The sequence below is a fragment of the Paenibacillus sp. KS1 genome (assembly GCF_001680695.1).
Lineage (GTDB): Bacteria > Bacillota > Bacilli > Paenibacillales > Paenibacillaceae > Paenibacillus_B > Paenibacillus_B suaedae.
This window is the reverse complement of sequence record NZ_MAIS01000006.1, coordinates 1-57,671: the sequence shown is the minus strand read 5'-3', so window position 1 is coordinate 57,671 and position 57,671 is coordinate 1. Positions and strand designations below refer to the sequence as shown.

At 46.2% G+C, this 57,671-nt stretch carries 61 protein-coding genes and 1 pseudogene (1 of these 62 running past the window's edge); 55 read left to right on the top strand and 7 right to left on the bottom strand.

The features are described from left to right. Positions 1 to 81, bottom strand: partial view of a response regulator transcription factor gene (locus BBG47_RS03690; RefSeq protein ID WP_065290566.1) — the 5' end (the start) only. 600 nt of this gene lie to the left of the window's left edge; the window shows 81 of its 681 coding nt (coding positions 1-81); its start codon is at positions 79 to 81; its stop codon lies off the left edge, out of view. 415 nt (positions 82 to 496) lie between these two features. Between BBG47_RS03690 and BBG47_RS03685 the strand changes: the two genes are divergently transcribed. The 5 genes from BBG47_RS03685 to BBG47_RS03665 all read left to right on the top strand — a co-directional run bounded on the left by BBG47_RS03685 (position 497) and on the right by BBG47_RS03665 (position 8,508). Continuing rightward, the gene (locus tag BBG47_RS03685; protein WP_254659735.1) at positions 497 to 2,833 is read left to right on the top strand and encodes an EAL domain-containing protein; all 2,337 of its coding nucleotides are present in this window, start codon (positions 497 to 499) and stop codon (positions 2,831 to 2,833) included. Positions 2,834 to 3,253: 420 nt separating this feature from the next. After that, positions 3,254 to 4,708 carry a lytic polysaccharide monooxygenase gene (locus BBG47_RS03680; protein ID WP_094183123.1) on the top strand — a complete coding sequence of 485 codons (1,455 nt, stop codon included), beginning with the start codon at positions 3,254 to 3,256 and terminating at the stop codon, positions 4,706 to 4,708. 189 nt (positions 4,709 to 4,897) lie between these two features. Beyond that, complete coding sequence (locus tag BBG47_RS03675; protein WP_065290564.1) at positions 4,898 to 6,673, top strand: ABC transporter ATP-binding protein; 1,776 nt, start codon at positions 4,898 to 4,900, stop codon at positions 6,671 to 6,673. Between the two features lie 27 nt (positions 6,674 to 6,700). Next, positions 6,701 to 7,375: a response regulator transcription factor gene (locus BBG47_RS03670; RefSeq protein ID WP_065290563.1), complete on the top strand. Its 675-nt coding sequence runs from the start codon at positions 6,701 to 6,703 to the stop codon at positions 7,373 to 7,375. Continuing rightward, positions 7,372 to 8,508 (top strand): HAMP domain-containing sensor histidine kinase, encoded by a 1,137-nt coding sequence (locus BBG47_RS03665; RefSeq protein ID WP_065290562.1) that lies wholly within the window; start codon positions 7,372 to 7,374, stop codon positions 8,506 to 8,508. The genes BBG47_RS03670 and BBG47_RS03665 overlap by 4 nt, the downstream gene beginning before the upstream one ends. A 26-nt stretch (positions 8,509 to 8,534) precedes the next feature. Here BBG47_RS03665 and BBG47_RS03660 read toward each other — a convergent pair whose 3' ends face one another. After that, positions 8,535 to 9,050, bottom strand: a complete 516-nt coding sequence (locus BBG47_RS03660) for a DUF1572 family protein (RefSeq protein ID WP_065290561.1) — start codon at positions 9,048 to 9,050, stop codon at positions 8,535 to 8,537. A gap of 272 nt (positions 9,051 to 9,322) precedes the next feature. On the opposite strand from BBG47_RS03660, the gene BBG47_RS03655 reads away from it, so the two are divergent. The 5 genes from BBG47_RS03655 to ltrA all read left to right on the top strand — a co-directional run bounded on the left by BBG47_RS03655 (position 9,323) and on the right by ltrA (position 15,120). Further along, the gene (locus tag BBG47_RS03655; protein WP_065290560.1) at positions 9,323 to 9,547 is read left to right on the top strand and encodes a hypothetical protein; all 225 of its coding nucleotides are present in this window, start codon (positions 9,323 to 9,325) and stop codon (positions 9,545 to 9,547) included. Between the two features lie 184 nt (positions 9,548 to 9,731). After that, the gene (locus BBG47_RS03650) at positions 9,732 to 10,931 is read left to right on the top strand and encodes a phosphoenolpyruvate hydrolase family protein (RefSeq protein WP_083189063.1); all 1,200 of its coding nucleotides are present in this window, start codon (positions 9,732 to 9,734) and stop codon (positions 10,929 to 10,931) included. 122 nt (positions 10,932 to 11,053) lie between these two features. After that, a complete protein-coding gene (locus BBG47_RS03645) occupies positions 11,054 to 12,298 on the top strand; it encodes a Tm-1-like ATP-binding domain-containing protein (RefSeq protein WP_065290558.1) in 1,245 nt (414 codons plus the stop codon). Continuing rightward, positions 12,295 to 13,131, top strand: coding sequence for a phosphoenolpyruvate hydrolase family protein (locus tag BBG47_RS03640; protein WP_021255131.1), 837 nt, complete (start codon positions 12,295 to 12,297; stop codon positions 13,129 to 13,131). The genes BBG47_RS03645 and BBG47_RS03640 overlap by 4 nt, the downstream gene beginning before the upstream one ends. A gap of 588 nt (positions 13,132 to 13,719) precedes the next feature. After that, entirely contained in the window at positions 13,720 to 15,120 is a 1,401-nt protein-coding gene (gene ltrA / locus BBG47_RS03635; protein WP_065290557.1) for a group II intron reverse transcriptase/maturase, read from the top strand. Between the two features lie 90 nt (positions 15,121 to 15,210). Here the strand turns inward: ltrA and BBG47_RS03630 are convergent, their stop codons facing one another. After that, entirely contained in the window at positions 15,211 to 15,894 is a 684-nt protein-coding gene (locus BBG47_RS03630) for an MIP/aquaporin family protein (protein WP_021255130.1), read from the bottom strand. A 599-nt stretch (positions 15,895 to 16,493) separates the two neighbouring features. Between BBG47_RS03630 and BBG47_RS03620 the strand changes: the two genes are divergently transcribed. The 11 genes from BBG47_RS03620 to BBG47_RS03570 all read left to right on the top strand — a co-directional run bounded on the left by BBG47_RS03620 (position 16,494) and on the right by BBG47_RS03570 (position 30,058). Continuing rightward, positions 16,494 to 18,143, top strand: coding sequence for an S-layer homology domain-containing protein (locus tag BBG47_RS03620; protein WP_065290555.1), 1,650 nt, complete (start codon positions 16,494 to 16,496; stop codon positions 18,141 to 18,143). Positions 18,144 to 18,159: 16 nt separating this feature from the next. Then, on the top strand, positions 18,160 to 19,719 hold the full coding sequence (locus BBG47_RS03615) for a dockerin type I domain-containing protein (protein ID WP_065290554.1): 1,560 nt from the start codon (positions 18,160 to 18,162) through the stop codon (positions 19,717 to 19,719). Continuing rightward, on the top strand, positions 19,701 to 22,919 hold the full coding sequence (locus BBG47_RS03610) for a cohesin domain-containing protein (protein WP_065290553.1): 3,219 nt from the start codon (positions 19,701 to 19,703) through the stop codon (positions 22,917 to 22,919). The genes BBG47_RS03615 and BBG47_RS03610 overlap by 19 nt, the downstream gene beginning before the upstream one ends. A 595-nt stretch (positions 22,920 to 23,514) precedes the next feature. Further along, the gene (locus BBG47_RS03605) at positions 23,515 to 24,039 is read left to right on the top strand and encodes a GrpB family protein (protein ID WP_065290552.1); all 525 of its coding nucleotides are present in this window, start codon (positions 23,515 to 23,517) and stop codon (positions 24,037 to 24,039) included. Positions 24,040 to 24,287: 248 nt separating this feature from the next. After that, entirely contained in the window at positions 24,288 to 24,794 is a 507-nt protein-coding gene (locus BBG47_RS03600; RefSeq protein WP_083189062.1) for a GNAT family N-acetyltransferase, read from the top strand. 41 nt (positions 24,795 to 24,835) lie between these two features. Then, positions 24,836 to 25,657 (top strand): GNAT family N-acetyltransferase, encoded by an 822-nt coding sequence (locus tag BBG47_RS03595; protein ID WP_065290551.1) that lies wholly within the window; start codon positions 24,836 to 24,838, stop codon positions 25,655 to 25,657. A gap of 45 nt (positions 25,658 to 25,702) precedes the next feature. After that, the gene (locus tag BBG47_RS03590) at positions 25,703 to 26,380 is read left to right on the top strand and encodes a carboxylesterase family protein (RefSeq protein WP_065290550.1); all 678 of its coding nucleotides are present in this window, start codon (positions 25,703 to 25,705) and stop codon (positions 26,378 to 26,380) included. Positions 26,381 to 26,476: 96 nt separating this feature from the next. After that, complete coding sequence (locus BBG47_RS03585) at positions 26,477 to 26,656, top strand: hypothetical protein (RefSeq protein ID WP_065290549.1); 180 nt, start codon at positions 26,477 to 26,479, stop codon at positions 26,654 to 26,656. 91 nt (positions 26,657 to 26,747) lie between these two features. Then, on the top strand, positions 26,748 to 28,226 hold the full coding sequence (locus BBG47_RS03580) for an amidase family protein (protein WP_065290548.1): 1,479 nt from the start codon (positions 26,748 to 26,750) through the stop codon (positions 28,224 to 28,226). Between the two features lie 177 nt (positions 28,227 to 28,403). After that, positions 28,404 to 29,225 (top strand): GNAT family N-acetyltransferase, encoded by an 822-nt coding sequence (locus tag BBG47_RS03575; RefSeq protein WP_065290547.1) that lies wholly within the window; start codon positions 28,404 to 28,406, stop codon positions 29,223 to 29,225. Positions 29,226 to 29,254: 29 nt separating this feature from the next. After that, a complete protein-coding gene (locus BBG47_RS03570) occupies positions 29,255 to 30,058 on the top strand; it encodes an AAC(3) family N-acetyltransferase (protein ID WP_065290546.1) in 804 nt (267 codons plus the stop codon). 23 nt (positions 30,059 to 30,081) lie between these two features. On the opposite strand, the gene BBG47_RS03565 is transcribed toward BBG47_RS03570, so the two are convergent. Both BBG47_RS03565 and BBG47_RS03560 read right to left on the bottom strand, forming a co-directional pair. Further along, entirely contained in the window at positions 30,082 to 30,534 is a 453-nt protein-coding gene (locus tag BBG47_RS03565; protein WP_065290545.1) for a threonine/serine exporter family protein, read from the bottom strand. Positions 30,535 to 30,562: 28 nt separating this feature from the next. After that, positions 30,563 to 31,336, bottom strand: coding sequence for a threonine/serine exporter family protein (locus BBG47_RS03560; protein ID WP_065290544.1), 774 nt, complete (start codon positions 31,334 to 31,336; stop codon positions 30,563 to 30,565). Positions 31,337 to 31,486: 150 nt separating this feature from the next. Here BBG47_RS03560 and BBG47_RS03555 point away from each other — a divergent pair, with 150 nt between their 5' ends. The 16 genes from BBG47_RS03555 (at position 31,487) to BBG47_RS03485 (ending at position 41,579) form a co-directional block, all read left to right on the top strand. After that, the gene (locus BBG47_RS03555) at positions 31,487 to 32,605 is read left to right on the top strand and encodes a M24 family metallopeptidase (protein WP_175400474.1); all 1,119 of its coding nucleotides are present in this window, start codon (positions 31,487 to 31,489) and stop codon (positions 32,603 to 32,605) included. A 161-nt stretch (positions 32,606 to 32,766) separates the two neighbouring features. Beyond that, entirely contained in the window at positions 32,767 to 33,240 is a 474-nt protein-coding gene (locus tag BBG47_RS03550) for an Rrf2 family transcriptional regulator (RefSeq protein WP_065290543.1), read from the top strand. A gap of 182 nt (positions 33,241 to 33,422) precedes the next feature. Then, positions 33,423 to 34,061 (top strand): histidine phosphatase family protein, encoded by a 639-nt coding sequence (locus tag BBG47_RS03545; protein WP_044356417.1) that lies wholly within the window; start codon positions 33,423 to 33,425, stop codon positions 34,059 to 34,061. Between the two features lie 44 nt (positions 34,062 to 34,105). After that, positions 34,106 to 34,306: a DUF6199 family natural product biosynthesis protein gene (locus tag BBG47_RS03540; RefSeq protein ID WP_065290542.1), complete on the top strand. Its 201-nt coding sequence runs from the start codon at positions 34,106 to 34,108 to the stop codon at positions 34,304 to 34,306. 41 nt (positions 34,307 to 34,347) lie between these two features. Beyond that, a complete protein-coding gene (locus BBG47_RS03535) occupies positions 34,348 to 34,611 on the top strand; it encodes a hypothetical protein (protein WP_254659734.1) in 264 nt (87 codons plus the stop codon). Positions 34,612 to 34,777: 166 nt separating this feature from the next. After that, positions 34,778 to 35,356: a GNAT family N-acetyltransferase gene (locus BBG47_RS03530; protein WP_065290540.1), complete on the top strand. Its 579-nt coding sequence runs from the start codon at positions 34,778 to 34,780 to the stop codon at positions 35,354 to 35,356. 57 nt (positions 35,357 to 35,413) lie between these two features. Further along, a complete protein-coding gene (locus tag BBG47_RS03525) occupies positions 35,414 to 35,617 on the top strand; it encodes a DUF4177 domain-containing protein (protein ID WP_028531552.1) in 204 nt (67 codons plus the stop codon). A 194-nt stretch (positions 35,618 to 35,811) separates the two neighbouring features. After that, positions 35,812 to 36,834 carry an alpha/beta fold hydrolase gene (locus BBG47_RS03520; RefSeq protein WP_065290539.1) on the top strand — a complete coding sequence of 341 codons (1,023 nt, stop codon included), beginning with the start codon at positions 35,812 to 35,814 and terminating at the stop codon, positions 36,832 to 36,834. Positions 36,835 to 36,876: 42 nt separating this feature from the next. Continuing rightward, complete coding sequence (locus BBG47_RS29800; protein ID WP_175400473.1) at positions 36,877 to 37,020, top strand: hypothetical protein; 144 nt, start codon at positions 36,877 to 36,879, stop codon at positions 37,018 to 37,020. Positions 37,021 to 37,064: 44 nt separating this feature from the next. Next, a complete protein-coding gene (locus BBG47_RS03515; protein WP_065290538.1) occupies positions 37,065 to 37,619 on the top strand; it encodes a GNAT family N-acetyltransferase in 555 nt (184 codons plus the stop codon). Between the two features lie 160 nt (positions 37,620 to 37,779). Continuing rightward, on the top strand, positions 37,780 to 38,235 hold the full coding sequence (locus BBG47_RS03510; RefSeq protein ID WP_028531548.1) for an NUDIX hydrolase: 456 nt from the start codon (positions 37,780 to 37,782) through the stop codon (positions 38,233 to 38,235). Positions 38,236 to 38,269: 34 nt separating this feature from the next. Then, the gene (locus BBG47_RS03505) at positions 38,270 to 38,809 is read left to right on the top strand and encodes a hypothetical protein (RefSeq protein ID WP_065290537.1); all 540 of its coding nucleotides are present in this window, start codon (positions 38,270 to 38,272) and stop codon (positions 38,807 to 38,809) included. A gap of 55 nt (positions 38,810 to 38,864) precedes the next feature. Next, a complete protein-coding gene (locus BBG47_RS03500) occupies positions 38,865 to 39,509 on the top strand; it encodes an HAD-IA family hydrolase (RefSeq protein ID WP_368072430.1) in 645 nt (214 codons plus the stop codon). Positions 39,510 to 39,645: 136 nt separating this feature from the next. Then, positions 39,646 to 40,164: a DUF6886 family protein gene (locus tag BBG47_RS03495; RefSeq protein ID WP_065290535.1), complete on the top strand. Its 519-nt coding sequence runs from the start codon at positions 39,646 to 39,648 to the stop codon at positions 40,162 to 40,164. Between the two features lie 202 nt (positions 40,165 to 40,366). After that, the gene (locus BBG47_RS03490) at positions 40,367 to 40,912 is read left to right on the top strand and encodes an NUDIX hydrolase (protein ID WP_065290534.1); all 546 of its coding nucleotides are present in this window, start codon (positions 40,367 to 40,369) and stop codon (positions 40,910 to 40,912) included. Positions 40,913 to 41,159: 247 nt separating this feature from the next. Then, positions 41,160 to 41,579, top strand: a complete 420-nt coding sequence (locus BBG47_RS03485) for a VOC family protein (RefSeq protein ID WP_083189060.1) — start codon at positions 41,160 to 41,162, stop codon at positions 41,577 to 41,579. Between the two features lie 100 nt (positions 41,580 to 41,679). Here BBG47_RS03485 and BBG47_RS03480 read toward each other — a convergent pair whose 3' ends face one another. After that, complete coding sequence (locus BBG47_RS03480) at positions 41,680 to 43,041, bottom strand: aminotransferase-like domain-containing protein (protein WP_065290533.1); 1,362 nt, start codon at positions 43,039 to 43,041, stop codon at positions 41,680 to 41,682. A gap of 136 nt (positions 43,042 to 43,177) precedes the next feature. Here BBG47_RS03480 and BBG47_RS03475 point away from each other — a divergent pair, with 136 nt between their 5' ends. After that, a complete protein-coding gene (locus BBG47_RS03475) occupies positions 43,178 to 44,116 on the top strand; it encodes a DMT family transporter (RefSeq protein ID WP_065290532.1) in 939 nt (312 codons plus the stop codon). A gap of 80 nt (positions 44,117 to 44,196) precedes the next feature. Here the strand turns inward: BBG47_RS03475 and aac(2')-IIb are convergent, their stop codons facing one another. Beyond that, positions 44,197 to 44,946 (bottom strand): kasugamycin N-acetyltransferase AAC(2')-IIb, encoded by a 750-nt coding sequence (aac(2')-IIb, locus tag BBG47_RS03470; protein ID WP_368072431.1) that lies wholly within the window; start codon positions 44,944 to 44,946, stop codon positions 44,197 to 44,199. Positions 44,947 to 45,246: 300 nt separating this feature from the next. Between aac(2')-IIb and BBG47_RS03465 the strand changes: the two genes are divergently transcribed. The 17 genes and pseudogenes from BBG47_RS03465 to BBG47_RS03385 form a co-directional block, all read left to right on the top strand. Beyond that, the gene (locus BBG47_RS03465; RefSeq protein WP_065290617.1) at positions 45,247 to 45,804 is read left to right on the top strand and encodes a GNAT family N-acetyltransferase; all 558 of its coding nucleotides are present in this window, start codon (positions 45,247 to 45,249) and stop codon (positions 45,802 to 45,804) included. A 26-nt stretch (positions 45,805 to 45,830) separates the two neighbouring features. Continuing rightward, positions 45,831 to 46,808, top strand: coding sequence for a GNAT family N-acetyltransferase (locus BBG47_RS03460; RefSeq protein ID WP_251484557.1), 978 nt, complete (start codon positions 45,831 to 45,833; stop codon positions 46,806 to 46,808). A 118-nt stretch (positions 46,809 to 46,926) separates the two neighbouring features. Beyond that, positions 46,927 to 47,349 carry a metallothiol transferase FosB gene (gene fosB / locus BBG47_RS03455; protein ID WP_065290531.1) on the top strand — a complete coding sequence of 141 codons (423 nt, stop codon included), beginning with the start codon at positions 46,927 to 46,929 and terminating at the stop codon, positions 47,347 to 47,349. 170 nt (positions 47,350 to 47,519) lie between these two features. Beyond that, a complete protein-coding gene (locus BBG47_RS03450; protein WP_065290530.1) occupies positions 47,520 to 47,714 on the top strand; it encodes a hypothetical protein in 195 nt (64 codons plus the stop codon). A gap of 24 nt (positions 47,715 to 47,738) precedes the next feature. Beyond that, positions 47,739 to 48,563: a nucleotidyltransferase domain-containing protein gene (locus BBG47_RS03445; RefSeq protein ID WP_065290615.1), complete on the top strand. Its 825-nt coding sequence runs from the start codon at positions 47,739 to 47,741 to the stop codon at positions 48,561 to 48,563. 164 nt (positions 48,564 to 48,727) lie between these two features. After that, positions 48,728 to 50,443: an ABC transporter ATP-binding protein gene (locus BBG47_RS03440; protein WP_065290529.1), complete on the top strand. Its 1,716-nt coding sequence runs from the start codon at positions 48,728 to 48,730 to the stop codon at positions 50,441 to 50,443. Between the two features lie 246 nt (positions 50,444 to 50,689). Then, positions 50,690 to 51,016, top strand: a complete 327-nt coding sequence (locus BBG47_RS03435) for a PadR family transcriptional regulator (protein WP_065290528.1) — start codon at positions 50,690 to 50,692, stop codon at positions 51,014 to 51,016. Between the two features lie 17 nt (positions 51,017 to 51,033). After that, on the top strand, positions 51,034 to 51,750 hold the full coding sequence (locus tag BBG47_RS03430; protein WP_021255091.1) for a pentapeptide repeat-containing protein: 717 nt from the start codon (positions 51,034 to 51,036) through the stop codon (positions 51,748 to 51,750). Positions 51,751 to 51,876: 126 nt separating this feature from the next. Continuing rightward, positions 51,877 to 52,404 (top strand): DUF4269 domain-containing protein, encoded by a 528-nt coding sequence (locus BBG47_RS03425; RefSeq protein ID WP_065290527.1) that lies wholly within the window; start codon positions 51,877 to 51,879, stop codon positions 52,402 to 52,404. 83 nt (positions 52,405 to 52,487) lie between these two features. Next, entirely contained in the window at positions 52,488 to 52,709 is a 222-nt protein-coding gene (locus BBG47_RS03420) for a hypothetical protein (protein WP_044355742.1), read from the top strand. Positions 52,710 to 52,925: 216 nt separating this feature from the next. Beyond that, positions 52,926 to 53,672: a type I methionyl aminopeptidase gene (map, locus tag BBG47_RS03415; RefSeq protein ID WP_065290526.1), complete on the top strand. Its 747-nt coding sequence runs from the start codon at positions 52,926 to 52,928 to the stop codon at positions 53,670 to 53,672. Between the two features lie 189 nt (positions 53,673 to 53,861). Further along, complete coding sequence (locus BBG47_RS03410) at positions 53,862 to 54,302, top strand: GNAT family N-acetyltransferase (protein ID WP_065290525.1); 441 nt, start codon at positions 53,862 to 53,864, stop codon at positions 54,300 to 54,302. Between the two features lie 60 nt (positions 54,303 to 54,362). Then, positions 54,363 to 55,082: an alpha/beta fold hydrolase gene (locus BBG47_RS03405; protein ID WP_065290524.1), complete on the top strand. Its 720-nt coding sequence runs from the start codon at positions 54,363 to 54,365 to the stop codon at positions 55,080 to 55,082. 252 nt (positions 55,083 to 55,334) lie between these two features. Beyond that, positions 55,335 to 55,877: a hypothetical protein gene (locus BBG47_RS03400; RefSeq protein ID WP_028531535.1), complete on the top strand. Its 543-nt coding sequence runs from the start codon at positions 55,335 to 55,337 to the stop codon at positions 55,875 to 55,877. Between the two features lie 290 nt (positions 55,878 to 56,167). Continuing rightward, a complete protein-coding gene (locus BBG47_RS03395; RefSeq protein WP_065290523.1) occupies positions 56,168 to 56,665 on the top strand; it encodes a Tim44 domain-containing protein in 498 nt (165 codons plus the stop codon). Between the two features lie 13 nt (positions 56,666 to 56,678). After that, positions 56,679 to 57,194, top strand: a complete 516-nt coding sequence (locus BBG47_RS03390) for a hypothetical protein (RefSeq protein WP_065290522.1) — start codon at positions 56,679 to 56,681, stop codon at positions 57,192 to 57,194. A gap of 114 nt (positions 57,195 to 57,308) precedes the next feature. Further along, positions 57,309 to 57,671 (top strand): annotated as a pseudogene (locus BBG47_RS03385) (M3 family oligoendopeptidase); the annotation flags it as partial.

Genomic DNA, 57,671 nt, shown 5'->3' with positions numbered 1-57,671 from the left:
TACTTGGTAACCTTCGATCTCCAAATTAAGTCGAATGAGATTCAAGATACTCTCTTCGTCATCGACAACTAGAATATTCATCGTGTTCTCCTCGTTGATTAGGAATAATAATGCTTATTTATAAAAAACAGCCTTGGAAAAGGCCACTGCAGAGATCCTGAATGAACCACACCCATAACTGTACACGATAAGCGATGCAAGCATGTGTGGTAATGTTTGCTAAATATACAAAATTAAATGGTTCATTAGCCCTATAAAAACCATCTTATCGCCTAGAAGATATTTAAAATTTGTCAGTAATATAGTATGATTGTCGCATAAATACGGTTGCTTTGAAATGATGGCAAGTGCCTATCAACAAAGGGAAAGAAGGTGTCTGAAAGTGGGGCATGTCCATCATATTCATGGGACATATGATTTGTTTCTCGTTATCGTTTCTTATTTAATTGCTGTAACTGCATCCTACTCTGCATTGGATCTTGCCGGGAGAATCAGTATGAGCAAAGGAAACAGAAGGTTAATCTGGCTAATATGCGGGGCAACATCAATGGGATTGGGCATCTGGTCCATGCATTTTGTGGGGATGTTATCCATGTCGCTGCCGGTGAAAGTTACATACGACATCGACTATGTAGTTATCTCCGTAATACTTGCGATTTTCGTCTCAAGTATCTCTCTCTTTACCGTAGCGAGGAAGAAGATCGGCATTGGCGAGCTTATCCTATCAGGCATATTGATGGCGCTTGGAATATCTGGCATGCATTATGTTGGAATGGATGCGATGATGATTGGGATTACCTATGATACAGCAATGGTGATTTTGTCGATTGCAATCGCGGTGACTGCTTCTGCGATCGCTCTGTGGCTTCTGTTCTATTTCCGCAAGGATCAAGCAGGAAGCGGAACATGGTACAAGCTGGGAAGTGCGCTGATCATGGGCGCTGGCATTGCAGGCATGCATTATACAGGTATGATTGCAGCTCATTTCTACATTGATCCGAACATATATCGGAGATCCGCCTTATTGATCGATCCGGCAGTGCTCGCTTACATTATTGCCTGTGCGACATTCTTGTTACTGGGCATGACCTTATTCGGCGTATTTATTACCAGACGTCTGTCCCAGAAAGATTCTGTGATTCAAGAACATGCTGGTTGGTATCGGACATTGTATGAGAACAATGTGGATGGAATCATATCCGTAGATACGAACGGACAAATCATTAGCATAAATCCTGCGGTCATTCGGATGATTGGCGGGCATGCGGAAGAATACATAAACCAAAATATATCCAATATTGAAGCGATCGTTGCCGATGATTTAACTGAAAGAGCACGCAAGTTGTACGATATTGCGATTGAAAACAAAACACATAGCTATGATACGGCAGTTATTGCGAAGGATGGGCGTCGGTTAGAGCTGAAGGTAATTATCGTACCGGTGGAGATCGAAGGTGAACTGGCAGGCAATCATGTTATCGCTCGGGACATAACGGAAGAGAAGAAAGCGAAGGAACAGATCCAGCATCTGGCCTATCATGATGATCTGACCGGATTGCCGAATCGTCGCATGTTCAACGAGATTCTGACACAGCTCATCAAGGATTGTGAACGGGAGGGTGGATACTTCGGCGTAATGGCACTGGATATTGACAGGTTCAAGTTAATTAATGACTCGCTTGGACATACATACGGCGATATATTCCTGAAGGCTGTAAGCGATCGAATTATCTCCAGCGTAGAAGGGTATGAAGCAACGATTTCACGGCTCGGAGGCGATGAATTCATTGTACTCTGCCGTACGAATCCGGATGGAACTGATTGTGAGAAATTGGCCACGCGCATCGTCGAGGAGATGCGGCAGCCATTCCGTCTGAAGGATAATGATTTCTACATTTCAACAAGTGTCGGCACGGCTATTTATCCGAAGGACAGCACAGATCCGGTTGAGTTGATTAAGAAGGCCGATGCAGCTATGTACGAGGTGAAGAAACACGGCAAGAACGGGCATCAATTCTACACTTCTGATCTCGATGTTGGCCTGTTAGGCAAGATCGAGCTGGAAGGCGACTTGCGCAAGGCAGTACAGAAGGGAGAGCTAGTCCTGCATTATCAGCCTCAAATCAGTACGGAAGAGAACAAAATGATCGGCGTCGAAGCGCTCGTGAGATGGAACCATCCGACGCGAGGCCTGTTAATGCCAGGGGCCTTCATTCCATTAGCCGAAGAGACAGGAATGATTAGTGAAATCGGCAATTGGGTCATTCGGGAGGCATGCCGTCAGATGAAGGAATGGCATGATGCGGGAGGTCCGCTTATTCCTGTATCTGTCAACCTGTCAACACAGCAGTTCCACCATTCGAATCTCACCGAGCAAGTGAAGCTGGTACTGCACGAAACAGGTCTGCCCTCGCAATATTTGGAACTCGAAATCACGGAGAGCATGATGATGGATGCGGGGATATCCACGACCATTCTGCATGAACTCAATAAGCTTGGCATTCGCATTAGCTTGGATGACTTCGGTACAGGATATAGTTCTCTCAGCTACTTGAAGACGTTCCCGATACATAAGCTGAAGATTGATAGATCCTTCATTACGGATATATCCAGCAGCGAGAATGATAAAGCGATCGTTGCGACCATTATTTCCATGGCGAAGCATTTGAAGCTGAATGTTATTGCAGAAGGAATTGAGACGAAGGAGCAGCTGGATATTCTGACTGAGAAGGAATGTCGTGAAATTCAAGGCTATTACTTCAGTAAGCCACTGCCTGCAGCAGATGTAGAGAGTTCCTTTTTTGTACCGCTGCGAAATGAAGATACGGTATGAAGATAAATGTAGAATAATTTTCGGTTTAATAAATGATTATGAAGACATATGAAATTGGTGTCTTCATAGTCACAATGAATTATAATGCTTTAACTTTAATAGCATTTTTTGATTATTTTTCAATGAAGAAGAATCGTGCCAAATTTCCGGTAATCTGAATAATAATATTCTGTTTTCTAATTTTGGCAATTAATGGGCTTGAATCCTGGTGACTTAAGTCACAATAATGGTTCTTTTTTCATGAATTTGTATTCCCACCCATAGTGCTGGTTCGAAAGCGTGTCTTTAGGTATGTGGAACCTTTGCAGAGCGTGAAGTTATGGGTAAGATGTGGTCGGGACAACTAATGAATGTATGCTCATATTGTCCTGTACATTTTCACCTATAAGTGACGTGATGACACGGAAGGAGACAGTACGAATGACGAAGAGAAGCGAATGGAGCACAAATGTTAAAACGCTTATCCTTTCATGCGGGATAGTTGTATTAGGTGCCGCAGCAGCAGGCGGTTATGCTGGTACAGCGTATGCACATGGTTATATGGAAGGGCCGACAAGCCGGGCGCTGCTGTGCAAGCAAGGGGAAAATAAAAACTGCGGTTCTATCCAATATGAGCCGCAGAGTGTAGAAGCAAAAGGCAATTTCCCAGTAGGCGGTCCGAAGGACGGAGAAATTACAGGCGGTGGGATCTTCCCCGAGCTGTTCGAGCAATCGGCAGATCGATGGACGAAGGTTACCCTGCATGGCGGCAAAAACACGATGTCTTGGCATCTAACTGCTCCGCACAGCACGAAGGAATGGAAATACTATATTACGAAAAAAGGCTGGAATCCAAACGAGCCGTTGAAACGCTCGGACTTGGAATTGTTCGCAACGTTCCAAGATGGCGGTAAAAAGCCACAGACCAAAGTATCTCATGAGGTAACCATTCCAACAGACCGCAGTGGTTATCATATTATATTGGGTGTCTGGGAAATTGCGGACACAGGCAATGCATTCTATCAGGTCGTGGATGTGAACTTGGTGAACAATGGCGAGGTTCAGCCTCCAACGGTTCCATCTAATCTCGAATCGAAAATCCAAACGGCTGCAAGTATTGAGCTTGGCTGGGCAGCATCAAATGCTTCAAACGGCATTAAGCAGTATGAAATTTACCGTGATGGCAAACTTGTTGGCACATCCGTGACTCCATCCTATGTAGATAAAGGGTTAACTGCTTCCACTTCGTATGAGTATACCGTAGTCGCAGTTGACGGGGCCAACAATCGCTCAGCGGCAAGCAGCCCGCTTACTGTGACAACGAAGGCGGCTGTTGTGGATACAGAAGCTCCATCCGTTCCGACGAACGTAAGAGCGCCTCATACGATGACTTCAGGTGTTCATCTCGTATGGGATGCATCCAAGGACAATGTTGGGGTGGCCCAATACGAAGTTTTCCGCAATGGTACGTTTGTCGGTACAGCAGTAGAGCCATCCTTCATGGATCAAGGGCTGAAGTCTGGCACGACGTATACTTACACTGTAGTGGCTGTAGATGAAGCGGGCAACCGATCTGCGGCGAGCAATGCGGTTCAAGTGACTACGAAGTCGGATGAGCAGACATCGACGACCTGGGACAGCACGAAAGTATATGTAAGCGGCGATCGCGTCACTTATCAAGGTCTGGATTATGAAGCAAAATGGTGGACGCAAGGCGATAAGCCAGGCTCTTCTGATGTATGGAAGCTGCTGAGCGATGTGGCACAAGAGTGGAATTCTTCAACCGCCTATGATGGACAAGCTAAGGTGACATATGAAGGCGCCACGTACCAAGCGAAGTGGTGGACAAAAGGCGAGACGCCAGGAAAAACAGATGTGTGGAAGCTTGTAAAATAAAAGCATAGTTGAATACAACCCGAAAAAGCCGTTCTCGAACGAAAGAAGCCGGAGAATTTACACTCCATCCTCTCTCGTTATGGGACGGCTTTTTGCATGGATGTCGCTTCTGTTTACATTCCGTTTAAATTCATTGATTATGATGGACTCAACTTCACAAGTGGATAATATATAAGGAGCTGGGGATCAATGGATAGAGAAATAGAAGGACCGAAAGGGTCATTCGGAAATTGGCGGCAATTTTTACGCGTCATAAATGAGACAAAGCCATCGAAATTGATGCTATTTATTGCATTGCTGATGAGTATTGGTTCAACTGCAGTCTCACTGGTAATACCGATGTTTACGAAGGGGATGGTAGACAACTTCTCCCTGTCGAAGCTGGATTCGATGCAGATTGTGGCGCTGGCCGCAGCTTTCATTATTCAGACGGTTGCTTCCGGTTTATCGATATACATGCTGAATCTTATCGGCCAACGGGTTGTTGCAGGTTTGCGGGATCGATTGTGGAGGAAGCTCCTGATATTGCCCGTATCGTATTATGATGAGAACAAGACTGGTGAGACGGTAAGTCGAATTACGAATGATACCGGGATTGTGAAAGGGTTCATTACCGAGCATTTATCAAGCTTCTTCACGGGAATCGTTTCCGTGATCGGTTCATTTATCGTATTGCTGTACTTGGACTGGCAGATGACGGTCATTATGCTGGTTGTCATTCCACTCGCAGCACTGGTTTTACTCCCGCTTGGGAAACAAATGTTCAAAATATCAAAAGGCTTGCAGGATGAGACAGCGTCCTTCACTGCTGTATTAAGCCAAGTCCTGTCCGAGATTCGTCTCGTGAAAGCATCGAATGCAGAGTCCAGAGAATATGAGAACGGACGCAAGGGCATCAATAACTTGCTTCGTTTCGGCATTAAAGAGGGTGTCGTTCAGGCGTTGATCGCTCCGATCATGTCCTTTGTATTAATGGTCTTGCTTGTTGTTATCATCGGATATGGTGGAATGCGGGTATCCTCAGGCGTGTTGTCTGCGGGTGAGTTGGTTGCCTTCATTTTGTATCTGATCCAGATCGTGATGCCGATGAGTCAGCTATCGATGTTCTTTACGCAGCTGCAGAAGGCAATTGGAGCAACGGATCATATGATCTCCATCTTCGATGCAGCAGAGGAAGATCATGTACATGGCAAGCAGGTGGAACAAGCCGATCAACCGATACAAGTGGAGAATGTCCACTTTGCTTATGCTCACGGTGAGCCTATACTAGAGGATGTAAGCTTCACGATTCCTGCTGGAAAAGTGACGGCAATCGTAGGTCCAAGCGGCGGTGGGAAGACCACACTGTTCTCGCTGTTCGAACGCTTCTATTTGCCAACCTCAGGTGCAATTAAGCTTGGAGAGGTGGATATTAACGAGTTCTCTCTCCAGTCTTGGCGGACTCAGATCGGTTATGTGTCGCAGGAAAGTCCGCTTATCGATGGAACGATTCGCGAGAACATCTGCTATGGTATGAATCGTGAAGTGACGAACGAAGAACTGGAACGTGCCGCACAAATGGCATATGCAGACGGCTTCATCCAGGAGCTTGCCGATGGGTATGAGACCCCTGTAGGTGAGGGGGGACTTAAGCTGTTTGGCGGACAGCGGCAGCGCATCGCAATTGCACGGGCACTGCTGCGCAACCCGCGTATCTTGATGCTGGATGAGGCGACATCCGCGCTGGACAGCAAATCGGAAATTGTTGTACAGAAGGCATTGAACAATCTGATGCAAGGCCGTACCACGCTCGTGATTGCACATCGATTGTCTACCGTTGTAGATGCGGATCAAATCCTGTTTGTTGAGAAGGGCCAGCTAACAGGCTGCGGCACCCATGCGACATTGTTCGAGACGCACGAAATGTACCGTGAATTCGCTGCACAGCAGCTCCGCATTCTGGATGAATCGGAGGAGGCTTGCTAGTAGGAAGAAAGGGGCGGTAATGAGTAGATGGCAACCATACTCGTCGTTGACGATGATCCACATATTCGCAAGCTAGTCACCGTATTTTTGCAGAAGGAGGGCTTCAAGACCATTGAAGCCCCTGATGGAGTTGAAGCTCTTACCCAAATGGAGAGCAATAAGGCTGACTTGGTTGTGCTCGATATTATGATGCCGAACATGGATGGGTGGGAATTGTGCCGTGAATTAAGGGCGCTGTATGATATCCCGCTCCTTATGCTAACCGCTAAGGGCGAGACATCACAGAAGGTCAAAGGGTTCAACCTTGGAACAGACGATTATCTAGTGAAGCCTTTCGATCCGATGGAGCTTGTCGTTCGCGTCAGAGCGCTGCTCAAGCGGTACCAGATCGCTACATCAAAAATCGCTCAGTTCGGACGTATCGTCATGAACCAGCATACATTCGAAGTAACCACTAGCGATGCGACGTTTTCATTGCCTTTGAAGGAATTCGAACTATTATTCAAGCTGGGCGGATATCCAGGTAAAACCTTTTCCAGGGAACAATTGATAGAGGATATATGGGGGTATGACTACGAGGGTAATGAGCGGACAGTTGACGTGCATATTAATCGCTTGCGGGAGAGGTTCCCTGAGACTGAACATGGGTTCAAGATCAAGACGATTCGCGGGCTTGGCTATAGGCTAGAGGTGCTCGAATGACGCTTCGTGAACGGTATACAGCCTTTAAGGCGACGAAGACTGGCCGAGTTGTAAAATTCATAACAGGAATCGCAACCATATTACTTATCATTCTGGCATCCTGGTCACTATCGTATTTGGTCAATCCTTATGTGATGAATTGGTTCGGATGGAACCCTGACAGTTATTGGGCTTTTCTCGTATTGTGTGTGATGGGTCTGTTGTTTTTCATCATGGTAATTGCAATCATGTTTCCATTTGTCCGCACCAAGCATATCAAGTTCTATCAAACCATTCTGGATGCGCTGAAGAAAATTTCCCAAGGAGATTTTAATATTAGTATTCCGATGAATGAGGACTTCCGAGATGAATATGGATCCCTCGTGGAGGGAATTCATCAAATGGCAGACAGCTTAGGAGAAATGGAACAGATGCGGCAGGAGTTCATATCGAATGTCTCGCACGAGATTCAGTCACCATTGACCTCGATTCGCGGATTCGCACGTGCCTTACAGAGTGAGGAACTGAGCGAAGAAGAGCGTCTAAATTATCTTCAAATCATTGAAATGGAGACGATGAGACTATCCAAGCTTAGCGAGAATTTGCTCAAATTAACGTCACTGGAATCGGAGCACCATCCGATGGAAATGAAGCGCTATCGATTGGATCAGCAGCTTCGTAATATCGCGTTGATCAGCGAACCCCAATGGCTGGAGAAGCGTATCGAATTAGATTTGAATGTAGATAAAATGGAGATTACAGCGGATGAAGAGATGCTGAGTCAAGTATGGATGAACCTTGTGCATAATGCGATTAAGTTCACGCCTGAAGGTGGGGCTATTCATATCGAGGCGCGCATGTCTAATGGAACGGTTGAAGTGTGCATTAGCGATAGTGGGATTGGGATTGATGAGGAGCATATTCCGCATTTATTTGAGCGGTTCTTCAAGGCAGATGTGTCTCGCAATCGTACCATCGCTGGTAATGGGCTGGGGCTGTCGATTGTGCAGAAGATCGTCCAGCTTCACTCCGGAGATATCCAAGTGTCAAGTAGGAAGGGAGAAGGGTCATCCTTCTGTGTGAAGCTTCCCTTAGACCCAAATGCGGCAGAATCATCTATCTTAGAAGCAGGAAGCGCCGGTTTACGCAAGTAGCGTGAGCGGCGCTTTTTTTAGTAGATTTAGTTTTTCTTTCTTGGAATGGATAAGGTGCTCCATTCCTCGGACTTCAATTGCTTGGCAGCGTACACAATTTGGCCGACATGATAGGCGTAATGAGACATCTGGCGCTCGATGGCCTCCATGACAGTGTGTGGCTGCTGTCGGATCGTCACCGTCTTGGTAAGATCGTCGACGGTTAGCGATTGAAGGGTGTCCAGAAACACCTTCCATCCCTGGTTCCACACATCAAGGAGCATCTCACGACTCGTAATGCTGTCCTCGAATTCTCCATCTCGATTGCGATCGTCCTTCTCGCCGTCTGTATTGAGGAAGTCGGTCCAGCGTGAGATCATATTGCCGCTCATATGCTTTACGATGACCGCGATGCTGTTCGAGTCCACATTGTAAGACCAGTTCCACTCTCCGTCCTCTAATTGTTCAAACGCTCGCTCACCCATCTTCTTCAATTCTACGAATCTCTTATTGACGACATGCAAATAATGCTGGGCGATCTGGCTTTCCGCTTGCAACACCATACGAATCCTCCTCCTCGAATGAACATCGTTACTATACGGCTACGGATCAACACGATATAATGAGTGGCATAGCAATTTCCTCTTGCTGGAAATGATACTTCGTATTATGCAATGAATATGAACTGTGGGCAATGGCAATGAGCAAATTTTGTATAACAGAAGAGACGAAAGCGAAGCTTATCGTACAGTTGTACGAAAATGGGAATCATTCGTGATAGTGGATCAATGAAGGGTTTGAATGAGACGAAAATGATGTGGTGGAGGATATGTAGATGGATCGACGAATAAAGCGACGCCTGTGCGCCTTATTGATTTGTTGTATCGTGTGCTGTATAGCCGGCATCGTATTTCTGATCCAATTGAAGGGGAGTAAGGACTCTAATTTCATGCCAGCGGCCATGTTCGCAGTAATGTTGTCGCTCTTTTTTGCAGTTGGTAATACGGCAGTGCTTATCGGCCTGCTTGCGCAGCGTCGAGCTATGAGGAGAATACAATAGTATGTAGGCAGCAGCTTGGAGATTTTTCACCAAGCTGCTTTTTTGCATGTTGCACGAGTTGCAGCTATTCATTTATAGACATTCGACCGGCAAATCAGAGAATGTTATGATATTCACAACACAATAGAAGCGATGCAATTACCCAGCGGCAGAAACAACGGCAGTGAAAAGAAGGTGTGTGAACGTGTACTTTGATCGAGAGACGATTTGGAATAGATTGCATGCCCAATTGAAATCAAATGGGCACATTATTGGCGTAGCAGCCGGTGCAGGGATTTCGACTAAATATGCAGTAAAGGGCGGCGCCGATTTCATTTTGGCATTGAATTCGGGGCGCTTCAGACAGATGGGCTTAAGCTCTCTAGGGGGACTGCTCCCATTTGGGAACTGCAATGAGCTCGTCATGGAATTTGGCTCGAAGGAAATTGTACCGCTCGTTAGAGAGGTACCGGTGATGTTCGGGTTATGCGCAACAGATCCGACAATTCAGTTGGAGGCGTACATTCAAGAAATTCAGAATAAAGGATTCTCGGGAATCAACAATTACCCTACCGTTGGACTGATTGGTGGACAATTCGGCGAGGCGCTAGAAGAAGCGGGTATCAGCTTCGAGTCGGAAGTGGAAGCGATCCGTATCGCAAGTGGGATGGGCATGTTCACGATTGCGTTCGTGTTCAACCGGGAACAGGCACACCTGATGGCAGCAGCCGGTGCAGATGTTATCTGTGCTCACTTAGGATTTACGAAGGGCGGCGTATTAGGTGCGGCGAAGGTGCTCTCTTTGAAGGCAGCCGCAGACTTGGCGGCGCAGATTTTCCAAGTGAGTGATAAAATCAATCCGAATGTGATCAAAATGATCTATGGCGGTCCAGTCAATACGCCGGCTGATGTGAAATATATGTATGACAATACGAGTGCAGTCGGGTATTTGGGCGGCTCATCATTTGAGCGAATTCCTTCAGAGGCGGCGATTACGAAGACTGCGATTGATTTCAAGGAAGTTGGGGTAACGGAGCAAGACAAGCTGCTTCACAAAATGCTCGAAGGGGTGACGAAGCATTACGATTATGTGCAGTTCGTGAAGGAATACGTTGAGGCGAACTACATGCATGATATTTCGTTTGCAGAGCTGGCCCAAGTTGCACATCTGTCTAGAACCCATCTGAGTTATTTATTCAAGCAAGAGGTGGGATGTACATTTCCAGAATACTTGACTAGATTCCGAATCAATAAGTCAATCGAGTTGATGAAGCAGCGTCATTTAGATTTGTCGGAGCTATCCGGCTTGGTTGGCTATAACGATTATGCGCACTTCAGCAAAATGTTCAAAAAGACAACGGGATTGTCTCCAAGAGAATATCAACGACAATACAAAAACACATGAACATCGTACAAATATACATGAATCAGAATCGGAATCGCCCTATACTTGAATTGTAAGCCGGCTTAGGTAGTTCATATAGATCAGTACTTCATATACTTCCACTTCATAAGGAGGTTGTTATATTGAAAACAGTGGCGATAGTCGGTACGTTCGATTCCAAAGGAGAAGAGTTTTTGTATGTAAAGGAAATTCTAGAAGGGCTTGGATTGAACACGCTTACGATTCATAGTGGAGTATTTGATCCGATGTTCGTTCCCGATGTATCGAACGAGGAAGTGGCTAGAGAGGTGCAGGCGGATATTTATGAAATTGCCTCCAGGAGGGATCGCGCCTTAGCAACCGAAGTGTTGGCCCAAGGAATGGAGAAGCTGATTCCAAGGTTGTATTCGGAAGGGAAGTTCGATGGCATCCTCTCCTTCGGCGGTTCCGGTGGTACTTCTATTGTAACGCCAGGAATGAGAGCGCTGCCAATTGGGGTGCCGAAGATCATGGTATCGACGGTTGCTTCTGGCAACGTAGCGCAATACGTAGGCACAAGCGATATTATGATGTATCCATCGATCGTCGATGTGTCGGGCTTGAACTCGATCTCGATACGCATCTTTACGAATGCCGCACTTGCGATTGCTGGTATGGTGAAGGAAGAAGTAGAGGTGACGGTAGAGAAGAAGCCGCTAATTGCAGCCACGATGTTCGGTGTGACAACCCCTTGCGTCAATCATGCGAGAGAGTACTTGGAGAAGCATGGATATGAGGTTGTTGTCTTCCATGCGACAGGTGCAGGTGGGAAGACGATGGAACGCTTGATTGAATCCCACTATTTCGATGGTGTTCTGGATTTGACAACAACAGAATGGTGCGACGAACTGGTCGGCGGTGTGCTGAATGCTGGGCCGCATCGGCTGGAGGCCGCAGTACGAGCTCAAGTGCCTCAGGTCGTATCGACGGGGGCGCTGGATATGGTGAACTTCGGGCCATTCGATTCCGTGCCGGAGCAGTTCCAAAATCGTAATTTCTATAAGCATAATCCGACCGTAACGCTGATGCGAACCACGGTTGAAGAGAATATAGAGCTCGGTAAGATCATTGCCGATAAGCTGAATCAAGCAACTTCACCGACAGTGCTGATGCTGCCGTTGAAGGGGGTATCCGCACTGGATGTAGAAGGACAGCCATTCTACGGGATGGAAGAGGATAAGGCTTTATTCGATACACTTCGTACGCGGATCAATAAGGAAGCTGTAGAGCTTATTGAAATGAATGCAGACATCAATGACGAACAGTTCGCAATCGCAGCAGCTCAGAAGCTCATTGAGCTGATGAAGCACAGCAGCAGCGAAACTTACATCAAGGAGGAAATACAATGAAACAATCACGCCAAGATATCATCAATAAATTGAAGCAACAAGTTGCCAATGGTGAAATGATACTCGGAGCTGGGGCAGGTACGGGGATTTCCGCTAAGAGTGGAGAAGCGGGCGGCGTTGACTTAATCATCATTTATAACTCAGGCAGATATAGAATGGCGGGACGCGGCTCACTTGCAGGACTGCTCCCTTATGGCGATGCTAACCAAATCGTAGTCGACATGGGCGCTGAGGTGCTGCCTGTCGTGAAGAATACGCCGGTACTTGCGGGTGTGTGCGGGACGGATCCGTTTCGCATCATGGAAGTGTTCCTGAAGCAATTGAAGGAACAGGGCTTCGCGGGTGTGCAGAACTTCCCGACAGTTGGACTGATTGACGGGGTATTTAGAGCGAACTTAGAGGAAACAGGCATGGGCTATGACCTAGAGGTAGATATGATTCGCCAAGCACATGAGCTCGGCATGCTGACGACGCCATACGTATTCGATGAAGAACAGGCGATTAAGATGGCGAAGGCAGGGGCTGACATTCTGGTTGCGCATATGGGCCTGACGACGAAGGGTACCATCGGAGCGAAGACAGCATTGACGCTTGATGATTGCGCGAAGAGAGTGCAGGCAATTGCCGACGCAGGTCGATCGGTTAATCCAGATATACTCGTTATCTGCCACGGAGGCCCGATCGCTGATCCGGAGGATGCGCAATATATCTTCGAACATACAACAGGCATCGATGGATTCTTCGGGGCATCGAGTATCGAGCGCTTTGCTGCAGAAGTTGGAATCAGACAGCAAGCCGAAGCATTCAAGAATGTGAAGTTGAAGCAGCAATAGAACATTAGCATAGCGGGGGAGTGAGGCTCTCACATCGTTCGTTGTGGTTTGCAGGTCTCATTTTCGCATGAAGATGTTTGAATTTGAATATACAGCACATGTGCATCATTTTGCATATGCAAAGGGGCTTGCTGCGCTTATGCGGCAAGCCCCTTCGTTATGGTGCGCCCGGCATGGGCGATAACTAGGCGGTGAAAGTCCGCTACAGGCTTGGCAGTAGGAACTGTTAGCTGAAGGCAAGGGTGTCCGTCGCGAGGCGGAATCTGAAGGAAGCCGGAGGCAAATCCTCGGTCTGACGAACAGAAATCACATATAAGGCATGATGGGACGGACGAGCTTGCCATACAAAGCAAAGTCCAATACTGCCCGAATCTCATCATGTAGATGTGGCAGATGGATGAGGGGAAAGTTATCGCTCTTACCCGGGGAGGTCTCACAGACGTGGAGTAGGAAAAAAAATCCGAAAGACGGAGTAAAGCTTGTTGTGAGAAGTCAGCAGACGCCATAGTACGCGAATCGCCACAGCGGCTAGCGGAAGGGCTGAACAATCGTAAGTCTTGAGTACATACAGGAAGGAGAACCGGTGCGTTGAAAGCAGAATACCGAAAGGGCTGCCCACAAAGGGATAGTGTGGAACACGAAGAGTATGCGGGAGCGCGGAGTGCCGGAGCTCGGGAAAGTAGAGAAAGAGACGGTGCAGACGACCTGCTTGAAAAGATACTAAGCAGAGACAACCTGAATAGAGCCTACAAGCAGGTCAAAAGCAACCACGGGGCGCCGGGAATAGACGGAATGACCGTCGAGGCGGCACTACCGTGGCTGCGAGATAACAAAGACGAACTATTGCATAGTATCCGGGAGAGTCAATACCAACCAAGCCCGGTGCGGCGCAAGGAAATCCCCAAACCGGATGGAAGCGGAGTAAGAAAGCTCGGCATACCGACAGTGGTAGATCGCGTGATCCAACAAGCCATTGCCCAGCAACTGCATCCTCTGTTTGAACCGCTGTTCTCAGACGGCAGCTATGGCTATCGCCCGAAGCGGAGTGCGCAACAAGCGATTCGGAAAGTGAAAGCCTACGCGGAGCAGGGTTACAACCATGCGGTAGAAATCGATCTCTCGAAGTACTTTGATACGTTGAACCGCGAATTGCTGATGAATCTTCTCCGCAAACAAATCCAAGACAAGCGCGTCACAGGCTTAATTAAGAAATATCTGAAAAGCGGGGTCATGGAAAATGGAGTACGACGAGAGACAGAAGAGGGGTCTCCACAAGGAGGCCCGCTATCGCCGCTATTGGCGAACATCTATCTGAACGAATTCGATCAGGAGATGAAAAGGCGAGGCGTGATCGTCATCCGTTATGCAGACGACATTGTCGTGCTGGGGAAAAGCAGGCGGGCAGCGACGAGGCTTCTGGAATCAAGCCGGAAGTACTTGGAGAATAAGTTGAGACTCAAGCTAAACACGCAGAAAAGCAAGGTAGCCAGTGCGATTGCACGGAAGCACTTCAAATTTCTTGGCTATGCGCTGGGGAAGAACGGAAACGGCGTATACATTCGTACCCATCCACAATCTCTGGTCAAAGCAAAGAAGAAACTGAAAGAGCTGACGAGCCGGAGTCAAGGCAGGAACGCCAGACAAGTGATGGAAAGCGTAAAGGTCTACATTCGCAGCTGGCTGGGACATTTCTACGTAGCTGACATGAGGCGAATTTTGCAAGACTGGAATGAATGGCTTCGAAGGCGGATGCGTATGTACATCTGGAAGCAATGGAAGAAGCCGGGAACAAAGGTGCAGAACCTGCGCAAGCTGGGGATACCGGAGTGGCAGGCTTACCAATGGGGAAACACGAGGCTGGGCTACTGGCGTATTGCCGGAAGTGCAGTACTGAACCGCTCTATAACAAACGAAAAGCTCGTACAGGCAGGGTATTATGACTTCCCTGCTCGGTACGAGCATCTTCGCAAATTGCACTCAAACGATTGAACCGCCGTATACCGAACGGTACGTACGGTGGTGTGAGAGGTCGGCTACTCAATTAATGGGTAGCCTCCTACTCGATTGTTGGTGTCTATCTTAGGCTTTGCGGCTGCCCAATACGCGGAATGCAATGACCGCTAGAATAGCGCCAACGAATGGTGCTGTTACGAACACCCACAGTTGGGACCATGCTTCGCCGCCGAGCAGTACAGCAGGCCCGAAGCTGCGGGCAGGGTTAACGGATGTTCCTGTCAATCCAATACCAAGAATGTGAACGAACGCAAGTGTAAGACCGATCACGATTCCGGCTACACTGCCCTTGCTTTCATCCGAAGTTACACCAAGAATGGCGTAAATGAACACGAACGTCAATACGATTTCGACAACGAATGCCATCATTGGTGTAATGCCGATGCCGTAACCAGCCCCGAATCCGTTCTGGCCAAGGTTCGTTACCGCAGTGCCCGTGGAATCAATGATTGCATACAGCAATCCAGCGCCTGCCACAGCCCCGATTGTTTGAGCGACAACATACCCGATGAAGTCTGTAACAGACATTTTTTTATTGAACAGCATAGCAAGTGAGACAGCTGGGTTGACGTGACATCCGCTGATTGGCCCGATTACATAGGCCAGCGCAATGATCGACAAGCCGAAGGCAAAGGCGATGCCGAGATTTCCGAGCTGTGCTCCTGCAGTTGCTGCGCTTCCGCAACCGAACAGAACGAGTACAAATGTACCGATAAGTTCGGAAAGATATTTTTTGATTGGTGAGTGCATGTAGTTCCTCCTTGTAATACTTACGAATTGTCAATGACAAATACCATATACACTTTTGAAAACCATAAAGAAACATCCAATATTTTCTGAAAAGTCATTAAAAATGTCCTTTCTCTGTTAAGACTACGCGTCATTACAGCAAAAATATGTTGAATCCGATTCAGAAAAAGGGCATTTGTCTTACCTTTAAAGATATAACGCGAATAAAAGAGGAAAACGTAGGCTGGTAGAGAAATTTATATCAGATCGAGGGGTGGGTAAGAATTCCAATTGGTAGGTGGCGAAATAGGAGAAAAGTTCCTTGAAAATGAAAGCGTCAAAACTTCAATTTCACTCAAGCAATATTATGAAACATGCACAACTACAAAAGGAGATTCAGTTAGAATTGCATTTCCATATACAACGAAGAAAACCCGCTACTATCGACTGTAAGATGATGAAGCGGGTTTTCATTTACCCATGGCACTTCATGTTGAAAAATTCATCTGAACAATCATGGGTTCACTTTATACAAAATAAAGGACATGACCGAAGGAGGTGATCCCTTTTAGCTAAATCCGTATCTAACCCAAAAGTTTGATCCGAAAGGAGAGATCAGGATGAAAAAAATGATGTTTGGGCTTTGCTTGATGCTGCTCATATTGACGTCTTTCAACTTTGGTAGCATGGACGCCAAGGCGGCAGAGGGGGCACGGATTGCTCTTAGTAACCCTTCAAGTAGCGTACATGTTGGTGACACGTTCAAGTTGCAAGTGAGCGGTGAAAATTTCAATGATCTATTTGGTGTCGAGGTTTCGCTATCGTACGACCTCAAGGCTTTGCAGGTGCTGGAGGTAAAGGCCGGTGACGGGTATGATACGTTTGGCGCTTACAAGGATGATGCCAATGAAGGGAAGCTTTATATCCCCGTGATGAGAAAACAGCTGCAAGGAATTCCGCAGGCATCTGTTCGCCTAGCAGAAATTACGTTTAAGGCGCTGCAGGGAAAACAGGCCGCTGTCGAGATTCAGCATGTGAAAGCCGTAAGCAGCGAAAGAGTTGTTAATGAGCAAGGATACAAAGATTTGAAAGTGCTTACATCTAGTGTAGGTGAAGCAATAACATTTACAATTTCGAAGAAGGATGACCGAGATCCGTCTCCGGGATCGGGGTCAGGTTCAGGATCGGGCACCACGAGCGGACAGACGGGTTCAAGCAAGGAGCCGGTTTGGAATATGGATGCCATATTGAAGGAAAAGGATCCGGTACATGCTGCGGAAATGCTGCAAACCTTACTGAACGGGTTGAAATCGGAACCGGCTTCGGCGGACAAGGAGGTAATGCAGAAAGCTGCGTTATCTATCCTGGAAAAACTATCTTCCATTTCTATGAATAAAGAGGGCTTGGATACCTATGTGATTACTCCAGAGGATCTAATCAAGCGAAAAACACTTTTGGAGGACATGAAATTATCTCTGTCTCAATGGAAGATGAATACTGCGGAAATCAATAAAATCGAGCTTAATGCATTGTTGGAATATACGCTGGGCGGACGTGATGTCAATAAACTGGGCGTTTATCGTTATAACACGGCTACGGCTGCTTGGGATTATATCAGGGAAGCCCTCCATCAAGAGCAGGCTAGTAAATTCGGGCTGGTTGTAAAGCAGGCCGGGACATACCGAGTGATTGAATATACCAAGTCGTATGAAGATATTTCCGGCATTTATCCGGAAGCTCGATATGCAATTGAGGCTCTGACTGCGAAGCATATCGTGCAAGGGATATCGGAGACGTTATTTTCGCCTAGCAAAGCAGTGACCCGCGCTGAGTTTTCTTCCATGATCGTGAAAGCGCTCTCCTTGGATCGGCTTATAACGGATCGTAAAGAAGAAGCTGCATATTCGGATGTTAGGAAAGGCGATTGGTATTACGAAGACGTGAAAATAATGCATCAGCTTCAAATAACCAAAGGTTATGACGATGGCACATTCAAGCCGAATGAACCGGTGACCCGTGAGCAGATGGTCGTCATGATGATGAATGCATTACAAATCCTCGGTCAGGTTCAGGGCGGCAATGCGCAGGCTTCAGGCAATGCGTTTGCTGATCAAAATGCAATTAGTTCTTGGGCCCAATCGTCGGTAAATAAGGCAAAAGAAATGAAGATCGTTTCAGGTACGGGGCAGAACCTATTTATGCCGAAGCAGTCTTCAAATCGTGCCGATACGGCCGTGTTGGTTTGGAAAATGCATCAGCATGCGAAATAAGGGAGGGGAGTCGGTTATGTTGAACTCCGGATTGAAAAATGCTTGGAAAATGGGGAGAATTGCCGCGTTGGCTTTTCTAATCACCTTGCAGCCGTTAATGCTTGTTCCCGGAACCGCCGAGGCTTCTGGGGTAAGTAAAGATGCGATATTTGCCGGACAGGGCGGTGATCCAGTCGATCAGCCGATTGGCGAACCCGCTGATGGTGGGCTGACTGATGGATCTGGTATGGATAACGGTGAGCCTGGCGATGGTTCAGTTGATGTGCCGTCCGATGGCAAAGATGGTGATCCGGCGGACGGTATGGTTGAACAACCGCAGGAAGATCCGGTGGATGACTCCTTGATCCCGGAAGGAGAAGAAAAGGGTCCGCTGCTTGAGCCTGTAGGGGCGGGCGAACTGGCTTCTCAAGAAATTCATGAAGTGAAACCACTCTTCAATAACGGGTTTGAAGAGACGTTGAATGCGGATGGAACCATCCCGGGCTGGAGCATGTTTTTTGCTCCGAATGAGGGAACTTCCTATGAAATAACGCAGGATATGCGGTATTACGGCACTTCCAGCCTGAAGCTGGTAGATAAATCGAATACACTGCCGATTTATGTGCAGAGCGATCCGCGCCATGTAACGCCGGGCTATACGTATAACGGGTCGGCCATGATGTATATTGCCCCGAATGCAGGAAATGCGGCCGGAGCGAGCCTTGTGCTTCGTTTCTATGATGCAGCCGGGAAACAGGTCAATACGGATAAGGATGGCGAGAACATCGTTCATTTAAGAACCGTCGGGTCGTGGATGCGGGTTACGGTAACGGGTACTGCTCCTTCCAATGCTGTAAATGCGAGATTAGCAGCTTCTATTTCTAACTACTTTACTGCGGAGTCAGGTGCTTTTTATGATGACTTCACTTTAACCTCACCGCAAGAAGAGAAAGCGCCAGGCACCTTGCATCTGCAAATGCCAACAGGCATTTCAGGCAGCCAGCAGCTTGAAGCCAAGATTATCCTGAGCCGAGGTCAGGACGTGCAGAAGGCATTTGGCAGCTTGCGTTATGATCCGACAGTGCTGGAGGTTGTGTATGCAGCCGTCGCAAGTGATTTTCATACAGGTGGGGAAGCAAAGCTGGATTGGAGTCATGAAGCGGGGGTTCTGAAATTCGAGGTATCCAAAACAGCGGGTTCTAGCGTCAGCAATGATAAACAGATCATAAATGTCAACTTTAAAGTTTTGGGTGAACCAGATCGTGTTGATGTTACGCTGCTTTCGGGCTCCGGCATACAGGATTCAGAAGGTATCCAGAACAACAAGATTTATATCGGTACATCCGATGAACGGGCTAGCACCCAGATCCGCAGAGCATCTCTGGATGTGAACGGCGACGGGAAGATTGATCTGTTTGATGTGATGGCTGTAGCCAAAATGGTGGGTCAAATGGCGGCGGGGGACAACTGGAAATATGATATCAACAATGACGGCAGAATTGATCATGCGGATGTCGAGGCGCTGACCAACGCGATCCTGTCGAAGTTGCTGAATTTGGATGAAGGAGGACATGCTCTATGGTACCACGCGGTATGAGAAACCGTTCAATTACTATGGCGCTTATCTTGGCACTGGGGCTGAGTACGCTATTGCCGATGGGGGCGCAGGCAGCCTCGGAGAAGGAGAGTAAATTGTCGAAATTAAAGTTTGGAACGCCCATAAATCTCGGTTATCCGATCCGTACCGTATCGATCAACGATGGCGTGATGGGAAAAGAAAATGGAAGGGATGTGCTGTACACAACAGCATCAACTACTCCTGCCGTATTTAACGTGATAGATGTCAAAAATAACGCGCTAATCCGTACTTTTGAGCTTGAAGGAGTCGCCCAATCGTGGAGACATGTCATTGCTCCCGACGGTACCGTTTATATTGGCACCAATACCGCATCAGGTACGGGAGAGCTGTGGAGCTACTCGCCGGCTACCAAGTCCGTTCAGAAGCTGAAGGTCATCGGGGGCGAGAAATCAGTATGGTCCATGACGACCGATCCAGAAGGAAATGTCTATATCGGCACCTATGATCATGGCAAGCTGTTCCGATATAATCCGAAGACAAAAGAATTAAAGGATTACGGGAGTTTACTTGCTAACCACAACTATATACGCTCCATGGCTTACGTTGATGGTTACATTTATGCCGGCATGGCGCTTCCATTCGAAGTCGTGAAAGTGAACGTGAAGACGGGAGCTTCGGAAGTCATCTCCGACGCAGTACCGGGCATTCTTGGTGTAGAACATGAAAAACTGGAATTTGCCTATGATATGGCCATAGTGGATAAATATCTGTTTGTCAAAGCAAGTGGAGAAGCAGGTTTGATGATGGTCTACTACAATCTGCAGGAACAGAAGTGGGAAGATAAATATATAGGTGTTGATCCAGTAAACGGTAAGGGAGTGATGAGCTATAACCAGATCCCTGTCGCGGACGGCAAGGCTTATGTGCCAGCCCACGGAGGCATCTTGGAGGTTGATTTGTCGACGCTTGCGACGAGAAATACGGGAATTAGCTTTGCTACTTCCTTACGTGGGGCGGCATGGATCGATATGGGGGATCCTGAGCTAACCCCTGACCGCACGATCGTGACGATCCAGGCCAACGGCAAATTATCGGCGCTGGACGTGAAGAAAGGACTGCGCAAAGATTTGCCTGGCGTTGCCGCCAAAGGCGGACCGATTCCGATTCATAATATGGAGCGGGGAACGGATGGACGCCTGTATATGACCGCTTATCCCGGCGGGGTCGGAGGTGCGTTTGATCCGGTAACCCGTGAATCATCCAACTTCTTGATCGGACAAGCGGAAGGGATCGTATCTGCCGGAAATAAGGTATATTACGGGATATATCCTGGCGGGTACATTTATGAGACGGATATTTCCAATGGCAAAATGAGCGAGCCCAAGCAGCTGTTCCAGGTTGGATCAGGTCAAGATAGACCCTATAAGATGGAGTATGCGGACGGAAAGTTGCTGATCGGTACGATTCCGGACTATGGGCAATTGGGCGGAGCATTAACGATTTACGATTTGGCAAGCGGGGAAAAGCAGGTGTATCGCAATATCATCCAGGATCACAGCATTGTAGGTCTTGCCTATAAGGACGGTAAAATTTATGGTTCAACCACCAAATCTGGAGGATTAAACACAACGATGCCTGCGAATAACCCAGAAGTGTTTGTTTGGGATATCGCGAAAAAGGAAATGACGATGCATACACAGCTTACATCGTTGACTGGGCTTGGCAATCATCGGATGATCAGCGGCCTTACTATTGGTCCGGACGGTTTGCTGTGGGGCGGCGTTGACGGCATACTTTTTGCATTGAATCCGGACGATCTTTCGGTCGTCAAGCAAAAAAACATATATCCCGATGTGAAGGATTACGGAATGTGGCGTCCGTATTATTCCCGCTGGGGTGAGGATGGTCTTCTGTATATCAGCCTGGCGAACCGGATGACGGTTGTGGATCCGGCCACGATGGAGTATCGCTCGTTAACTCCAAGCAACTTTGAGATGAGCTTCATGACACTTGCTAAGGACGCGGACGGACATGAACAAATCTATTACACGGATAAAACGAAATTAATGATGATCCCGATTTCCGAATCTGACAGCGTAAAGACGGTTGTGAGAAACGGCTGTTTCGGGGAACCGCTAAATGCGGATGGAACCATCCCAGGCTGGAGCAGCGCGGAAGCAGGAACGGAAGTTGAGTATAGCCTTTCGAAGGAACAGAAACAGAGCTTTTGTGGAGAACAAGGGCAAAGCTTGAAGATTATTGACAAGTCACAAAGCAATAAAGGAATCGGCAGCTATCTTAGCGATCCGATTCCAGTCGTCCGCGGCGGCGAATATACGGCTTCGGCGAAACTCTATATCGAGCAGGGACTGATTGAAGGCTTGAGAACGGATGACTCCGGCATCGTTTTATATTTCTATGATAAATCCGGTGCCCGGATCAGTACGGTAGCAGGCACGATAATTAAAGGCATGCCACAAAAAGAATGGATCGACATTTCAGCGACCGGCACTGCTCCAGAACAAGCGGTATTCGCACGAATATCCCTATATTCTTCAGCGTGGAACATGATGGTCGGATATTATGACCAAGTGACCTTTGAAGGACAGTCTCCGGGCGGGCTGCAATTGAAGGCTGTGGGCGAAGTGTCCGTCGGAGATACGTTTGATGTGATCTTGCATGCCAAGGACGTTACCGACCTGTATGCGGTGCAGGCAGCATTGGCATTTGACCCCGCCCTGTTCGAAGTGGTGGATGTTCGGATGGCAGACGGGTTCGGTTCCACATCTACCGCTTATCTGGGTTGGAACCAAGACGGCGCGAAGGGCAAAGTCAACATCATTGCTACTCAGTTAGGAGATCGAGCACTAGGCGGCAACGTGGATATTGCGCATATAACCATAAAGGCGAAGCAATTTGGCAATCCGGCGGAAGTGGTGCTTACCAAACAGTCGTTCTTTACCGACAAAAATGGAGATGTGACCAAACTGTCTTATATGCTCTCGGAAGATGAGAAGCTTGGCATCCGATTCGCTTACGATGTAGAAGATTTCAACAAAGACCATAGAGTAAACGCTCAGGATATCGCGCTCATTGCCAAGCAATTGGGCAAGAAGCTTGACGACAGCAACCGAATGATGGACTTGAACGGAGATGGAATCATTGATATCAGCGATATTGCACTGGTCGTATTGAAATCGCTAGAGTCCGTGAACTAGGGTTCTGCCATCTGAGCAGCCCTTTATAAACAAGGCGCCCCTTCTTTCGGTTGAATGCCGGAAAAGGGGCGCTGTCTCATTCTATGAGTACATCAATGAGATGTTTATAGTACGTTGTTACGACTAGTTTTGGGCGGGCGATAGATAAAAAGACCAAACGAACGAAATCATACGCTTGGCCCTTTTATTTTAATAGACTTGATTCAAACTAACCATCCCAAGACTACCGTAAGAACCTTGAAATTCCCCTTTAAGGACATAAGTTCCTGCACTAAGGTATCCAACTGAAATCTCGACAGGACTTGGGGAAGTGGGGCCAATATTCACGGTAAACTTTCCAGTCTAATACTCTATTTTTTCCACAGATTAGCAACATAATGAATACACTGTTACATACGAATCAAATTATATTTGACAATATTAGTAGATCAATTTGGAATGAAGTGGGATATGGATTTATAATTATGAAGGGGCAATCATTAACAGGATACTGATCTGACGCGGTTGTCACTAATATCTGCCCTGTAGAGTGTGATCTTTCAGGAAGCTGGTTCGAAAAAATGCTTTTGAAGTTTTGACAGGATGAGGTGCGAATATGGAACAGGTCATTATTGATTCATATAACCCTGAATGGATAAGAAGGTATGAAGAAGAACGAGACAAGATTATGGAAGCCGTCGCGGACATAGGTTTGGCGGTTGAGCATATCGGAAGCACGTCGGTGCCGGGGCTCAGTGCCAAGCCAGTCATTGATATGATGCTTGGTGTACGGGAATTAGAAGATATGAAGGCGAAGCACATCGAACGATTGCTGGAGATTGGTTATGAATATGTGCATAAGCCAGATTTCCCTGAACGATTGTTTTTTCGCAGGGGACAGTGGAGAGCGGGCACAGAACATCTGCATGTCTATCTGTATAATGGGGAGAATTGGAAGGACAATATCCGATTCCGCAATTATTTACAGATGCACCGGGATGCAAGGGAGCAGTATATGCAGCTTAAGCATGCTTTAGCTGCACAATTTCCGCATGATCGCGTTCAATACACAGCGGGGAAGGCTGATTTCATACAAGGCATCATCAATATGGCGCGTAGGGAAAATGTGAATCTGGATTAAGGTAGGGTAAAGTTTTATTTATATTGTTCTTTCACAAGCAATCTTCCACTTTAAGCGGTATATTGAAGGTATATCGATGGACGGTAAATAGATGTGATTCTATTTGGCTTAACGAAGGAAGAATTTGTGCAGAATGAGCGGGAGTGTAATAGAAAGGAAAAATCAAAAAACAGGAATTGTTGCGTAGGGAAGAAAAGGTTATTCCTTTGTAAAATATCGTATAAAACCAATAGGAAGAAGGAAATGAAGTGACCATTCGTTTAGCTGAAAAGTTGGAGTTACCACACATCATGAAGCTCTTCTCACAGTGCACAGCACATATGATTGCTCAAGGAATCGATCAATGGGATGAACATTATCCCAACGTGGAAGTGGTAGAACAAAGTATAACCAGTGGGTCAATGTATGCCTATTTTAAGGATGATTTGATTTGTGGAGCCATTACCTTGCACATCAGTCAGCCTACCGAGTATGAGACGATTCAATGGCAGTCTGGTCAGGATGCGGAGTGTCTTGTTGTTTATCGCCTTGGGGTTGATCCAGAATGGCAGGGGCAAGGGATAGCAACGAAATTAATGGGCTTTGCAGAGTGGTATGCAGGCAACCATTCTCTATCTAGCATTCGATTAGATTGCTATTCCAAAAATGAAAGGGCTTTATCATTCTATCAACATTTACACTATGAAATAAGAGGAACGGTTATTTTTCCACATTCGGATGTCCCGTTTTACTGCTTAGAGAAGAGAATTCGTTAACATCCCTATCAATAAAAACGAAAAGAGTGGGATACATACATATGATAATTGAACTTGAGCGCGAGCAATTTTATACATGTACGGATTTAGTGAATTGCACTACGATGCTGGAGCCGAAGGCAATCGTTGCAGGCAACAACCCCGGCAGAATATTTGTCGATCATCCGGACTCGCCAAGGTCCGCAATGGTGTGGCAGGGCAATTTAGATGGTTTTTTATTTGTTGGTGACGCTACTAATGCATCCTTCAATAGGGACATAAGAGTCTATATGGATAAAGTGTTACGTGAAGAAGCGATGGAATTAGGGCTGGGGTGGGCAGAATGCATCGGCACTCATCCAAGTTGGAATCAAGCGATTGAGCACATATTTGCCGATCGAGAGTTGTCCTCATGGACATCTTATGTATATTCGCTAATGTTGCCGGATTACAAGCAAGATGCAATTCAATTGCCTGACGGTGATTATACGGTTGTTCAAGTTACCGAGGAACTGCTGCAAAATAAGAGTATTCGGAATCATTCTTTTCTCGAATCAAGGGTTCAGGACTTCTGGGAATCTACGGAGCAGTTTCTACAAGAAGGCGGTGGTTTTTGTGTGATGCACAATGAGACCGTCGCAAGCTTGTGCATGACCGGATTCCGATACCGTCATATTCATGCGCTAGGAATTGACACGATAGAGCAATATCGTGGACGCAAGCTTGCGAAGATTGCAGTTCGTGCGTATGCGGAGCATTTGTTTTCCCAAGGACAATCGATGTGCTGGGACTGTACAGCGTCGAATAAGCCGTCGAGTGCAATTGCAGAGCGAATAGGGTTCCAGAGAGAAATGAGCTACAAGGGATATCAATATAAGCTGTAGTAGGGAACGTACTTTCTATTATGTAAACCAGGAGGCTGATGATGAATGACGCAATTATCACATCGAATGCAGCGTGAGATTACGAAGCAAGTACAGATAAATTATCTATTATATTTGCCTGACAAGTATGGAAAGGATCCTGAGGCGAAATGGCCATTATTGCTCTTCCTGCATGGGGCTGGCGAGAGAGGACACGACATCGAATTAGTGAAGCGGCATGGACCGCCGAAGTTGGCTGAGAAGGGAGAAAAACTCCCTTTTGTTATCGTCTCTCCACAATGCCCGGAAGAATCATTATGGGAAATCGAACGCGATGCAATTATCGCTTTGCTGGATGACGTATGCGAAACCTATCGTATTGATGAAAGCAAGATCTATGTAACTGGTCTGAGTATGGGGGGAGTTGGAACATGGAACTTGGCCGCAAATTACCCCAATAAATTCGCAGCGATAGCGCCGATCTGTGGCGGGGGAAACCCAAAACAGGCAGTACAGCTCACGCATACACCAATCTGGGCATTCCATGGTGAGAAAGATGCTATCATACCTGCTGAAAAATCGAGCGAGATGGTGGATGCGGCGAACGCAGCAGGCGGCAATGCCAAGCTAACCATATATCCGAATGCCAATCATGATGCATGGACGGAAACCTATCAAAATCCAGAGCTATATCAATGGCTGCTAAGCCACTCCAAGCCTGCTTCATCAAGCGAAGCGAAATGAGAAATAAGTTAAATCGATGAACGAGCATCCATGATCTTTTCCAGCTGCCAATCCGGTTTATTCCAATAGATTATCTTCATTAGGAGGAACGAAGACATGTCAAAGGAAGTAAATCTGCAAGACCTTGAACAGCGCCTAACGGAGGTAGAGAAGCAGCTTGAGAGAAATCAGAGGTTTATTCGAGGGTTCAAGTATGTAATCATTGCAGTTATCGTTATTTTCCTTGTTACATTCGGAATCGGAGTCATTCAGTTTATTGGTGCAGGCTCTGCATAGATGAATGAATCATTTATTCACACAGTAGATCGTTAGAACAAGAATGATAGATATAGAAAATTACACGACAGAGAAGGTTGTTGAATCGAACATGGAATCATTATCTACATGGATTATCGAAGCAGATATATCAAGTATGCAGGCGGCAATGAATGGGGGAGAACTGACCGCGGAAGAGCTGGTTAACGTCTATTTGGAACGTATCCGTAAGGTTGATTCGGAGCTTCGTTCCATTTTAGAAGTAAATCCGGATGCGATTGCAATTGCATGTGAACTGGATAAAGAACGGCAAGAACGGGGATGTCGTGGGATGCTTCATGGCATCCCCATTGTATTGAAGGATAATATCGATACACAGGACAAGCTGCACACAAGTGCAGGTTCGATCGCACTGGCGGAATGGATCGCACCAGAAGATTCTTACGTAGCAGCACGTCTGCGTGAGGCGGGCGCGATCATTCTAGGGAAGGCAAATATGACCGAATGGGCAAATTTTATGTCAAGCACAATGTGGGCGGGCTATAGTTCTCGAGGTGGGCTAACGCTTAATCCATACGGGCCAGGCGAATTATTTGTTGGCGGGTCGAGTTCGGGTTCGGCTGTTGCGGTAGCGGCAAATTTAACAGCTGCTGCAATTGGAACGGAGACGTCAGGTTCGATTATTTCTCCATCCAGTCAAAATAGTATTGTTGGCATAAAGCCGACATTAGGTCTCGTCAGCCGAAGCGGAATTATCCCGATTACAGTGAGTCAGGATACGGCTGGACCGATGGGGCGAACCGTAAGAGATGCAGCCATAGTGCTGGGTGCGATAACGGGGGTCGACGAGACAGATGCATGTACGCAGACGAGTAAGTCTCGATCATATTGCGACTATACACCATTTTTAGATGAGAGCTTCATCGGGCAGGCGCGAATAGGGATTCCAAGATTTTATTATCAGGACTTGGATGAAGCGAGGCTAGCGATTATGGAGTCTGCCATCGAGGTGCTGAGAAGCAAGGGTGCAACCATCATTGATCCGGTGGAGCTGTCTTGTGAGCATGTAAACTGGGATTCCAATGTACTTCGATATGAATTCAAGAAAGCGCTGAATGACTATCTAGCTCGATTGGACATTACGATGCCTGTCCATTCTCTTGCAGAGGTTATTGCGTACAATGAAGCGCACGCAGACATTGCCTTGAAATACGGTCAAAATGTGCTCCTATTGGCGGAAGAGACAAGTGGTACGCTAACGGAGCCAGAATACCATGCTAGCCTCAATCGCAATCAGGAGATGGCTCGCAAAGGCATCGACGAAGTCTTGAGTGAGCATCAACTGGATGCACTGTTCTTCCTAGGCAATGAGCATGGCGCTGATCTGGCTGCTCGAGCCGGGTATCCATCCATCACCATCCCGGCGGGATATGCCGAGTCTGGGATTATAGCACCTGGGGGCTATACGACGAAAGGGCCGCAAGGAGTTACCTTTGTCGGAAGGGCTTATGCGGAACCGACTTTGCTTAGACTGGCCTATGGTTATGAACAGGCGACGAAGCATCGGGTTGCTCCTCAGTTAGAAAAATAATGGGGATATCCCTTAGTTAGAGGACAGGGTGCTGTATATTTATTCATCGTGAGTGATACACATTGTATCTATTGCATCTATTATGAGCAAAATAGCTGGAATATTGATCCTGCTCTGCAGTCTCGAAACTGTGTGAATAGTATTACGATACCTACTAGAGTTAGAGGTGGATTGGAAATGGAAAGCGGCATCGCATCCGAAGAGCTAATCAATGAAATTGAACAATCCGAAATCAATTATATGTGGGATCGCATGCTTGCGATTCAGCAGAAACCGGGCAATCCCGAGGCTGTAAAACTGGAGCGAATTGGGGAAGCTGCGTGCTACTTTAGTGCTGGAATGCCTTGGCCGACCTTCAACACGATAAAAGGATGCAGAAGAGCGGATATAGACCGAATCGAAGATATGATGAAGTTCTTCACGGATCGTGGAGGGAAGCCGCAATTCGAAATTGTGCCCGGGATGGTGGACGCTCCATTTCTGAAGCGGTTGTCGGAGCGCGGCATGTATCCCTCTGGTCATCATACATCCATGTATTACGGGATAGAGCCGAAGGCGTTTGAAGAAAAGTGGGTGGATGATCAGCGCATTCGCGTAGCTGAGCTGCAAGAAGACGATTTCGAAATGTATGCCACGATTCATTGCAAGGGAACTGGATTACCGGACAGCGGAATCCCGCATGTCGCGATGAATAATCGAATTTTATATCATCGTCCGGGCTGGAAGTTCTATGTCGCTTATGTTGATCAGCAGCCTGCCGCTGCAGGGGTCATGCATATGCACAACAGTATTGCCTCCTTGACATTTGCGGCGACCTTACCGGAATATCGCAGGCTCGGATTGCAGAGCCGGCTGTTGAAACATAGAATCGCAGAAGCAGCAAAGCTTGGCTGCCGGTTGGCCGTTAGCCAGTGCGCATTTCTATCACCAAGCCATCGTAATATGGAGCGGGTAGGAATGAAGATGGGTTACGTACGAACAACATGGACGAGCAAATAGAAAGTAACTCAAATAAGGTGGGATTCGAGATGGAAGTCATGAGCGGGGAACTATTTACGATTGACACATTAACGAAAGATTTTGAGGCTCTGGGCGTGCAGTCGGGGATGAACCTTATTCTGCACTCCTCTATGAAATCATTAGGCAGCTGGGTTGCGGGCGGCGCATCAGCTGTCATACTGGCGCTCGAAGAGCAGCTAAGTGAGCAGGGAACTCTGGTCATGCCAACGCATACCGTGGATTTATCAGATCCATCGACATGGCAATGCCCTCCTGTTCCGGAATCGTGGTGGGAACCGATTCGGGAGCAAATGCCAGCATTTGATATTGCATTTACACCGTGCTTGGAAATGGGGATTATTCCAGAGCTTTTCCGTAAGCAGAGCGGGGTTGTGCGAAGCTATCATCCTCAGGTTTCCTTTGCTGCGTGGGGAGCGAACAAGGATCGGATCATTGCGAATCACAGTCTCGACTACAGTCTGGGTGAACAGTCTCCGATAGCGAAACTGTACGAGCTAAACGGTTGGGTCTTGCTGCTGGGCGTTGGGCATGGCAATAATACGTCTATCCATTTGGCTGAGTATCGTGCTGAATATGTGAGCAAGCAGATGATGGTGTTGAAATCTCCGATGATCGTAGACGGTGTGAAATCATGGGTAGCCTATCAAGATATAGACTTCGATACCGATGACTTTGAGAAGCTGGGGGCTGACTTTGCCCGTGATACTGGTTATGTGCGCAGCGGGAAAATAGCAAATGCAGATGCATTGCTTATGCCTGTCCGAGAGCTTGTTGATTATGCTGTTCAGTGGATGGAGAGAAATCGACGCTGAACGCACACAGCACCTCTTTGTACCTATCGATGTTGGTAATGACGCAAGATGAATCTAGCTATAGAACGATATAGAACATCTGCAATTGCGATACCGCAAGCAATACCCGCTGCTCCGAATGCAACTTGCACAATTCCGGAGCCTGAGAAGGAGTCGCTGCCGGCAATTAGTCTGCGAAGCGCCTCATAGAATGTAATGCCGGGCACGATCGGCACTATTCCAGGTACGATATATACCGTAACTGGCAAGCGGAACTTGCTGGCTGCAGCCCGCGCAGCGAAAGCCAGTAAAAACGCAGACGTGAAGCTAGATAGAAAAACAACGAATCCTCGGGAAATGAGCTGGATATAAGTGATCCAGCCGATCGTGCCTATCAGTCCTCCCGCAATAACCGAACGCTTCGGCACATTGCATAGAAGCCCGAACGATACAGCAGCAAAGAAGCTACATATCATATGAATGGCGATATCTCTCATCGTCAAGCCCCTTCTTTCTTTGTCTGATTTACCGAAGAAATAGATAAGATGCACTTGCAATGCCGGCGCCGAGCGCGCTAGCGGTAAACAACGCTTCGATTGCCACGATCATGCCGGAAATATAATGTCTGGCCATCATATCGCGAATCGCGTTCGTGATAGCGATGCCCGGTACGAGCGGAGCAACCGCCCCCATCATGATGAGATCAAGATGCACCCCTCTATAAGTAAAAGCTATATAGCCTGCCATACCGCCAAGCAAGGCCGCCCCATATTCAGGCAGGAAGGGCGCATGCAATGCTCGTGTCAACCAGGTATGTATGAAATAGGAAACGAGGCCTGCGAATATGGCTGCTGGCACATCCACGAATGATCCTCCAAATAGGAGAATGATGCTCCCACTCAAGCAGGCTGTGCATATGAACTTGTGCCACAGCTTCAGCTTGCACACATCCCTTTCAATTGCGAATAGACGATGCCGCATGTTTTGAAGACTAATGCGGCCAGCAGCAAAGTCCCGAGATATCTGATTGATGCCGCATATTTTATTCAAGTCATACTGTCGCTTATCGATTCTCTGAAATTGAGAACCGCCCGAATTCAGCTTCACGAAAATGCCATTGACGGTTACGTAGGTGTAATCGCTAGTTGGACGGGAATCTCCGATGGCGTGGCGAATCATCCGCTCCATCGTATCCTCAACCCGACTTGTTTCCGCTCCGTTCTCCAGAAGCAACTTTCCTGCAAAGAGCACTGTCTCCAAGAGGTAATCCTTATCACGCGCCAACGTGCCGATATTCATGAATGGGGAGCCACCTTTCTTTATAGACTGCTACTGAATGAAAAGAGCAGTTGCAAAACTATTTGTAGACAATTATAATCCATAATAGATAAAAAAAGTAGATGAATAAATCGAAATTTTTATTACATCATGCGGAAGGGTGGTATCAGGATGTTGAAGCAGGAGTTGGAAACGCGTATTGCCAAATTGAAAGCAAAGATGGAAGCGAAGGGCTATGATGCATATGTCGTATCGTCACAGGAGGATATTTGGTACTACACGAATATTACGTACAGTCCCGAAGAACGGCCATTTTTTATCGTCATTTCACTTGATAGCAAGCCAACCTTGGTCGTGCCTAAATTAGAAGAGGCACATGTCCAAAAAGGGATATTGGACACAGATACTGTGTCTTATTGGGATTATCCATCACCTGCCGGTGAGAATTGGTTTGAACGGCTAAGCAGTGTATTACATAAATTCCAGCACATCGGTGTAGAGGCGAACATTCTGGCTGAGCATTATGTCCGCATTCAAGAGAGCCATGTAGAGCTATGTCGCTTCGTCGCAGCCGAACGGCAGATCAAGAGCGAATACGAATTGAAGCGCATTCGCTTTTGTGCAAATATAGCGGATCGTACGATGCTCGACATTTTCAAGAAGGCGTCGAGAGAAACGATGGTACTCGAAATGTCCGCCCTGACTCAAATTCCGCAGGTAGAGCTGATTAAGACCAAGCAGTTGGATCCCTTGAACACGAACCTGTTAGCCGTCGTCTGGCCAGCTCCTGAGAGTGCCATGCCGCATGGGGTGCCGGATATATACAAAAAGGTTGGGGATGGCCCGAATGTGGCGATGACCTATTACCGAATTAATGGGTATGCCTCGGAATGCGAGCGCACCTTCTTCTTAGGAAATCCGACGAAAGAAGAAACCGAATTATTCCAATATATGATGAATGCCCGCAAAGCGGCGCTGGGCGTATTGAAGCCGGGCGTTAACGCGAAGGAAGTTGATTTGGCAGCGCGGAATTACTTAGCGCAATATGGACTTATCGGCAATTTGCTGCATCGAACGGGGCATGGGATTGGGTTAAGCAATCATGAAGCGCCATTTGTGGCGGAAGGCAGCGATGAGGTGCTTACAGAAAATATGGTGATTTCGATTGAACCAGGGATCTATGTGGAAGGCGTTGGAGGCTTCCGGCATTCTGATACGGTTCTCATAACGAAGGATGGTTATGAATTGCTGACGCGGGCTCCGATCGAATTGGATGAACTCATATTCTAACATTGATAATTTCGGATAGAGGAATGCGAAGCATGGGTACTCAGCAGGTACACCATGCTCTTTTTTATTTGTGTCGGATTGGAAAATATCTATAATGGAAGTAGAGACGCACATGGCTGGTGCAATTATATTTCGGAAACAGCAAGTAGAAGGAGATAAGGATGCAAATAAAAAGTGGGGTAGAGCAGGCGATTTGCATTTTGGTGATGCTGGCTACTCAGCATCATGGAGATGCAGTCACGAGCGATACGATCAGCGATCGACTGGATGTGTCGCCGTCTTTTTTGAAAAAGATTATGAGAATGCTGGTCGTGAAAAAACTGATTACATCGACCTCGGGAAAGAACGGTGGGTTTCAACTCGCGAAGAATGCGGATGACATTCGGCTGCTCGATGTGTTTGAGGCGATAGAGGGCACCAAGCCATTTTTGAAAACGACGGATTTGGTTCATCAGATCTTTTCGGATCAGCGTGCTGTCGCGGTCGGTGAGACAATAATGACCCAAGCCTTCACCAATGCGGAACAGCGTTATCGAGAGGAATTAGGCCATTACTCGCTGGGCGTACTGCTTAGAGAAACGTTCCAAGTAGAAGACTTGCAGCAATTCGATTGGAATGCATATCGTAGGGCATAGCGTGGTTATCGGATAATACTCGATTTTGTAACTTCTAATATCGAAATTCGTATGTATAATAATGGAACAGCATTTACTCGTGATAAGCCCGATCCAGGATCATCCGTATCTCAGATCGGGTTGTGTTGTATGTGCAGAAATGATTTCGAACGAGTAACGGCTCGCGAATAGGAGTGATAACGATGAGCAAGAAGACGACATTATATATTGTCCGCCACGGCCAAACCGAATGGAATGTGGAGCGGCGCATGCAGGGGCATATGGACTCCCCGTTGACGGCGCTTGGGGTTAGGCAGGCACAATGGTTGGGTGAAGCGATGAAGGATACAGCGATTGATTGCATCTATGCCAGCAGCAGCGGCAGAACGGATATGACGGCACGGCTCATTCGCGGGGAGCGTGATATCCCGATTATTAGTACGGATGCGTTGAAGGAAATTCATATGGGAGACTGGGAAGGACAGCTTGCAGATGAATTGCAGCGAGCCTATCCAGATCAGTTCGAGGCATTTTGGTATGAGCCGACCGAATATAAGAGCGTGAACGGAGAGACATTCGAAGAGCTTCGTCATCGAGTGCTGCCGTATGTACAGTCCATGATTGCAGACAACGAAGGCAAGTCGATTCTGATCGTGACACATACGGTTGTCGTGAAGACGCTGATGGCTTACTTTGAGCACAGACTTCCAGATCAACTCTGGGAGCCGCCACACATTCAGCCAACTAGTCTCAGTCAGGTAGAGATTATTGCTGGTGAACCACAAGCTGTAATTGTTCAGCATGGAGATACAAGTCACTATCAGGCTTCTTTCCAAGAGTAAGGTCGAAATGAAGGCAAATAAGTGAAGCGGAGGACGTGCTGCTTATGACTTTTCTCGCTGTTCTTATTATTATTGCAGGAGCTGTCAGCTTCTTCTTTCCTGAATTCGGATGGGAGATGAAGCATGGGTGGGCCGTAGATGGAGACTCCGGGCCCAGTGATGACTACATCATGCTTACCAAGATCGGCGGGGCTATCATTATGGTCGTAGGCCTGGGGATATTGATCTACAGGATGATTGCTTAATTGGCTCTTGAAGCTGGAAATGGGGGCGGAGATAGGTGCAAGTGAATGATGTACAGTTAGATGAGTTTCTGTTGATATCCAAACATCGACTGGTTTCCCACTATCAAGTAAAGCTGTTGTCATGTCTTCAATGCATTTCACCTGAAATGCTGTGGGATCAGGAGTCAGAGGGTGAAAATTGTATTGGCAGCATTGTGCTGCATATCATCGCGCACGTCGACCGCAATACGAAGCGGCTCTCGAACCCTGATACCCGCTTCGATCAGGCCATCGACATACAGCCTATCATTCTGGGCAAGTCATAGACCGTGTACAGCGGAGAATAGGCACGCGGTTTCAATTTGTGCAGCAAGGGCTGAATGAAAAGGCGCTGCGGCAAAGGGTCGAAAATGAACTGGAAGTTCGAAAAGCAAAGAACACGGCTACATAACTATTTTTCTTTTCCAAATATACTGAAGAGGGTGACGTAAAATGAGCAATTCACGCAAAGGGATAGCAGGAAAAAGAATATACTTACGTCCATTTACTGGTGACGACATAGATTGGTACTATGAGGCATTACTCCAACAGGAGTCTAACCGATTGACGGGTACGAAAAAGTTGTTTTCCAGAGAAGTACTGCGAAACTATTTGGATACAATTGCATCTGACCGTGAACGGGCACAGTTCGTTATCGCGCTGCAGGAGGATGATCGGCCGATTGGAGAAATTGCGATTATGGATATGGATCCATCGAATCGGAGCGGTCATATTCGTATCGCGATATTCGCTGAAGAGGACTGCGGGCAAGGGTACGGTTCGGAAGCAATGATTCTTATGTTGGATTACGGCTTCGGTATGCTGAACCTCAATCGAATTGAATTGGTTGTATTTTCATACAATGCAAGGGCAGTCCGAGCCTACGAGAAGATTGGGTTTGTACAAGAGGGGATTCAGAGAGAAGCACTTTACTACAATCATGAATATCACGACTCTATTATGATGAGTATACTAGCGCGAGAATTTCGGGAGAGACATGGCGTTTCAGCAGGAGCGTCATCATCTGTCTGAAGTATCGTGATATAATTTACGAGAACAGTTATTTTGGCTATCGTAGGAGATGATAAGTTGGATACGAAGTGGGAATATCGTACGATCAAATATAAGACAGGAGGATTTCTGGGCGGCAAGGTCGATGAAGATGGCTTCGAGCAAATGCTGAATGAAGCCGGCTACGAAGGATGGGAGTTAGTGTCCTGCTTCGACACGAGCACCACCCATGGTCAGTCCAGAGATATCATTGCTGTATTCAAGCGAAAAGTCTATTTGTAAGGTACATATTGAAAGTTGGCCCAGTCCTGGATTCTCATAAAACCTCGACTGGGCTTAGGGGCATCTCGCAGCTATATTCTCGTCGTACAGAACAATGCGCCTGCCTTGCACCTCTATCAGAAGCTTCAGTACAAAGAGGCATATCGCTATTGGTACCGTTTGCGTGGGACGCACTGATTGCAAGGGGGAGCTCTATGAAATGGTTAGCTAAACGAGAGTTCAACATTCCTCATACTGGCATCAATAAGATTGAGAAGGTTCAGATCGGTGGAATTGAACAATACATATTGGTTCAATCGATAAGAGAAGGTCTTCCTATCCTGCTTATGCTTCATGGTGGTCCTGGTCTGCCGTTGCCAGGTGTATCTTGTCGTGGAAGGGATTACGTTATCGCTACTACGACCAAGCAACTTATGGAACATTATACACTCGTTATGTGGGATCAGCGTGGTTCAGGCAAAACCTACTCCAGCGGTACGCCTCGGGCATCATTTCATGTGCAGCAATTTGTAGACGATGCACAGGAACTCATCCATTATGTAAGGAACACCTATCGATGTGAAAAGGTCACGCTTGTTGGCCATTCTTGGGGATCAATCATTGGGCTGCGGCTGGCAGCCGAAATTCCGGAGCAGATTCATGCGTATATCGGTATTTCACAGATTATAAATTGGGCTGAAAACGACAAGCTCTGTTTGGAATGGACACTGCGACAGGCGGATGCAAGAGGTATGAAAAAAGCGCGAGACGAACTGCTTCGATGTGGTGATCCCCCATATGTGGATAGTGTGGAGCAGTGGGGTACGCTTCGCAAATGGATGGGCAGATTCAACTCCATGGTGTATGAGGATGAGGATACGAAATCCCCAGGAATGAAGGCTGCTATAAGCATGTTGCTCCGCTCACCAGATTATACGCTGCGAGATGTGATAAACACGATCAATGGATTCCGAACGACTTATACGCAGCGCATGGTCGAGGAATTTGCCGAAATTCAACTGGAACACAAATTAACAAGGCTTGATATACCAGTTACATTTATACACGGCAGACATGATGTTCATGTGCATGGGCAGTTTGTAGAAACGTTTTGCGCGAAGTTGGAGGCCCCTGCTGGCAAACGGTTGATCTGGATGGATAAATCCGCTCATATGTTCCATCTTGATGATGCTCGTCGTATTGAACAGGAACTGATCGAAATCGCAATAAGGGCGTAGGTTCGTTATTGCATCCTAATGAAGCATTAAGGTGAGGCAGAGATGATACTAGAATCAGAGCGGCTGCAATTGCGGCAGATGTATGGCTTTGGATTATGGGATCTAGGGATGGCTGTTATAAAAGAATTCGTCAAGCCATATCAGATCGGAGATATGCATCTTTATCTGTATGGTGTGGAGAAATAGCGATCTTTATCATAATAAATCTCAGTTGAAGATGAGGTGTTTGGTTGAACAAGTGCTCTTACCGTATACAGTCTGAACGGCTTGTGATTAGACCGCTTGAGGGAGAAGACTACTTCGCATGGCTAGCTGGATATGAAAATAGGATGCCTGCACAGCACAAATATGATGAAGGCACCGTTGAGATGAGCAGATACACCGAAGAATGGTTTCAACTCGAGATAGACAATCATCGAAGATTGGCTGTCGAAGATAAACTATATTTTTTCGGCATCTTTCGAAAAGAAGACAACGCCCATGTAGGGGCCATCGACTTTTCTACGCTATTGCGGGATGATTTTCAATGGGCCAGATTAGGTTATATGATTCATAATCAATACTGGAGAAGGGGGTATGGAAAAGAGGCTGTAGCTGCAGCAATTACTTTTGCGTTTGAAAAACTTAATTATCATCGCATTGAGGCGCATATTAACCTTGATAATACTCCTTCAATCAAATGTGCAGAAGGGGTTGGAATGAAGTTTGAGTGTATTCGAAAAGGATTTATATATGAAAATGACGCGTGGACAGATCATCTCATCTACTACATAAATGCAAAGTAGACCAGAACAGCCAGCTTATCTTAACGAAGGAAGCATGGCTTTTTTTGTATGTACATCGGTTCCTGTTTTTAGGATAATGATTATGCCTAATTTTGGGGTTAATATTCATATTCAGCATTCTGCCTAACAACACAGCGTTCATAAAGGAGATATGAAAGAAATGGGATATATATCGGAATTGCGGAAAGTTGTAGGTACGAAGCCATTGCTTTTAGTAGGTGCCTGTGTACTCGTATTTAATGAAGCAGGCCACTTATTGCTTCAAAAGCGGGCGGATACTCTGGATTGGGGAACGATAGGCGGCGCAATGGAATTAGGGGAATCGATGGAGGAAGCGGCGCATCGCGAGCTTTATGAGGAAACGGGACTTCGTGCAGGAGGAATGAAATTTGTTACACTGTTGTCTGGATCGGATATGTACTTCCAATACCCGCACGGTGATGAAGTCTATAATGTAATTGCTGTGTATGAAGCTTTGGATGTAACGGGAACACCTGTCGTGAATGATCATGAGGGTTTGGAAGTGAAGTATTTCGCTCTTGATGAACCGATTCCAGAGTTGAATCCATTCAATGAGAAGTATTTGCGCAAGGCGGGATATATTCAGAAGTGGTAATTGAAGATGACAATCGGAAGCAAGGAGGTTGAGCATGATGCGTCATTCTAAAGTAGCATGGGGGATAGCGCTTATCTTGCTTATTACAAACTTGATCACGATAGGATGCCTTATGACAGAGAAAGAGAAAGAGAAAGAAAATGAGACAGTTGTGCAGCCTGCGTTGGATGTGTTCGAGTTAAGAGGGCAGTCAGAGCACTGGAAGCTTCGTCATTATCAGGTGATGCGAACATCGAATTCGATACGAAGAGGATCTGCATCATTGACTTACTTGGGTGACACCAAGGAAATTAAGGATTCCTCATCGTTCTATATTGAATATTACGAGAAGCATGGGGAACGCGAAGAGGGAGTTCTTACGAGTGGAATGCTAGCTACGAACGGCAGTGTGCAACTATTATCGGAATTGGATCACTTGGGCTCCACTCAAAGCGAGCCTACTGAGTTCGAGCGGAGCATGACGAAGGATGACTTCGCTGGCAGTTATGTCAAATTGCGTTGGTCAGATAGTTATGGTGAGGAGCATGTTGAAATAATTGAGCTTGAAGTGAAAGATCATACCACATTCTCATAAGTGAGTGATAGTTGTTGTTAATAATGTGCTGATGTACGAGTCAGGAGGTGTCGGTGTGAAGGCTGTTATCTTCGATTTGGATGGTACGTTATTGGATCGAGAGAGCTCATTGCTATCTTTTCTTGAGGATCAATATGTGAGATTCAGAGGCTTGCAGAAGATCGATAAGCAGGCCTTCGTGAATCGATTTGTCGAGTTGGATTGCCGGGGTTATGTATGGAAGGATGCAGTTTACCGGCAGATGATTCAGGAATGTGGGTTGGACATGTCGTGGGAGGAATTACTTGAGGATTACATCACGAATTTCCACCGACACTGCATAGGCTTTCCGAATTTGCTGGAGGTACTGGACCTCATCAAGCAGCAAGGCTTGAAGCTTGGGTTGCTATCGAATGGATATGGTCAATTTCAGTATGCGAATGTGCAGGGTCTTGGCATTGAAGCCTATTTTGACTGTATCTTGATTTCCGAGTGGGAAGGGCTACGCAAGCCAGATCCAGCTATCTTCCATCGTGCATTGTATAAACTGTCTGTTCGAGCAGAAGAAGCGATTTACGTCGGCGATCATCCGGACAATGACGTGAGGGCAAGCCGTGCAATTGGAATGACTGCAATCAAGAAGGAAGATAAGTATTATGAGATACCTGCAGAGGCGGATGCGATGATTCGAGATCTGTTGGATCTCAAAATATATTTGTAGAATTGTAGCTGGAAACTGATTTGGAGAAATCATATCATGGTAGACAGTAGATATGATTTGAATGATAGAGGAGACATGAGATTCAAGACAGTACAAGACAGTACAAGACAACAAGAATATGTGAAGGAGATCAGCGATGCTATACCATTTTAGTGAAGATTCAACCATTTCCACATTTATACCGCGTCCAGCAAAACAATCGCATATTCCGCCGGCAGTATGGGCAATAAATGAGGAGAATGCGGTTCACTATTATTTGCCCCGAGATTGTCCAAGGGTCATTTATGCAAAATCGGACATGATGAGTACGGAAGATGAAGCGAGATTCTTTGGTCACACAGTGGCAAACAAAATAATAGTGGTTGAGAATGACTGGCTCGAGCAGATAAGCAATACAACGATCTATAAATATACGTTTGAAGATTCCACTTTTCAGTTACTAGATGCGAATGCTGGGTACTATATTTCGCAACAAACGGTGAAGCCCATTCTGATTGAGCCGATGACCGATCTCATTCAGCACATCGTACAAGCCGGTGTAGAATTGCGATTTACTCCGAACCTGCACCCTATTTGCGACGCAGTGCTCGGATCTACGATTGATGCTTTTTCGATTATTCGATTTCATCATGCCAAGCCATTAGCAGCTGAATAAAGTGCAGGATGTGGCACTGAGACATTAGTCATTTCAAGTAGGGAGAACTCGATCATCAACCTCTTTGACGGGATGTCTCAGAGGAAGAGGGTTATTTACTAACGGGCGTACTGCTATCCTTTATCGCATGCCACTGTCGCTAATTAGCTTTATATTTGATACGATAACTGAAGTCATTATGAAACATCAGGAGAGACATCATATGCTAATCTACAATATCTGTTATATTCAACGCGGGAACGAGGTTCTGCTGCTTAATCGGGAGAAACCGAGCTGGATGGGGTGCTGGAATGGCATCGGCGGCAAGCTGAAAGCAGAGGAGTCTCCTCGTGAATCGATGGAACGTGAATTGATAGAAGAAACGGGAATAACGCCCACGGATTTGACATTCAAGGGTATCGTCAGTTGGATGGTGGACGGGACGAGGTTTGGCGGTATGTATTTGTACGCAGCAAGGTTAGAAGAGAGCTATACATACAATACGCCGATTAAGACAGACGAGGGCATCTTGGATTGGAAACGAGTAGATTGGATTATGGATGTTCATAATCAAGGAGTCGCCTCTAATATGCCCCAAGTTCTTCAGGGCATGAGAAGCGATATGTACTGCTACGATTATCACTGCATATTTGAAAAAGGGGAGCTGCTGGACATGATCGCAATTCAGATTGATCCAGCATTGGAATGGGACGAGGTACAGCGAGGGGCGTATTTGGAGAAATATGCTGTTATGATCCATTCCACATAAACAATAATTGAAATGTGATCGTTAATACCTAACTGCTAAACGCTGGGGCGTTACGAGATTATAAAGCCAAAAGGCACTGCATTTAGGGTGTCATTGGCTATATTTTTTATCTTAAGAATCGGTCTTACGAACTGGTTCCATTCAGTCGAGTTTTTTTAAAAGATGCCGTTCATGATGCTTGGTATGTGTATGACAGCAGTCGAGAATATTAGTAGAAGGGGATAAATGCTAAAGGAGATGAACTTGCGTGAACGCATCGAATATCAATCCGTTTCTGATGTTCTTCGGCAATGCGGAAGAGGCAATCAAGCACTATACTTCCGTATTTCAACCTTCTGAGGTGATAAGCCTTGTACGACATGGAGATGCAATGCCTAATCTGGACGAAGGCGATAAGGATAAGGTGCTGCACGCCGTGTTCTCGTTGAAAGGACAGGTGTTCATGTGCATTGATAACTTGGACAAGCAGCATCGCCATGAGTTCACGCCGGCTATATCCTTATTCGTGACATGCGATTCGGAAGAAGAAATCGATCGAGTATTTCGGGAGCTGTCTGAGGAAGGACAGGTGCTGATGCCGCTTGAAGCCTCGTCTTGGAGCGCCAAATTTGCTTGGGTACAGGACAAGTTCGGTGTATCGTGGCAATTGAATCTGGCGAATACATAATTTGCATTTGCATGAGAAAGAGGAGCGGTCTCTTGAGTGGTCAGTAATTGACCTTAAGGAGAGCCGCTCCTTTTCGCTTCGTAGGGGCTCTTGGTTCAGGCTATCCTTTGTTGAACTGAATAGTGCTCACTATCTCTATGAGCTGACGCAGCCCATGCTCGATGCGATCCTCAGGCACATTCGTCACATTGATTTTCAACAAATTGCTTGCCGGGAACGAAGCTAAGTAATGCTTGTCGATCGATTCGAGATGAATCGATTTCTTTTGTGCATCCGAAATAAGCCGCTGCACAGGCAGTCTGTCATGCAGTTCCAGATGGGTATGCACCGTTAGATGGGATGAAGCGCTTGGGATTGCGAAATGTTCATGCTGCTGAAGGGAGATATCACGCAATACTGCCTGCATGAGCTGCGACCTTCTGGCATACGAGGTGCGTATTTTCTCGCGATGATGCTCGAACATGCCGCTCTTTAAGTAGATTTCGAGCGCTCCCTGCGATAGCATGGAACTGTCAATATCCTGTGTTCGTTTATACCGATTGAACGTCTGGATTAGTACATCTGGAATCACAGCCACCCCAATGCGGAGCCCTGGAAAAATAATCTTCGAGTAGCTCTTCAAGTAAATGACATGCCCAGATTGATCGTACGCATATAGTGGATCGGACTTCGGATTGTGTTCCAAATCGGCCAAATAATCATCCTCGACGATATAGACGTCGTATTTGCGTGCGAGGGCAGCGATTCGCTTCCTTTCTTCGGTACGGTAGGAAGATCCAAGCGGATTATGGAATCTTGGTATCGTATAAAAAAACTTAATGTCCTCCGTACGGAATATTCGTTCTAGTTCGTCCATATCGATGCCTTGCTCCGTTCGGCGAATGCCCATTACAGGAAGTTGATGCGTTTGCAGATGTTCGACCAGCAGATGATAACAAGGCTGTTCAATAAGAATCATCCTTTTTTGGTTCGGAAAAGGCATGGTACAAAGTATGGAGAGGGCTTGCTGCACCCCTGATACAATGAAGATGTTGGACAGCTGTGTAAACACCTGATAATTGGCGAGATGCCGCTGCATGAGTGCAAGTAGAGATGGCAGCCCTTGAGAGGTCCCATAGATGAATAGATCATTTTTGTAGGTATCGATCGCTTTATTGATGCAGTGCTGGAAATCCAAGTATGGGAACACGCCAGGGTCAGGCGCGGCGGAGACAAAATCGATGATCTCCTGCTTCTTGTAATCTGCTTGATTTCGTGTCCGAACAACGTAATAGCCGCTCTTCGCCACCGAATAGATGAGATGTCTTTCTTCCAAATCATGCAGTGCCCGAATGATCGTGCTCTTATTGACTCCATATTGAATGGCAAGCTCGCGAATGGAAGGAAGTTTATCCCCGTCGTTCAAGGTGTGCTTCTCCAGATTGCGCTCCAAATTCTGAATGACCTGCTCGAATTTATACATCGTTCTCCATTCACCTCGAATCTGTACCGGTACAGATGCTAATTTTCTTGATTGTAGCATAGTGCTGCAGCAATTAACATGGTTGTAGGGCCTTCAGTAACCAATTGCTTGCAAGCAAGGAAGAGAGGAAGAGATCATGAATCATTCAGCTGTAAAAAAAGCGTATATCGCCGCTATCCTAAATACACTGATTATTGGATTTTCCTTTGTTTTTGTAAAAATAGCGCTGCAAAGCGTAAACTCGCTAGACATGCTTGCCTATCGATTTACGGCATCCTTTGCGGCTATCATGATCTTGATTCTGTTCGGAAGAGTAAAGCTGAACCTGCGATGGAAGGATGTTGCGACGATTGTCCCGCTGGCGGTTCTTTATCCCGGATTGTTTTTTGCCTTTCAAACCTTCGGGCTCGTCACCGTATCTGCTTCGGAGGCTGGGATTATTCAGGCGGCTGTACCGATATTCACGATGATATTCGCATCGTATTGGCTCAAGGAACATTCCACATGGCAGCAGAAAATTGCTCTGCTTTTATCGGTTTCAGGACTAATTTATATCTTTGCGATGAAAGGCGTTAACGTTGGAAATACAAGTTTATCAGGTATCTTGCTCGTCTTCCTGTCTGTTCTCTCCTTAGCGGGATACAACGTTGCTGCACGCAAGAGAACACGCAAATATGGAGTGATGGATGTAACCTTTATTATGACCTGCTTCGGATTCGTGCTCTTTAATGCGATGGCGATCTTCCAGCATATTGCCCAAGGAACGACATGGAAAGTGATGCAGCCGCTGTTCGATCCGATGTTCGTAGTCTCCATTCTCTACTTGGGCGTGTTGTCTTCTCTGATGACCGCATACTTGACGAACTATGCATTATCGAAGCTAGAGGCAGTGAAGGTAAGCGTATTTACGCAATTAGGGACGGTTGTGACGATGGGAGCAGGTGTCATGATCTTGAACGAAAGCTTGCAGTACTATCATATCGTTGGAGCTGGGCTCATCATAATCGGCGTGTTGGGCGTCAATATCCCGCTTCGTCAACGTCAACGTACAAGCAACATGAAGAAGCAGGCGTGAGATAGGGAATTTGTGAAGTGTGTAAGAAAAGCCAAAAGCACCGAACCTCGGTGCTTTTTTTTACCTGCTATAGATAGGTGCTATCTGATAGTGAAGTTGACTCCGTATATTGGAAAATTAGCTTTTGCGGCGACACGCTGTGAAGAGAAGTTGTCACAGAACGTGCTGTATAACGGGATGGCTCCGATCCTGCGAACCGCTTGAGCCCAGCTTGCAACTACGTGAGCTGCGTACCCTCTACCACGAAAGTCGTGAAGCGTTTCTAGCCCAGCCTCATGGGCATGACAAGAAATACGAACACTCCGGCATAGCGATACAATCTGCTCATGGTGAACGATTGCGACGCAAGGCTGTGCATACTCGATTTCTGAGACCAGCCACTCGAAACCGCTGTAATCCCATTTTGTTATATTTTCTTTCGTGATCGTTACTGGCTTCTCCGAACTCGCATCCGCCAAGCTGGTATCAGGTACATAGTAACAAGGCCCCATTGTGAATTGTTCAGCATGCAGGAGGCTCATATAGGATTCATAGTGCTTCGGTATTGCATGAATATCACGAATTGCGGGTTCAACTTTAATTAATGACTCCAGTTGTTCGACTACCGAGATTGGAACATCATGGCGTAATCTCCATATCGTCTTGCCATCCATGGTTCGTCCTAAGAAAAAGCGGGGAGCTGGACGCTCACCAGGCCACGGCTCGTTAATCGATCGAAGCCGCATCTTGTCATCATGCGTAAAGAGGGCTTCAGCGTGCATGTTCATAAGCTTATTAGAAGATAGCAGACTTGCTTCTGGATTTTCTTTTTCCGTTTGAATGAGTAGCACCCCCAAGTTGTTATTTATTTCATCATACCCTAATTATTCCTCTACGTGTACCTCTGCTTCCTGTTGCATCGTGATTCTAAGGAAAAGTCTTGCATAATGCTAATGCAGTACGCAGCCATCGAAGTGTTGCACCCTAGTGTGATGTTTTCAAAGAGTGGATATGGCAGTCTGTATACAGGTGGTACGAAGTAAAGAATAGCTTGTAATGAAAATTACCTTGATGGATTAGGTCTTGATTGTTATGATAGCAAAAAAATGGTAGGAAATAGCTAATAATTTCAAGAGAGGACGGTGCTGATGATGCCATATTTACATGGAAACCGCATCACATTACGCGAATATCGCAGAGAAGATTTGGAATGGATTCGGAAATGGGCAAATGATGAGGAGATAACGAATACACTGAGTGATATTTTTTTGTATCCGCATGCGGAACAAGATACGGAAGCCTTCCTAGAAATGATGATTGACAGTTCGTCTAAATCGAAAGGCTTCGTCATCGCTGATCGGCAATCGTTGGATTATATCGGTCAAATCGATTTGCATCAAATTGACTGGAAAAATCGCTCCGCCGTACTTGGCATCGTGATCGGCCGCAAAGATATGCTGGGTGCCGGTTATGGCAGAGAAGCGATTCGGCTGATGCAGAAGTTTGTATTCCACTCCTTGAATTTGAACCGGCTGGAGCTGGAGGTGTATGCATTAAATGAGCGGGCGCATCGTTGTTATATCAGCTGTGGCTTCAAGGAGGAAGGGAGACTCCGCCAGAAGATGTTCAAGGACGGAAAGTACACGGATGTTATCGTGATGAGCGTGTTGAAGGACGAATATGAGCAGATACAGCATGATGGGAACTGACCTAAAACAGCTGAAAGGTGATGCATATGGCAATGATCCCACCATGGGAGCCTGAGCAGCAGCGCTATGCGTTATCGGAACGGGTATACCTGCTGAAGGCTGATAAGATCGAATGGGGCATATACAGCTCTGTTTATTATAATGCAGAATATAACGGTTTTTTCAAGGATCAAGGATATGAGTATGAAGGATGGCGTGATCCCTTCTGGATTTATGAAGGCGAAGCTCTCATTGGTGGGGTAGTGATAGCACCCAATGTCATGTTTACACTCTTCTTCATCCCGCCATTCAGAGATGAACGGCGCATCGTGCTATTATTGAAGGAAGCGCTAATCAACTGGTCTGATCTAAGCAAGGATATTATTATATTCGAGGTACTGCCAGATCAGGTTGAGCTGCTAGGTAGGGCTGGCTTCTGGCCATCAGCATTCAGATGCCGCTGGATGCAGCGGCCAACCGAAGCTTTTGTAATCACGTGGGAAGATTGCTTTGTTGTGGAGACTACAGAAATGATCCAGCAGGATGGCATCAATCAACTGCGGAACGAGAATGACATTGCGAGGCTCTTATATCGAAGTTTTGCCGGTGCAGGTTCGATAGATGCCATTCGCAGACAGCAGACGGATATGCAATTCTATCAAGAGGATATCCGCGAATATGTGTCTTACACGAATGACTTGGTAAGGAACGCCTCGACGATCGTTGTCGATAGTCATACGAATGAAGTGGTAGGCGCATGTCTCGTGTCCATGCAAGGAAGCTACCCAGCTATTTATAATATTGCCGTGCATCCTTCCTATTCGGGGCAGGGGATTGCTACAAGAATGCTTCAAACGGCATTATCTAATTTGAAAGGGCACTATCCTGTTCTAAGACTGTATGTGATGCAGGGGAATACAGCGGAATCGGTATACTACAATCTTGGTTTTATGCCTGGGCCAATAGAGGTTCAGCGCATGTATATTCCAGCACAAACTGATCGATTAGATAGCAATCGTACATAACTGTCAGCAACTCCTAACAGGGTAGGCGAATCGCTAGATTCGCCTCCTGTGCATTTTTGCATGATCACACATTTCCGGGATGAACGATGAATACTAACAAAGGTGGCGAGAAATAGACATGAAGGTGCAGGGATTGAACCATCTATGCTTCTCTGTTTCTGATTTGGAGCGCTCGATTGCATTTTATGAGCATATTCTTGAGGCGAAATTAGTCGTGAAGGGGCGCAAGCTGGCATACTTCGATTTACATGGATTATGGATTGCGTTAAATGAAGAGCAAGACGTACCACGCGATGAGATTCACCCTACCTATACCCACATTGCTTTTACCGTAAGCGAACATGATATTGATGAGATAAAGACGAAGCTTGTCCAATACGGTGCCCGAATACTGCCTGGAAGAGAGCGCGATGAGCGGGATAAGCGGTCGATCTATTTCACAGACCCAGACGGACACCGATTTGAATTCCACTCCGGTCAATTGGCGGATCGCTTGGATTATTACAAGGACACGATGCCGCATATGACTTTTTTGGAATGAATGAATCCATATTCAACTAATACTATTTAGAGAGATTATTTCGGTTGCTCGCTAAAAGAGAAGGATGTCGCCTATATTGAGAATGTCATAAAGGAAATAAGCGCTGCATCAAGACTAGTCAGAAGAGGTAATGATCATTATCTGATTAGATAGGGAGTGTTTTTTTACCCATGCGAACGCTGAAGAGCTTTATGAAGATGGTGCTTGAATTGATGTTGGGGTTATATTATGGCATATTTCGCCGAGGAGAGCACTACGACAAGGAGACGGAACATCTACGTGGTGTCCGCTATGGTGTATTTATTGCTAGTTTGCTTATCGTATTGGTTATCATCGCGATGTTTGTGTATCCGAGCAGTTTGTAACATACAAGGGAGCGTACAGCATTGGTGAATATACAACCTGAGATTGAAACTATTCTGAATCGATATATCAAGTTAATTGACGAATATAAGCAGGATTGGCTAGAGGGTTTGTATGTCTATGGCTCAATTGCGTTAGGGGATTATTCGTTATCATTAAGCGATATTGACTTCATTGCGATCACTCGTGAACGACTGAATGCAGATGAGATCAGACAAATGGCTATTATTCATGCGAAAGTAAGGCGGTTTGCTCCAAAGCCTAATATGAACGGGATCTACTTGACTTGGGAGGATATAAGCAAGTTGCCTCATGAAATTGCGTCGTTTCCCTATTATTGTGATGGGAAGATGAACCGAGCAGGTTATTTCGAGCTCAATCCTGTGACCTGGTATGAAATGAAGCATCACGGCCTAGCAATTGTTGGGCCGCCTGTGGCTGAATTGGATATTCCCTTAGATATGAACTTGTTCTTGTCTGACATGCATGAGAATTTGAACACCTATTGGGCGAATTGGATACAAAGGTCAACACCGTTCTTGTCTATTCATTCCTTCCTGCTGCTCAATCGTGCTCAAATTGCGTGGGGGGTACTTGGTGTAACCAGACAGTGGTATACGTTCCGTGAAAGAGCGATTGTGAGTAAGGCTGGAGCGGGGGAATATGCATTGAGCATAGTTCCTGCGCGGTGGCATAAGATTCTGCAAGAATCGATCAACGAAAGACGAGGCATCGGGGAGTCTCTCTATGCTTCGAAGTGGGAGAGGAAGCGGGATGCCTTGGCGTATATGACTTATTTGATGAATGAGTGCAACCATTTGTTCGATAATGAGCCTAGCAGTGTAATTTGATTGGTAACGCAATTATAATATCGATGTATTTCTGAAGATTCGGGGTCACGGAGGAGTGAACTCGAGTCTTTTTTATTTTTCTCTATGATAATCATTATCAATGCTATATAATGACATAGATTGTTGATTATGATTATACTGACATAGAGAAATGAGGGAATCGATTGCTGCGAAGGTTTTTCTCCTATTACCGTCCTTACATGGGGCTGTTCTTCTTAGACTTTACCTGTGCGGTATTCGTCGCATTACTTGAGCTCGGGTTCCCGCTGGCAGTGAACCAGGTTGTGGACAAGCTGCTGCCAACGGGGAACTGGACGTGGATCGTATGGGCTTGCATTGGCCTGCTCGTGATCTATTTGATTAATATGGTGCTGCATTTTGTCGTCACGTACTGGGGGCATATGCTCGGCATTAACATTGAGACAGATATGCGCAAGAAAATGTTCGAGCACCTGCAGAAGCTGTCATTTCGTTTTTTCGATAACAATAAGACAGGGCAGCTGATGTCCCGCATGTCAAATGACCTCCTTGAAATCGGAGAGGTAGCCCACCATGGGCCGGAAGATTTATTCATTGCGGTGATGACACTGCTCGGCGCATTTGGTCTTATGCTAGGGTTGAACTGGAAGCTGGCCGTGTTGACGTTCGTCGTTGTTCCGTTACTATGTTCCATCACGATCTATTTCAATAAGAAGATGATGGGGACATTTCGGAGAATGATGACAGACCTTGCTGATTTCAATGCTCGCGTAGAAGACAGCATTGGCGGCATCCGCGTTGTTCAAGCCTTTGCTAACGAGACACATGAGAAGGAGTTGTTCGCAGAGAACAACGGCCGCTTCCGCAAGACGAAGCTGTTATCTTATCGCATCATGGCGTGGAATACGTCAATCAGTTATATTTTGATGCGTATTGTAACCGTATTTGTACTGCTGTGCGGTACATGGTTTGTCATTCAGAAGGAATTATCTTACGGAGAGTTTTTGGCGTTTATTTTGCTGACGAACGTATTCCTCGGCCCGATCCAGAAGATTAATACCGTGATCGAGAGTTATCCGAAAGGAATCGCAGGATTCAAGCGCTATGTAGAGATTATCGACACCGAGCCTGACGTGAAGGATAAGCCGGATGCAGTAGATGTGGGCATGCTGCGCGGCAATATTCGGTTCCAAGATGTTACGTTCGGTTACGAACAGGATCGTCCTGTTCTGCGCGGCATTAACGTTGCCATCAACGCCGGCGAGACGGTTGCCTTCGTAGGGCCGTCGGGCTCTGGCAAGACGACGCTCTGCAGTTTACTGCCGAGATTCTACGACGTACTTGAAGGCAGTATTACGGTAGATGGCGTCGATATTCGCGATTTGAAGCTGCAATCGCTGCGCAAGCAGATTGGCATCGTGCAGCAGGACGTCTTCTTGTTCGCTGGAACCATTCGTGAGAATATCTCATATGGGCGTCTTGGAGCCTCCGATAAGGATATTTGGGAAGCAGCACGGCGCGCGCGGTTGGATGACTTCATTCGTGATCAGCCGGACGGCATGAACACAGTAATTGGCGAGCGTGGGGTGAAGCTGTCGGGAGGTCAGAAGCAGCGCCTCGCCATTGCGCGTATGTTCTTGAAGAATCCGCCAATCCTTATCTTGGACGAAGCAACATCTGCACTTGATACGGAGACGGAAGCAGCTATCCAGCAGTCTCTAGCGGAATTGTCGGAGGGACGGACAACACTAGTAATCGCTCATCGCTTGGCAACGATTAAGAATGCCGATCGTATCGTAGTTGTAACCGATAAGGGAATTGTAGAACAGGGTGGTCATGACGAACTGCTTGCCGTAGGCGGCGTGTATAGCCGACTGCACAAGGCGCAATTCAGAGAATAGCATCTAATTTTATGTGCTGACCAGCATTGCTGACCATACTTGTTTATTTGTATGATAAAATGAATTGGATTTTGAAGCCTGATTCACGCATGATTGCGTTTCGAATCAGGCTTTTTGTTTTGTTCGATTAGGGTACTTGAGCACTTCCAGCAGGTGGTTGTGTGAGGACAATTTGCAATGATCATAATAGTACCTTGACTGTCATAGTACTTTGATCTATATTGTTATTGAGGAGGTGATCCTTGCATGAATGCGAAGCTGTCTTCCGATTTGCTGCGCGGCCATACGGATACAATTATTTTGAAGCTGCTGATGAGCGGAGATAAATACGGTTATGAAATATGCAAGCTGGTGCACGGTGGATCAGACGGGCAATACGAGCTGAAGGAAGCCACAATGTATTCCAGTCTGAAGCGGCTGGAATCAGAAGGAAACATTACTTCCTATTGGGGCGACGAGACGCATGGCGGTAGACGGAAGTATTACCGCATTACGGACAAAGGGCGCGTCACGTATGCAGACAATAAGCAGAATTGGGAATATGCGAAGAAAATATTAGATATTTTGATATAAGAAAGGTGGAATATGCGATGAATGAGCGACTAAGACGATACTTGGACAGCGTCTTTTCCCCATATGAAGATTTGAAGCAGATCCAGGAACTGAAGGAAGAACTGCTGTATGATTTACAGGAGAAGCTGAGCGATTTGAAGAAGGAGGGCTATGATGACGAGGCAGCCTATCTTCTAACGATTGAATCGATTGGTGAGATTTCTGAACTCATTGAGAGCATTAATTCGCAAACGGTACAGCTGCAGCAGAAGGTGGGGATGGACTTTTCGAAAAGCAACTTGGAAAACTCTGATTTCAAATCGACTTCTGTGCATGATGGACAGTTCAATTACAGCAATTTGAAAGGATCGGATTTCAGCTATTCGGATTTAACGAACAGTTCTTTCAAGTGCAGCAGCTTGGATCAGGTCAACTTTACAGGGGCAAATTTGTCAGGTGCGCAAATAGTGAAGTCAAGCGCGAGAAAAGCGATTTTCACAGATTGTATTTTCGAGAATACCACGTTCAAGTCCTCAGATTTCTCTGGCGTCAGCTTCGACAACTTAACATTCAATGGGGTTGTGTTTGATTACGCTGGATTGCGAAAGACAACATTCCGCAATGCGGTATTCAACAATGTTTCATTTAAGACAGATGTGAAGAAGACGATTTTCGACGGGGCGACGATGGATAAGCTGACTTATGCGCTGCTGAAGAGCTATAAGGCTGATTTGTCCAATGTAACGGTGCGCTAAGAAGCTTGGTGCGTGCTACGTAAAAAATAAAGAATTCATAATGTGAACTTACCTGCGGGCCATTAGGCAGCGGGTAAGTTTTTGTTATAGCCCGAAGTCTCGTAATGGAAGGAAGGAGGGGCATTCTTGAAAAAGTGGCTTACCACTGACTATTTGCTCTATGGCAGTGCAGATCAAGTCGACGTGTATCATTTGCTTCAAGAGCATCGGATTATGGAGATTCTAGAGCCGTACACACCAGTACTTATCGGTACGCTGCCCATCTCCATCCATATTCCTGGAAGTGATTTGGACATTGCTTGCGAGGTACATGATTTCACTGCATTTGAGCGGCTTGTACGCGAGCATTTTGGCTATTACGATGAATTTGATCTCGTACGTCGAACGGCTGATGGGATAGAGCGAATAAAGGTAAATTTTCGCTGTGGGAAATGGCCTGTTGAAATCTTCGGTCAGCCTATCGCTTCGGTATCTCAGAATGGATTTCGGCATATGGAAATTGAAGATTGTCTGCTTCGCAAATATGGTGAATCGTTCCGCAAGGAAGTGATCAGCTTGAAACAGCGGGGTATGAAGACCGAGCCTGCCTTCGCACTGCTTCTTCAGCTTGATGGCGATCCCTATGAACAATTACTTCGAATCGATTGTGATTAACTTCATAGACAATCATGCTGCTGATTGCTAGAAATGATACATATGTAACATTTGGCAAAGATAATAGGGGGGCAAGTCACAGCATGAGTGGAAAATCAGTTGCACCAGTCAGTCAAGATTATATCATCGAGCAGGTCAAAGAGAAGTATAGCTGTACCGTCTTGAAATGCGAAGGACGTCCTGTGCTTGAATTCAAATCCGAACAGGAACTTCATGAAATTACGGATTATGTGCAGCACAACTTCGAAATGGAATTAATGGATGTATTTTTTACGGCCATTGAGAGTTTGCAGCCAGAAGAGTAGGAAGCTCATATGGGGAGGATTATCTACCAACCCTCCCATGTTGTATAAGGCTAAGAAATGCGATTTTGCAGCATGTTACAGTGGAGTGGAAAGACTGCAAAAAGACACCAATTGATGCCAAAATGAATTTTTTTGTGATAAATGACCGGGTAGCAATGTGTTTTGGTGTACAATAAGATATATTACGTCATTACGCAGCTATTGAGGTGTAGAAATATGATTATTTTGAAAAGTCAGCAAGAAATCGATGCAATGCGCGAATCGGGGAGACTGCTTGCGCAGGTGCATCAAGAGCTCGCAGGTATGATTAAGCCTGGCGTGACCACACATGAGATCGATCAGTTCGTGGAGCGCTATTTGCATAAGCATGGTGCAACGCCTGAACAGAAGGGATATCACGGCTTTCCGTTTGCGACATGCGCATCTGTGAATGATGTGATCTGTCACGGGTTCCCGAACAAAGAGCCATTGAAGGATGGCGACATCGTAACCATTGATATGGTCGTAAATTTGAATGGCGCTCTGTCTGATTCAGCGTGGAGCTACCGTGTCGGTGAAGTATCGGAGCAGGCAGACAAATTGCTCACCGTTACGGAGAAATGCTTGTATCTCGGCATCGAGCAGGCGGTTCCAGGCAATCGACTCGGAGATGTCGGACATGCGATTCAATCCTATGCAGAAGCAAATGGATTCTCGGTAGTAAGAGACTTCATCGGCCATGGTATAGGCAAGGATATGCATGAGGAGCCGCAAGTACCGCACTATGGTTCTCCAAATCGCGGCATTCGCTTGAAGGAAGGCATGGTCATTACGATCGAACCGATGCTGAATACGGGCCGCTACCATGTGAAGCTCGACAGCGACGGTTGGACTGCACGTACAGCTGACGGCGGTTTGTCGGCGCAATATGAGCATACGATTGCGATTACGAAGGATGGCCCAGTCATTCTGACAACCTTATAAGTGGAAACAGCTGCGAGCAGTTGTTACACGCGTCATGTATGTGAGCATGTGCAAGCGCCCTCTGGTGGAGATCATCCCATTTAGAGGGCGCTTTCTCTTTTTGTATCCCGGTTAATTTATATGTTGAAGGATTTGTCAGAGTGATTATAGAATGGATATATCTGTCTATCGCGAAAAGGGGGATCAATCATGATACATATACAGACAGTTGCACGAACTCAACTTGATGAGTTGGCGGAGTTATATACGGAGCTCGATGACAGTGAGACGAACATTGAAAGGCTAAGAGAACGATTTACTGCGCTGCAATCGAACCCGGACTATACATTCATAGGTGCAGTAGATGATTCCGGCAAGCTTGTCGGCTCCGTAATGGGGATTCGCTGCTATGACTTAACAGGTCAATGTCGCTCGTTCATGGTGCTGGAAAATATGATCGTCAGCAAAAGCTATCATCGAAAAGGCATTGGACAACTCCTCGTAGATGCGATTGAGAAAATTGCCATAGAAAGCGACTGTCATAGTGTCGTTCTTTTATCAAGTGCGTGGAGAACGGATGCGCATCAATTTTATGAGAAGCTTGGATTTACGAAGGATGCGGCATATGGCTTTATTAAGCCATTGAATTAAGCAATGACGCAAGAGAAGGAAGAGATCTTGCAACGACTTCGCAATTAAAGGGGGATGTCGATGAAATCGTATCGGACGAACAGCAGCGATGGTGTAGGCATACATGTTCTGGATACGTTGGATGAAGCAGATCTGTCTATTACCCCATTGCTTATTTGCCCGGGATTGTCCGAGACCGCGGAGGAATTTGAAGCACTTATGGAATTCTTGCTTCCACGAAGATGTGTGGCATTGTCGTTCCGTGGACGAGGACATAGTGACACACCGCTCACTGGATATGGCTTGGAGGAGCATGTGGCCGATATCGAGAAGGTTGTACAGACCGCTGGATTGATTCAATATCACATGTACAGCCACTCAAGAGGAGTATCCTATGCGTTGGGGTATGCGAGAGCAGAAAAGCCGCATATACGCAGTCTGCTGCTTGATGATTATCCGCCTGAGCATCGGGCCATGAGCGAAGCGTGGGCCGAAGAATACTTACATGAATACATCATTCCGCATGAACGCTTACTGCACATTCGGCAGGAAGCGATTATCGGAATTCATCGTGATTCTGAATATGCTGCTCTTGAAATTATGCTTCCACAGCCTGTTCTAGTTATGCATGGTATGCTGGATGATTCAATGATTACGGAAGAAGATCTGAAACGTTACAAGTTGATGTGCGCGGATCTGACGGTGCGGCCCTTCGCTCACTCTGGGCATGGAATTAGAATGACGGAAGAACAAGGATTGTATGAGACGATTCGAGACTTTTTGAATCAGTGTGACAAGTGAGCAAGGGCAGGGCTCGGGAACTTTTACAACTTTTATAATCGGATCTGAGGTCGAGCTAAAAAGTTGAAAATTAAAGATAATACAGGGAGAAGGAGTGCACTGTTCCTTCTCTTTTTTATATTGGGAATAAGTCTACAATTGTTGGGAAGGTGGCTAATAAAGTTCACCGATTAGGCATAATTGAGGTGTTGATCTGCATAGCAAATAAATGGTACAATATGGCATATATTATAAATCTCTGGTGGTGTACGGATGTCAAACTTTTGGAATGCGGTCATCTCCGGCTCCAAGCAGCAGAAGATTATGCTTGGTGTTTTTGTATGCCTATTCGTCGTCACGCTCCTCGAACTTGAACTCATTGATATGATGACCATTCATTATCATTCAACGGGCAGAACATCAGGCAATGGCAACATAGGATTGATTGCAATCCTCCTATTTCTTCCGTTCTACCTCTTGTTGCTGTCCCTCATTGGTACTGCATCAGGATTCGTTTATATGAATCGGTTGAGTAATAAGAAGTCCAACAGCGGTTTTCTCATTTTCCTCATTGGAATATCGATTGGATTAGGACTGGTACAGCGCTTTGTGTTTATGAGAGAGGGCGTACCTGATGATGTTTCGGACAATTCCTTATTGGATTATTTGCTCACTCCGTATATGAATTCTGCTTTCTTCAATCTATTCACGTATTTATTAGGGATTATTTTCACGATTGTGTTCAGTTACTTCATTGCACTTCTCATTCATTCCCTCCGTAACAAGCAGGAAGTAGCGGAACATGGTTCTCAATAGAAGAATAACTTGTCTTTGTTGCCCTATGATGCGCTCTACAGGCAAGCAAAGGTGAAGAAGCACACCTCAGACTTCCACAACAAACAACTCGTTCTTTCTTTACACACGAAATGATATTTTTGCCCACAACATGTGATTTTTCCATTTTTATATGTGCATGACAGTGCTCCAACTATTCTTGATCTTCCAAGTTCATCGGATGTCTTCGATGGATTGGTTCATCGTGCAGGTAGTAGTTATTCCTCGTTTTGTGAGTTGGAGGTATGAATTTCAGGATGAGGATCATATGGATGACTGTATTGTGTTTTTGTGTCATGTTGTCCACAATCGGCTGCTCGTCAACAGAATTGCAGCAGTACACGAAGTTGGCCGAAGCATTTAAGCAAGCACAATACGATGTACCTGATTATACGCAAATTACAGGACATGTGGATCAGCTCCTCGGGAGATACGAGAGGATTAAGCCTTTCCTGACCCGAGAGACATATAACCAACTGTATCGAAACCGAACTCTGGCCATTGCGTTAGGTACAGCCAAGAAACAGCAATGCAATATCGAAGTGACTTCATTTCAGCTACAAGAACAATCTGAGACTGAGGCTGAACCTAAGACGGTGAAGTCAATGTCATTTACGTATTCCATGACCATGCAGCTGCGTGATGCACAGGGAGAGCTGATTGAAGTGATCGAAGTGCCGGCAGGTCAGATGGATTTTGCAATCCAGGATGGGGGATTGTTCATATTGAGTGATCGGGATGGGGAGCCATTAATGAGCAAGTACAACTAGGAGGTTGATTGTCATGATTATTAAAATGCAAACGGACGTATATCGTTCGATTGCACAAGACTCGCTGGGCTGGAAGATGATTGAGCCTATTATTGAGCGAATCAAGGGCAAGGACCCTATTGAGAAGTCACAGGTGTATGCTAAGTTGACCGAAGGTCAAAAGGCGCTGTTTATGTTTTTTGTGTTTCATAAGCATACGGAATCTATCGATGAGTTTTATTGGTTTGCCTCTTATTTTGTAGGTGATCTACGGGCGTGGCAGGCCTTGAAGAAGGGCATGCGGCAATTTGAGGATGAAGGCATGCTGCGCTTGTATGACCAAGTAGAAGCGTTAGTGGAGTCATACAATCGCAAGCCAGACCGATCTTGGCGCGAAGCGATCGTTGCTGATTTGGAACAAAATGAGGAACTCTACGGCAAGGTATCTCACCTTTATGAAGCGTACAAGAAGCAAGCACCAGCGACGCTTGAACACATCCATCATTATATTCAGCATAACGTAGAAGAATTTGTTGAGCTTGTAACGTAATTATCAAAAATTATTAGGCGCATATGCACACTCCCTTACTTTTAAATAGTTATTTTTTACAACATTTCCGTTATAATAATCTATGGAGTATCTAATAGAGAGGGTGCATATGAGATGAAATTTAGCGATTACACATATGTCCGACCTGATGCGAAGTTAATTGAGCAGCAAGTTAAACAATTGATCAGTTCCTTTGAAGCTGCGGAAAGCTTCGAACAGCAAGATCGCATCATGTCAGACATCAACAAGCTTCGCAGTGAATTTGATACGCAAGCGCAACTGGTATCCATTCGCCATTCGATCGATACAAATGATGAATTCTACAAAGCAGAACAAGAGTACATGGATGAAGTAGGTCCCGTTATCCAAGAATACATAACTGACTATTACCGGGCGCTAGTGAATTCGAAGTATAGAGCGGAGCTCGAGGCGAAGTGGGGCGTTCAACTGTTCCAGTTGGCTGAGAAAATGCTCAAG

Bases quoted from the DNA above. Each gene is read 5' to 3' on its own strand.
- BBG47_RS03685 (WP_254659735.1), top strand. From the start codon at position 497: ATGAGCAAAGGAAACAGAAGGTTAATCTGGCTAATATGCGGGGCAACA.
- BBG47_RS03680 (WP_094183123.1), top strand. From the start codon at position 3,254: ATGACGAAGAGAAGCGAATGGAGCACAAATGTTAAAACGCTTATCCTT.
- BBG47_RS03675 (WP_065290564.1), top strand. From the start codon at position 4,898: ATGGATAGAGAAATAGAAGGACCGAAAGGGTCATTCGGAAATTGGCGG.
- BBG47_RS03670 (WP_065290563.1), top strand. From the start codon at position 6,701: ATGGCAACCATACTCGTCGTTGACGATGATCCACATATTCGCAAGCTA.
- BBG47_RS03665 (WP_065290562.1), top strand. From the start codon at position 7,372: ATGACGCTTCGTGAACGGTATACAGCCTTTAAGGCGACGAAGACTGGC.
- BBG47_RS03660 (WP_065290561.1), bottom strand. From the start codon at position 9,050: ATGGTGTTGCAAGCGGAAAGCCAGATCGCCCAGCATTATTTGCATGTC.
- BBG47_RS03655 (WP_065290560.1), top strand. From the start codon at position 9,323: ATGGATCGACGAATAAAGCGACGCCTGTGCGCCTTATTGATTTGTTGT.
- BBG47_RS03640 (WP_021255131.1), top strand. From the start codon at position 12,295: ATGAAACAATCACGCCAAGATATCATCAATAAATTGAAGCAACAAGTT.
- BBG47_RS03630 (WP_021255130.1), bottom strand. From the start codon at position 15,894: ATGCACTCACCAATCAAAAAATATCTTTCCGAACTTATCGGTACATTT.
- BBG47_RS03620 (WP_065290555.1), top strand. From the start codon at position 16,494: ATGAAAAAAATGATGTTTGGGCTTTGCTTGATGCTGCTCATATTGACG.
- BBG47_RS03615 (WP_065290554.1), top strand. From the start codon at position 18,160: ATGTTGAACTCCGGATTGAAAAATGCTTGGAAAATGGGGAGAATTGCC.
- BBG47_RS03610 (WP_065290553.1), top strand. From the start codon at position 19,701: ATGGTACCACGCGGTATGAGAAACCGTTCAATTACTATGGCGCTTATC.
- BBG47_RS03605 (WP_065290552.1), top strand. From the start codon at position 23,515: ATGGAACAGGTCATTATTGATTCATATAACCCTGAATGGATAAGAAGG.
- BBG47_RS03595 (WP_065290551.1), top strand. From the start codon at position 24,836: ATGATAATTGAACTTGAGCGCGAGCAATTTTATACATGTACGGATTTA.
- BBG47_RS03590 (WP_065290550.1), top strand. From the start codon at position 25,703: ATGACGCAATTATCACATCGAATGCAGCGTGAGATTACGAAGCAAGTA.
- BBG47_RS03585 (WP_065290549.1), top strand. From the start codon at position 26,477: ATGTCAAAGGAAGTAAATCTGCAAGACCTTGAACAGCGCCTAACGGAG.
- BBG47_RS03580 (WP_065290548.1), top strand. From the start codon at position 26,748: ATGGAATCATTATCTACATGGATTATCGAAGCAGATATATCAAGTATG.
- BBG47_RS03575 (WP_065290547.1), top strand. From the start codon at position 28,404: ATGGAAAGCGGCATCGCATCCGAAGAGCTAATCAATGAAATTGAACAA.
- BBG47_RS03570 (WP_065290546.1), top strand. From the start codon at position 29,255: ATGGAAGTCATGAGCGGGGAACTATTTACGATTGACACATTAACGAAA.
- BBG47_RS03565 (WP_065290545.1), bottom strand. From the start codon at position 30,534: ATGAGAGATATCGCCATTCATATGATATGTAGCTTCTTTGCTGCTGTA.
- BBG47_RS03560 (WP_065290544.1), bottom strand. From the start codon at position 31,336: ATGAATATCGGCACGTTGGCGCGTGATAAGGATTACCTCTTGGAGACA.
- BBG47_RS03555 (WP_175400474.1), top strand. From the start codon at position 31,487: ATGTTGAAGCAGGAGTTGGAAACGCGTATTGCCAAATTGAAAGCAAAG.
- BBG47_RS03550 (WP_065290543.1), top strand. From the start codon at position 32,767: ATGCAAATAAAAAGTGGGGTAGAGCAGGCGATTTGCATTTTGGTGATG.
- BBG47_RS03545 (WP_044356417.1), top strand. From the start codon at position 33,423: ATGAGCAAGAAGACGACATTATATATTGTCCGCCACGGCCAAACCGAA.
- BBG47_RS03540 (WP_065290542.1), top strand. From the start codon at position 34,106: ATGACTTTTCTCGCTGTTCTTATTATTATTGCAGGAGCTGTCAGCTTC.
- BBG47_RS03530 (WP_065290540.1), top strand. From the start codon at position 34,778: ATGAGCAATTCACGCAAAGGGATAGCAGGAAAAAGAATATACTTACGT.
- BBG47_RS03520 (WP_065290539.1), top strand. From the start codon at position 35,812: ATGAAATGGTTAGCTAAACGAGAGTTCAACATTCCTCATACTGGCATC.
- BBG47_RS29800 (WP_175400473.1), top strand. From the start codon at position 36,877: ATGATACTAGAATCAGAGCGGCTGCAATTGCGGCAGATGTATGGCTTT.
- BBG47_RS03510 (WP_028531548.1), top strand. From the start codon at position 37,780: ATGGGATATATATCGGAATTGCGGAAAGTTGTAGGTACGAAGCCATTG.
- BBG47_RS03505 (WP_065290537.1), top strand. From the start codon at position 38,270: ATGATGCGTCATTCTAAAGTAGCATGGGGGATAGCGCTTATCTTGCTT.
- BBG47_RS03495 (WP_065290535.1), top strand. From the start codon at position 39,646: ATGCTATACCATTTTAGTGAAGATTCAACCATTTCCACATTTATACCG.
- BBG47_RS03490 (WP_065290534.1), top strand. From the start codon at position 40,367: ATGCTAATCTACAATATCTGTTATATTCAACGCGGGAACGAGGTTCTG.
- BBG47_RS03480 (WP_065290533.1), bottom strand. From the start codon at position 43,041: ATGTATAAATTCGAGCAGGTCATTCAGAATTTGGAGCGCAATCTGGAG.
- BBG47_RS03475 (WP_065290532.1), top strand. From the start codon at position 43,178: ATGAATCATTCAGCTGTAAAAAAAGCGTATATCGCCGCTATCCTAAAT.
- BBG47_RS03465 (WP_065290617.1), top strand. From the start codon at position 45,247: ATGCCATATTTACATGGAAACCGCATCACATTACGCGAATATCGCAGA.
- BBG47_RS03460 (WP_251484557.1), top strand. From the start codon at position 45,831: ATGGCAATGATCCCACCATGGGAGCCTGAGCAGCAGCGCTATGCGTTA.
- fosB (WP_065290531.1), top strand. From the start codon at position 46,927: ATGAAGGTGCAGGGATTGAACCATCTATGCTTCTCTGTTTCTGATTTG.
- BBG47_RS03450 (WP_065290530.1), top strand. From the start codon at position 47,520: ATGCGAACGCTGAAGAGCTTTATGAAGATGGTGCTTGAATTGATGTTG.
- BBG47_RS03435 (WP_065290528.1), top strand. From the start codon at position 50,690: ATGAATGCGAAGCTGTCTTCCGATTTGCTGCGCGGCCATACGGATACA.
- BBG47_RS03430 (WP_021255091.1), top strand. From the start codon at position 51,034: ATGAATGAGCGACTAAGACGATACTTGGACAGCGTCTTTTCCCCATAT.
- BBG47_RS03420 (WP_044355742.1), top strand. From the start codon at position 52,488: ATGAGTGGAAAATCAGTTGCACCAGTCAGTCAAGATTATATCATCGAG.
- map (WP_065290526.1), top strand. From the start codon at position 52,926: ATGATTATTTTGAAAAGTCAGCAAGAAATCGATGCAATGCGCGAATCG.
- BBG47_RS03410 (WP_065290525.1), top strand. From the start codon at position 53,862: ATGATACATATACAGACAGTTGCACGAACTCAACTTGATGAGTTGGCG.
- BBG47_RS03405 (WP_065290524.1), top strand. From the start codon at position 54,363: ATGAAATCGTATCGGACGAACAGCAGCGATGGTGTAGGCATACATGTT.
- BBG47_RS03400 (WP_028531535.1), top strand. From the start codon at position 55,335: ATGTCAAACTTTTGGAATGCGGTCATCTCCGGCTCCAAGCAGCAGAAG.
- BBG47_RS03395 (WP_065290523.1), top strand. From the start codon at position 56,168: ATGACTGTATTGTGTTTTTGTGTCATGTTGTCCACAATCGGCTGCTCG.
- BBG47_RS03390 (WP_065290522.1), top strand. From the start codon at position 56,679: ATGATTATTAAAATGCAAACGGACGTATATCGTTCGATTGCACAAGAC.